This window comes from Streptomyces sp. NPDC003032, from assembly GCF_053591415.1.
The window spans coordinates 1-57,671 of sequence record NZ_JBSFTT010000008.1 but is presented as its reverse complement, the minus strand read 5'-3'; the positions used below and the strand labels follow the sequence as shown (position 1 = coordinate 57,671).

45 protein-coding genes and 2 pseudogenes (1 of these 47 running past the window's edge) are annotated in these 57,671 nt (G+C 72.2%); 28 read left to right on the top strand and 19 right to left on the bottom strand.

Features of this window, described 5'->3' with window-relative positions; all coding sequences use genetic code 11:
• Nucleotides 1-281, top strand: partial view of a Ppx/GppA phosphatase family protein gene (locus ACWDZ7_RS13545; protein ID WP_451796841.1) — the end only. It extends 745 nt beyond the left edge of the window; only the last 281 of its 1,026 coding nucleotides appear in the window; its start codon lies beyond the left edge, outside the window; the stop codon is at nt 279-281.
• Here ACWDZ7_RS13545 and ACWDZ7_RS13540 read toward each other — a convergent pair.
• Nucleotides 272-712 (bottom strand): CBS domain-containing protein, encoded by a 441-nt coding sequence (locus ACWDZ7_RS13540; protein WP_451514235.1) that lies wholly within the window; start codon nt 710-712, stop codon nt 272-274. The genes ACWDZ7_RS13545 and ACWDZ7_RS13540 overlap by 10 nt on opposite strands.
• Before the next feature lie 102 nt (nt 713-814).
• Nucleotides 815-2,635 (bottom strand): thiamine pyrophosphate-requiring protein, encoded by a 1,821-nt coding sequence (locus ACWDZ7_RS13535; RefSeq protein ID WP_451796840.1) that lies wholly within the window; start codon nt 2,633-2,635, stop codon nt 815-817.
• 261 nt (nt 2,636-2,896) lie between these two features.
• On the opposite strand from ACWDZ7_RS13535, the gene ACWDZ7_RS13530 reads away from it, so the two are divergent.
• Nucleotides 2,897-3,793, top strand: coding sequence for an RNA polymerase sigma factor SigF (locus ACWDZ7_RS13530; protein WP_451796839.1), 897 nt, complete (start codon nt 2,897-2,899; stop codon nt 3,791-3,793).
• On the opposite strand, the gene ACWDZ7_RS13525 is transcribed toward ACWDZ7_RS13530, so the two are convergent.
• Complete coding sequence (locus tag ACWDZ7_RS13525; protein ID WP_451796838.1) at nt 3,790-5,613, bottom strand: PAS domain-containing protein; 1,824 nt, start codon at nt 5,611-5,613, stop codon at nt 3,790-3,792. The genes ACWDZ7_RS13530 and ACWDZ7_RS13525 overlap by 4 nt on opposite strands.
• A 74-nt stretch (nt 5,614-5,687) precedes the next feature.
• Between ACWDZ7_RS13525 and ACWDZ7_RS13520 the strand changes: the two genes are divergently transcribed.
• From ACWDZ7_RS13520 to ACWDZ7_RS13510, 3 genes and pseudogenes are all read left to right on the top strand, one after another.
• Nucleotides 5,688-6,395, top strand: coding sequence for an ANTAR domain-containing response regulator (locus ACWDZ7_RS13520; protein WP_451796837.1), 708 nt, complete (start codon nt 5,688-5,690; stop codon nt 6,393-6,395).
• A 310-nt stretch (nt 6,396-6,705) separates the two neighbouring features.
• On the top strand, nt 6,706-7,956 hold the full coding sequence (locus ACWDZ7_RS13515) for an aminotransferase class I/II-fold pyridoxal phosphate-dependent enzyme (protein WP_451796836.1): 1,251 nt from the start codon (nt 6,706-6,708) through the stop codon (nt 7,954-7,956).
• Nucleotides 7,957-8,094: 138 nt separating this feature from the next.
• A pseudogene (locus tag ACWDZ7_RS13510) lies at nt 8,095-8,689 on the top strand (MBL fold metallo-hydrolase); the annotation flags it as partial.
• A gap of 20 nt (nt 8,690-8,709) precedes the next feature.
• On the opposite strand, the gene ACWDZ7_RS13505 reads toward ACWDZ7_RS13510, so the two are convergent.
• On the bottom strand, nt 8,710-9,327 hold the full coding sequence (locus ACWDZ7_RS13505; RefSeq protein ID WP_451796835.1) for a DedA family protein: 618 nt from the start codon (nt 9,325-9,327) through the stop codon (nt 8,710-8,712).
• Entirely contained in the window at nt 9,324-10,100 is a 777-nt protein-coding gene (locus ACWDZ7_RS13500; RefSeq protein ID WP_451796834.1) for an MBL fold metallo-hydrolase, read from the bottom strand. Before ACWDZ7_RS13500 ends, ACWDZ7_RS13505 begins: the two co-directional genes overlap by 4 nt.
• 82 nt (nt 10,101-10,182) lie before the next feature.
• On the opposite strand from ACWDZ7_RS13500, the gene ACWDZ7_RS13495 reads away from it, so the two are divergent.
• The 3 genes from ACWDZ7_RS13495 (at nt 10,183) to ACWDZ7_RS13485 (ending at nt 15,053) form a co-directional block, all read left to right on the top strand.
• A complete protein-coding gene (locus ACWDZ7_RS13495; protein WP_451796833.1) occupies nt 10,183-10,623 on the top strand; it encodes a hypothetical protein in 441 nt (146 codons plus the stop codon).
• A gap of 678 nt (nt 10,624-11,301) precedes the next feature.
• Nucleotides 11,302-13,578 (top strand): phage holin family protein, encoded by a 2,277-nt coding sequence (locus ACWDZ7_RS13490; RefSeq protein WP_451796832.1) that lies wholly within the window; start codon nt 11,302-11,304, stop codon nt 13,576-13,578.
• An 83-nt stretch (nt 13,579-13,661) separates the two neighbouring features.
• A complete protein-coding gene (locus tag ACWDZ7_RS13485) occupies nt 13,662-15,053 on the top strand; it encodes an amino acid permease (RefSeq protein ID WP_451796831.1) in 1,392 nt (463 codons plus the stop codon).
• Between the two features lie 29 nt (nt 15,054-15,082).
• Here the strand turns inward: ACWDZ7_RS13485 and ACWDZ7_RS13480 are convergent, their stop codons facing one another.
• Nucleotides 15,083-16,717, bottom strand: coding sequence for a DUF6345 domain-containing protein (locus ACWDZ7_RS13480; protein WP_451796830.1), 1,635 nt, complete (start codon nt 16,715-16,717; stop codon nt 15,083-15,085).
• A 399-nt stretch (nt 16,718-17,116) separates the two neighbouring features.
• Between ACWDZ7_RS13480 and ACWDZ7_RS13475 the strand changes: the two genes are divergently transcribed.
• Both ACWDZ7_RS13475 and ACWDZ7_RS13470 read left to right on the top strand, forming a co-directional pair.
• Nucleotides 17,117-18,256, top strand: coding sequence for a cytochrome P450 (locus ACWDZ7_RS13475; protein WP_451796829.1), 1,140 nt, complete (start codon nt 17,117-17,119; stop codon nt 18,254-18,256).
• A 5-nt stretch (nt 18,257-18,261) separates the two neighbouring features.
• Nucleotides 18,262-19,356 carry a type III polyketide synthase gene (locus ACWDZ7_RS13470; RefSeq protein ID WP_451796828.1) on the top strand — a complete coding sequence of 365 codons (1,095 nt, stop codon included), beginning with the start codon at nt 18,262-18,264 and terminating at the stop codon, nt 19,354-19,356.
• A 43-nt stretch (nt 19,357-19,399) separates the two neighbouring features.
• On the opposite strand, the gene ACWDZ7_RS13465 is transcribed toward ACWDZ7_RS13470, so the two are convergent.
• A complete protein-coding gene (locus tag ACWDZ7_RS13465) occupies nt 19,400-19,771 on the bottom strand; it encodes a DUF952 domain-containing protein (RefSeq protein ID WP_451796827.1) in 372 nt (123 codons plus the stop codon).
• Nucleotides 19,772-19,978: 207 nt separating this feature from the next.
• Between ACWDZ7_RS13465 and ACWDZ7_RS13460 the strand changes: the two genes are divergently transcribed.
• Both ACWDZ7_RS13460 and dnaK read left to right on the top strand, forming a co-directional pair.
• Nucleotides 19,979-20,404: an OsmC family protein gene (locus tag ACWDZ7_RS13460; protein WP_451796826.1), complete on the top strand. Its 426-nt coding sequence runs from the start codon at nt 19,979-19,981 to the stop codon at nt 20,402-20,404.
• 163 nt (nt 20,405-20,567) lie between these two features.
• A complete protein-coding gene (dnaK, locus tag ACWDZ7_RS13455; protein WP_451796825.1) occupies nt 20,568-22,481 on the top strand; it encodes a molecular chaperone DnaK in 1,914 nt (637 codons plus the stop codon).
• Nucleotides 22,482-22,484: 3 nt separating this feature from the next.
• Here the strand turns inward: dnaK and narI are convergent, their stop codons facing one another.
• The 4 genes from narI to ACWDZ7_RS13435 are packed head-to-tail and all read right to left on the bottom strand — an operon-like array spanning nt 22,485 to nt 29,099.
• Nucleotides 22,485-23,207 (bottom strand): respiratory nitrate reductase subunit gamma, encoded by a 723-nt coding sequence (gene narI / locus ACWDZ7_RS13450; protein ID WP_451796824.1) that lies wholly within the window; start codon nt 23,205-23,207, stop codon nt 22,485-22,487.
• Nucleotides 23,207-23,779, bottom strand: coding sequence for a nitrate reductase molybdenum cofactor assembly chaperone (gene narJ / locus ACWDZ7_RS13445; RefSeq protein WP_451796823.1), 573 nt, complete (start codon nt 23,777-23,779; stop codon nt 23,207-23,209). Before narJ ends, narI begins: the two co-directional genes overlap by 1 nt.
• Entirely contained in the window at nt 23,776-25,416 is a 1,641-nt protein-coding gene (gene narH / locus ACWDZ7_RS13440; RefSeq protein ID WP_451796822.1) for a nitrate reductase subunit beta, read from the bottom strand. Before narH ends, narJ begins: the two co-directional genes overlap by 4 nt.
• Nucleotides 25,416-29,099, bottom strand: coding sequence for a nitrate reductase subunit alpha (locus ACWDZ7_RS13435; RefSeq protein WP_451796821.1), 3,684 nt, complete (start codon nt 29,097-29,099; stop codon nt 25,416-25,418). Before ACWDZ7_RS13435 ends, narH begins: the two co-directional genes overlap by 1 nt.
• A gap of 329 nt (nt 29,100-29,428) precedes the next feature.
• Here ACWDZ7_RS13435 and ACWDZ7_RS13430 point away from each other — a divergent pair, with 329 nt between their 5' ends.
• Nucleotides 29,429-29,845, top strand: a complete 417-nt coding sequence (locus tag ACWDZ7_RS13430; protein ID WP_451796820.1) for a hypothetical protein — start codon at nt 29,429-29,431, stop codon at nt 29,843-29,845.
• On the opposite strand, the gene ACWDZ7_RS13425 is transcribed toward ACWDZ7_RS13430, so the two are convergent.
• Nucleotides 29,842-30,693, bottom strand: coding sequence for a helix-turn-helix domain-containing protein (locus tag ACWDZ7_RS13425; RefSeq protein ID WP_451796819.1), 852 nt, complete (start codon nt 30,691-30,693; stop codon nt 29,842-29,844). The two genes, ACWDZ7_RS13430 and ACWDZ7_RS13425, sit on opposite strands and share 4 nt — an antisense overlap.
• A gap of 433 nt (nt 30,694-31,126) precedes the next feature.
• Here ACWDZ7_RS13425 and ACWDZ7_RS13420 point away from each other — a divergent pair, with 433 nt between their 5' ends.
• The 6 genes and pseudogenes from ACWDZ7_RS13420 (at nt 31,127) to ACWDZ7_RS13395 (ending at nt 38,739) form a co-directional block, all read left to right on the top strand.
• Nucleotides 31,127-31,474: a beta-ketoacyl synthase N-terminal-like domain-containing protein gene (locus ACWDZ7_RS13420; protein WP_451796818.1), complete on the top strand. Its 348-nt coding sequence runs from the start codon at nt 31,127-31,129 to the stop codon at nt 31,472-31,474.
• Nucleotides 31,395-33,575: pseudogene (locus ACWDZ7_RS13415) on the top strand (acyltransferase domain-containing protein); the annotation flags it as partial. The gene ACWDZ7_RS13420 and the pseudogene ACWDZ7_RS13415, both read left to right, overlap by 80 nt.
• Nucleotides 33,552-36,569 (top strand): KR domain-containing protein, encoded by a 3,018-nt coding sequence (locus tag ACWDZ7_RS13410; protein WP_451797084.1) that lies wholly within the window; start codon nt 33,552-33,554, stop codon nt 36,567-36,569. The pseudogene ACWDZ7_RS13415 and the gene ACWDZ7_RS13410, both read left to right, overlap by 24 nt.
• A gap of 53 nt (nt 36,570-36,622) precedes the next feature.
• Nucleotides 36,623-36,943 carry a 4a-hydroxytetrahydrobiopterin dehydratase gene (locus tag ACWDZ7_RS13405; RefSeq protein WP_451796817.1) on the top strand — a complete coding sequence of 107 codons (321 nt, stop codon included), beginning with the start codon at nt 36,623-36,625 and terminating at the stop codon, nt 36,941-36,943.
• A gap of 8 nt (nt 36,944-36,951) precedes the next feature.
• Nucleotides 36,952-37,692, top strand: a complete 741-nt coding sequence (locus ACWDZ7_RS13400; protein ID WP_451796816.1) for a class I SAM-dependent methyltransferase — start codon at nt 36,952-36,954, stop codon at nt 37,690-37,692.
• Nucleotides 37,693-37,809: 117 nt separating this feature from the next.
• A complete protein-coding gene (locus ACWDZ7_RS13395; RefSeq protein WP_451796815.1) occupies nt 37,810-38,739 on the top strand; it encodes a class I SAM-dependent methyltransferase in 930 nt (309 codons plus the stop codon).
• A gap of 23 nt (nt 38,740-38,762) precedes the next feature.
• On the opposite strand, the gene ACWDZ7_RS13390 is transcribed toward ACWDZ7_RS13395, so the two are convergent.
• A complete protein-coding gene (locus tag ACWDZ7_RS13390; protein ID WP_451796814.1) occupies nt 38,763-40,421 on the bottom strand; it encodes a glycosyltransferase family 39 protein in 1,659 nt (552 codons plus the stop codon).
• Between the two features lie 55 nt (nt 40,422-40,476).
• Here ACWDZ7_RS13390 and ACWDZ7_RS13385 point away from each other — a divergent pair, with 55 nt between their 5' ends.
• From ACWDZ7_RS13385 to ACWDZ7_RS13375, 3 genes are read left to right on the top strand one after another with little or no spacing between them, the layout of a single operon-like run.
• A complete protein-coding gene (locus ACWDZ7_RS13385) occupies nt 40,477-44,376 on the top strand; it encodes an nSTAND1 domain-containing NTPase (RefSeq protein ID WP_451796813.1) in 3,900 nt (1,299 codons plus the stop codon).
• 57 nt (nt 44,377-44,433) lie between these two features.
• On the top strand, nt 44,434-44,829 hold the full coding sequence (locus ACWDZ7_RS13380) for a CU044_2847 family protein (RefSeq protein WP_451796812.1): 396 nt from the start codon (nt 44,434-44,436) through the stop codon (nt 44,827-44,829).
• Nucleotides 44,830-44,837: 8 nt separating this feature from the next.
• Entirely contained in the window at nt 44,838-45,128 is a 291-nt protein-coding gene (locus ACWDZ7_RS13375; RefSeq protein WP_451796811.1) for a hypothetical protein, read from the top strand.
• 48 nt (nt 45,129-45,176) lie between these two features.
• Here ACWDZ7_RS13375 and ACWDZ7_RS13370 read toward each other — a convergent pair whose 3' ends face one another.
• Complete coding sequence (locus tag ACWDZ7_RS13370; protein WP_451796810.1) at nt 45,177-46,049, bottom strand: aldo/keto reductase; 873 nt, start codon at nt 46,047-46,049, stop codon at nt 45,177-45,179.
• Between the two features lie 237 nt (nt 46,050-46,286).
• On the opposite strand from ACWDZ7_RS13370, the gene pqqA reads away from it, so the two are divergent.
• The 6 genes from pqqA to ACWDZ7_RS13340 are packed head-to-tail and all read left to right on the top strand — an operon-like array spanning nt 46,287 to nt 50,648.
• The gene (gene pqqA, locus ACWDZ7_RS13365) at nt 46,287-46,451 is read left to right on the top strand and encodes a pyrroloquinoline quinone precursor peptide PqqA (RefSeq protein ID WP_451796809.1); all 165 of its coding nucleotides are present in this window, start codon (nt 46,287-46,289) and stop codon (nt 46,449-46,451) included.
• 10 nt (nt 46,452-46,461) lie between these two features.
• A complete protein-coding gene (gene pqqB, locus ACWDZ7_RS13360) occupies nt 46,462-47,370 on the top strand; it encodes a pyrroloquinoline quinone biosynthesis protein PqqB (protein WP_451796808.1) in 909 nt (302 codons plus the stop codon).
• Nucleotides 47,367-48,092, top strand: coding sequence for a pyrroloquinoline-quinone synthase PqqC (gene pqqC, locus ACWDZ7_RS13355; protein WP_451796807.1), 726 nt, complete (start codon nt 47,367-47,369; stop codon nt 48,090-48,092). The genes pqqB and pqqC overlap by 4 nt, the downstream gene beginning before the upstream one ends.
• Nucleotides 48,089-48,397: a pyrroloquinoline quinone biosynthesis peptide chaperone PqqD gene (pqqD, locus tag ACWDZ7_RS13350; RefSeq protein ID WP_451796806.1), complete on the top strand. Its 309-nt coding sequence runs from the start codon at nt 48,089-48,091 to the stop codon at nt 48,395-48,397. The genes pqqC and pqqD overlap by 4 nt, the downstream gene beginning before the upstream one ends.
• Nucleotides 48,394-49,503 carry a pyrroloquinoline quinone biosynthesis protein PqqE gene (gene pqqE, locus ACWDZ7_RS13345; RefSeq protein ID WP_451796805.1) on the top strand — a complete coding sequence of 370 codons (1,110 nt, stop codon included), beginning with the start codon at nt 48,394-48,396 and terminating at the stop codon, nt 49,501-49,503. The genes pqqD and pqqE overlap by 4 nt, the downstream gene beginning before the upstream one ends.
• 56 nt (nt 49,504-49,559) lie before the next feature.
• Entirely contained in the window at nt 49,560-50,648 is a 1,089-nt protein-coding gene (locus ACWDZ7_RS13340) for a PQQ-dependent sugar dehydrogenase (protein WP_451796804.1), read from the top strand.
• Here ACWDZ7_RS13340 and ACWDZ7_RS13335 read toward each other — a convergent pair.
• The 5 genes from ACWDZ7_RS13335 to ACWDZ7_RS13315 all read right to left on the bottom strand — a co-directional run.
• Nucleotides 50,645-51,421 (bottom strand): ABC transporter ATP-binding protein, encoded by a 777-nt coding sequence (locus tag ACWDZ7_RS13335; protein WP_451796803.1) that lies wholly within the window; start codon nt 51,419-51,421, stop codon nt 50,645-50,647. The genes ACWDZ7_RS13340 and ACWDZ7_RS13335 overlap by 4 nt on opposite strands.
• Nucleotides 51,418-54,141, bottom strand: coding sequence for an ABC transporter permease subunit (locus ACWDZ7_RS13330; protein ID WP_451796802.1), 2,724 nt, complete (start codon nt 54,139-54,141; stop codon nt 51,418-51,420). Before ACWDZ7_RS13330 ends, ACWDZ7_RS13335 begins: the two co-directional genes overlap by 4 nt.
• 12 nt (nt 54,142-54,153) lie before the next feature.
• Nucleotides 54,154-55,413 (bottom strand): ABC transporter substrate-binding protein, encoded by a 1,260-nt coding sequence (locus tag ACWDZ7_RS13325; protein ID WP_451796801.1) that lies wholly within the window; start codon nt 55,411-55,413, stop codon nt 54,154-54,156.
• A 77-nt stretch (nt 55,414-55,490) separates the two neighbouring features.
• Nucleotides 55,491-57,314: an AMP-dependent synthetase/ligase gene (locus tag ACWDZ7_RS13320; protein WP_451796800.1), complete on the bottom strand. Its 1,824-nt coding sequence runs from the start codon at nt 57,312-57,314 to the stop codon at nt 55,491-55,493.
• 257 nt (nt 57,315-57,571) lie between these two features.
• Nucleotides 57,572-57,671, bottom strand: a 100-nt coding sequence (locus ACWDZ7_RS13315) for a 2-oxo acid dehydrogenase subunit E2 (RefSeq protein ID WP_359649864.1), incomplete at its 5' end; no start/stop codon positions are given.

Genomic DNA, 57,671 nt, shown 5'->3' with positions numbered 1-57,671 from the left:
TGCCCGCCGACCGGCGGGCGCAGCTGCCGGGGATCTCGGCCGCGCGGGCGGGACAGTGCCTGGCCGGCGCGGTGGTGGCCCACACGGCGATGAAGCTGACCGGCATCGAAGTGATGACGGTCAGCCCGTGGGCGCTGCGTGAGGGCATCCTGCTGCGCTACATCGAGGACGGCGACGCGGCCTGGTGGACCAGGGAGGAAGCGAACGCCGCCGACGGCGACGGCGAGGGTACGCGCGACGACGCCACGCCGCTGCGGCTGGCCGCCTCGCCTCAGGCCTGATGGATGCCCGGCCAGCTGTCCGGATCGGCGCGGCTGATGTCGGCGAGGGCGGACGACGGGTCCTGGGAGAGCGCCAGATCGCCGAGGCTCACCATTCCCACCGGGTGGCCGTCCTCGACGACGGGCAGCCTGCGGACGGCGTGGTCGCGCATCAGACCGACCGCGTCCGACACGGCGTCGTCCGGCGCCACCACGACGGGGTTGGGCGTGCACACGGCCTGCGCGCTGACGGTGAGCGGATCGGCCCCGTCGGCCACGGCGCGCAACGCGATGTCCCGGTCGGTGAGCACACCGACGACCTGACCGTCCGTGGCGACGAGCACGTCACCGATGTCCTGGGCGCGCATGAGCTGCGCCGCTTCGACGAGAGAAGCGTCGGGGCGTACCGCCACGACGCCCGGCGTCATGACGTCCCTTACGAAAACAGCCATGGCTGAGCCCTTCCTGCATGCGTTCGTCGGACATTCGTCGGGGTGACTTCGCCCGCAGTACCCCTGTGCCACAGGGCTATGCCTCGCCGCTGCCCGCCCGGCCTACCCACGGCGGCCCCCGCCCCTCTTGTCCGAACCGGGCAGGAACTCCTGCATCTTCGCCTTCAGCCCCTGCTTCACCATCGACGACCGGTCCGCGTCGCCCTTGAGTACCGCCTCCGCCGTCGCCTCCATCTGCTCCCACGTCGCGTGCGGCGGGATCGGCGGCACCGCCGGGTCGGTGCGGAAGTCGAGGACCACCGGCCCCTCCGCCTCAAGACCGGCCCGCCAGGCCGCCTCGACGTCCTCGGGGCGCTCCACCCGGATCCCGGCCAGCCCGATGGAGCGCGCGAACTCCGCGTACGGCACGTCGGGCAGCTGCTGCGACGGCAGGAAGGACGGGGCGCCCGCCATGGCCCGCATCTCCCATGTGACCTGGTTGAGGTCCTCGTTGTTCCACACGGCGACGATCAGCCGCGGATCGTCCCAGCGGTGGCGGTACTTGGCGGCGGTGATCAGCTCCGCCATGCCGTTCATCTGCATCGCGCCGTCGCCCACCAGGGCGATGACGGGACGGTTGGGATGGGCGAACTTCGCGCCGATCGCGTACGGCACACCGCACCCCATCGTGGCGAGCGTGCCCGACAGCGAGGCGCGCATGTCGCCGCGCATCGTCAGGTGGCGCGCGTACCAGTTCGCCACCGAGCCCGAGTCGGACGTGATGATCGCGTTGTCGGGGAGCAGCGGATCCAGGGCGCGCGCCACGTACTCCGGGTTGACGGGGTCCGCGGACTGCTCGGCCCTGCGCTCCATCACCCCGTTCCAGCGCCTGACGCCCGCGCAGACCTCCTCCTGCCACTCGCGGCTTACGGCACGGCGGTCCTTGTCGATCAGCGGGATCAGCTCGCGCAGCGTCGCCCGCGCGTCACCGACGAGATTCACCTCGTACGGATAGCGCATCCCGACCATGTGCGGATCGATGTCGATCTGCACGGCGCGCGCCGAGCCGAACTCCGGCAGGAACTGCGCGTAGGGGAAGCTCGACCCGATCGTCAGGAGCGTGTCGCAGTCGCGCATCAGCTCGTACGAGGGGCGGGTGCCGAGCAGGCCGATCGAGCCGGTGACGTAGGGCAGCTCGTCGCTCAGCGCGTCCTTGCCGAGCAGCGCCTTCGCGACGCCCGCGCCGAGCAGCTCCGCGATCTCCTCGACCTCGGCGCGCGCGCCCGCCGCGCCCTGGCCGATCAGGATCGCCGCCTTGTCCCCGGCGTTGAGCACCTCCGCGGCCCGCTCCAGGGCCGTGGGCGAGGGCATCGCCGTCCAGCCGCTGCGGTCCAGGCTGGAGGGGACCATCTTGAACTCGTGCGACGGGGGCGAGTAGTCGAGTTCCTGAACGTCACCGGGGATGATCACGGCGGTCGGGCAGCGGCGCGCGTACGCGGTGCGGATCGCGCGGTCGAGGACGTTCGGCAGCTGCTCGGGCACCGTCACCGTCTCGACGAAGTCGGACGCCACGTCCTTGAACAGCGTGTGCAGATCGACCTCCTGCTGGTACGAGCCGCCCATCGCGCTGCGGTGCGTCTGGCCGACGAGGGCGAGCACCGGCACATGGTCGAGCTTCGCGTCGTACAGCCCGTTGAGGAGATGGATGGCGCCAGGACCCGACGTCGCCGCGCACACACCGAGGCGCTTGCCGAACTTGGCGTACCCGACGGCTTCGAACGCCGACATCTCCTCGTGCCGCGACTGCACGAACCGCGGCCGGTCCTCGGCCCTGCCCCACGCGGCGAGCAGGCCGTTGATGCCGTCACCGGGGTAGCCGAATACCTGCTCCACCCCCCAGGCGCGCAGCCTCTCCAGGATGTGGTCGGCGACCTTGACGCTCATGACGTAACCCTCCGGACGGGTCGGGGTGGGAGCGGTCACCCCCGGGTGTCCGGCGGGACCCGTAGGAAACCTACGGCGCGATGGGGGGCGTTTGGCCCCTCACACGCGGGGCAGGCGAAGAAACAGTGCTTCGGACCGGAGGCACGTCCGTGGGAGCTGTCGCATCGCTCGCCCCGGGTGTGTTTCCGTCGTGGCCCGACGCCAGCGCACTCCCACGGTGACCGTCCATCCCCAGGCACCTCAAGGGAGTTGCGACGCACCATGCGTTCCCACACGAACACGCGTCCCCAGACGAGCACCGCAGTAACACCCGGCAGCACAGCAGTACAGGCGAGGAGTGCCACCGCGGTACCGCCCAGGAGCACCGCGGCGCCGGCCAGGAGCAAGCGTCACTCGCACGACGACGCACCGGACACCGCCGAGGCCTTCGCCCGCCTCGTCGAGCTGGACGAGGGCCCCGAGCGCGACGCCCTGCGCCAGGAGATCGTCCAGGCCTGGCTGCCCATGGCCCAGCGCCTCGCCGGCCGCTTCCGCAACCGCGGTGAATCCCTCGACGACCTGCGCCAGGTCGCCGCCCTCGGCCTGGTCAAGGCCGTCGACCGCTACGATCCGCGGCGCGGCACCGCCTTCGAGAGCTACGCCGTACCGACCGTCACCGGCGAGATCAAGCGGCACTTCCGCGACCACATGTGGACCCTGCACGTGCCGCGCCGCGTCCAGGACCTGCGCAACCGCGTGCGGTTCGCCCGCCAGGACCTCTCCCAGACGGTCTCCGGGCGCGCCCCCACCATCGCCGAGATCGCCGAGCACGCGCACATGAGCGTGGAGGACGCGAAGACCGGTCTGGAAGCGCTCGACAGCTTCACCGCGCTCTCCCTGGACGCCGAACTCCCCGGCAGCGAGGACGGCTACTCGCTCAGCGACGCCCTTGGCGGCGCCGACCCCGCCCTCGACGTCGTCGTCGACCGCGAGGCCGTCAAGCCCCGCATCGCACAGCTGCCCGAGCGGGAACGGACCATCCTCTACATGCGGTTCTTCGGCGACATGACGCAGAGCCGCATCGCCGACGAGATGGGCATCTCCCAGATGCACGTCTCACGGCTGATCAGCCGCTGCTGCGACCGGCTGCGCGACCAGGTCATGCGGGACGCCGCCTAACCCGCGGCCCGCCCGGGCGCGGCGTCGCCGCGCCGCAGGGCGAGCGCCAAGTGCCGGGACAGCACGTCGACCGCCCGTGCCTCGGCCATCGAGAAGGCGAGGCGGGCTCCGCACCGGAAGAGCGTGAGGACGCCCTCCACGGGGCCGTCCGTGCGGTCGGCCAACGGCACGCACAGCAGGGACGTGACCTCGGCGCGCACCAGCACGTGCGCGCCGGTCGTGTCCCGGCCGAAGGCGTCCGGGTCCTCCGGGCGCACCTGCAGCGACGCCGCCCCGCCGCGCGCCGCCTCGACGACGAGGGGGCACGCGGCGGGGTCCTGCGCCAGCACGTCGGCGGTCGCCGCGTCGGGCGGCCCGAACACGGCGACGCGCCGCGGCCGCACGCTCCCGGCTCCGGCTCCAGCTCCGCTCCCGGCTCCAGCTCCGGCCCCGGCCCGCTCTCCGGCTCCGGCCCCGGCCCGCTCTCCGGCTCCGGCCCCGGCCCGGTCTCCAGCTCCGGCTCCGGCTCCGGCCCGGTCTCCAGCTCCGGCTCCGGCTCCGGCCCCGTCTCCAGCTCCGGCTCCGATTCCGGCCCGGTCTCCAGCTCCAGCTCCCGTTCCGGCCCGGTCTCCGGCTCCGACCCGCTCTCTGGGCCCGGTCCCGGCTCCAGCTCCGGTCCTGGCTTTGGTCCCGGCTCCGGTCCCGGCTCCAGCTCCGGCTCCGGTCCCGGCTCCAGCTCCGGCCCCGGCCCGGTCTCCAGCTCCGGCTCCCGTTCCGGCCCGGTCTCCAGCTCCGGCTCCGGTTCCGGCCTGCTCTCCGGCTCCAGCTCGGGCCCCGGCCCGGTCTCCAGCTCCAGCGCCAGCTCCCGTTCCGGCCCGGTTTCCGGTTCCGGTTCCGGCCGGGTCTCCCGCTCCCGCTCCGGCTCCGGCTCCGGCTCCGGCTCCGGCCCGGTCTCCGGTCCCAGCTCCGGCCCGGTCTTCGGCCCCGGCTCCGGGCCGGTCTCCCGCCCCCGCCCCCGCCCCCGCCCCGGTCCCGGTCCCGGCCCCGGTCCCGGTCCCGGCCCCGGTCCCGGCTCCGGCGACGCTCCAGTCGTCGGCGACGACCCAGTCGGCGAACCGTCCGTGCAGCACCGCGGCGGCCCGCTCGAGGATGGCCTTACGGTCCCCGGTGGGCGCCGTGAGCAGCGCCGTCGTCATCGCGTCCGCCAGGTCGAGCTGGGCCGCGTGCCGGGTCGCCTCGCCGAGGTCGGGCGCGGGGCCCGGCGGGCTCGGCGGCTGCTGCGCGCGGGTCATCGAGGGCTGCAGCACGACGAGGACCGCCGTGCGCGGCTCGGCGCCGGGGCGCAGCGCGGTGAGCGTCGCTCGGACCGGGGTGCCGGGGCTCTGCTGGAGGTGGACGACGAGGCTGCGGTCACCTTCGCCCCGGGCGACCGCGGCGGTCTGCGAACGGAACGCGACCCGGTCCGCGTGCACCAGGAACCCGGTCAGCGGCCGCCCCGCCGCGAACCCCGCGCGGATCCCCGTCAGGACCGCCCCCGCGACGTTCATCCGCCGGACCACGGTCTCCCTGTCGATCAGCGCCACCGGCAGGGGCAGCCGCTGGAAGATGGCCCGCAGCAGCCGCTGCTCGTCCCGGTCCGGTGCCGCGCCGCCCAACTGACCATCGGCGCTGAGACGTTCGTACGTGGGCCACAACTGGTCGGCCACGTGGTCCAGTTCGAAGATCGCCGCGTCGAGCACCGTACCGAGGTCGTCCCTCGGGACGGAACGCGCCGACTTCAACTCGGCGACGCGGCGCACAAAATCCGCGAGCTCTTCACCGAACTCCTCCGTTTGAGACATGTGCTGAACCTAACCGCTGAGCCAGTTTTCCGGAGGGCCAGGGGGGAAGCCGAAGAGAAGAGGAGGAACACCCCATGGCGCCCTTGCCGGACCCGGACCTGCTCCGACCGGAATCAGCTCTCCCCGGACGCAGGCTCTCCGAGCTCGCCGAACAGGCCGTGCGCTGCACCCCCGCGTGCTGCGGCGCGAGCACCACGGTCTCCGACGGCGGCGACGAACACCCCGCCGCCGTCACCCACCCCGACCTGGCCGGGCTCGTCTCGGTGCAGCTGCGCTCGGGGGAAGGGCCGATCCCCGCCGCCGAGGAGCAAGGCGCACCGGTCGACTCCGGGGACCTGCTGCGGGACGGGCGATGGCCCGAGTACCGCGCGATGGCCCTCGACTCAGGCGTGCGTTCCAGCGTCACGCTGCCCTTCCAGCGCGCGGGCCTCACGGTCACCCTGACCCTGTTCAGCTTCCGCCCCGGCGCGCTCGACGACGCGCGGCACGGCCCCGCGCGGGCCCTCGGCGACCTCGCCACGGCGAGCTTCGTGCGCGACCGGCACTACCGCGCCGCGCTGAGCGAACTCGACCAGATGGGCACGGCGCTGCGCACACGGCCCGTCGTGGACCGGGCCTGCGGGATCGTCATGCACGTCCTGGACTGCGAGGCGGACGCCGCGTTCACGGTGCTGCGGCGGATCTCCCAGACGACGAACCGCAAACTCGCGGATGTCGCGGCGGCACTGGTGGAGACGAAGGGGCGTGGCCTGGAACGCGAACTGGTCTCCCTGGCGCGCTGACCCTCCTGTCCCTCCAGGGAGGGCGCGGCGGCACAGGCCCGTAACGGTCACCACCGACCGGTACGGGCCTGTGCCGCCGCGCGTCGACGCGCGCGGCAGCAAGACTCACCCGGGCGGGGCCCCGAGCGGGCGGGCGGGGGAGCAGCGCGTTGTGATGGACACGTACGGCCACGGCGACGGCGACGGCCACGGCCACGGCCACGTAGGGACACGTACGGCTGCGGCCAGGCAGGGACACGTACGGCCATGTTCTGGGTACACACCCGTCCGACGGGGCAGGACACAGTCACGTGAGTGCACGGAGGTACGCATGAGGCGGACGACGGGCTCTGAGGGCCGCGGCCCCGTCCGGTACGGCCCGCCCCCGCCGGAGCCGGGCCTCCCGGTCCTGCCCGAACTGGCGTCCGCCGCCGCCTCGGCCGCCGCCCGCCCCCACGGCGAACCCCCCGGCGGCGGCCCCGCGCTCCTGGAAGCCGCGAGCGGCTACTGGTCCCGCCGCGGACTGCCCGTCGAGCGAGGCCACGTCGTCGCCGCCCCCGGCGCCCCGCCCCTGCTGCTCGCCCTCACCGCGGCCGTCGGCGGCGACGTCCTGCTGCCGCGCCCCTGCCCCGCCTGCTGGGCGCCCCAGGCGAGGCTGCTCGGCCGCGGGGTCTACCACGTACCGACGCCCGCCGAGTGCGGCGGCGTCCCCGACCCGTACGCCCTTCTGGAGACCGTCCGCCGGGTCCGCGCCGAGGGCGGCGTGCCCCGGCTGCTCGTACTCGGCGTCGCCGACGACCCGACCGCCACCGTGCCGCCGCCCGAAGTGCTGCACGAGGCCGTCGAGGCGGCCGCCGGCGAGGGCCTGCACGTGGTCAGCGACGAGACCTGGCGCGACACGCTGCACCGCCCGCGCGACACGGTCCTGATCGGCCCCGCCGAGATGGACCACGAGCGGGTGACCGTCGTCTGCGACCTCGCCGGGCCCTTTCTGCCCCCGGCGCTGCCCGCAGCCGTCGCCCGCTTCCCCGCCACGGCCGAGGGCGCCGTCCTGCGCGCCCGCACCCTCGACGTCCTCACCGCGCTCGGCGCGCACCTGGCGGGCCCGGCCGCCGCGGCGGCGACGTACGCACTCGGTGAACCGGACGAGATCACCGCACGCCTGACCGCCGCTGTCCGCCTGCACGCGCGCGTGGCCGCCGCCGCGCAGCGCGCCGTCCTCGCCGCGGGCGCCCTGGTCCGGCCCCCGCAGGCGGGCCGCCACCTCTACGCCGACCTCGGCCCCCTGCGGGCCGCGCTCGCCGCGCGCGGCGTCGGCGACGCGCAGGACCTGGAGGACTTCCTCACGGCACGGCTCGGCATGCCCGCACCCGGCGGCCACCGCTTCGGCGACGACATCGACGCCCTGCGCGTACGACTCTCCACGGGCCCACTCCTGGGCTCGACCCCCACGGAACGCATGGCGTCCCTCGGCGCACCGGATCCCCTGGAATTGCCGCACGTGGCACGGGCGTTGAGCATATTGGGATCGACCTTCGACGATCTCCGCGCGGAAGCACAGCGAATGGAGCCTCCTCGGTGACCCGGCAGGCGCGACGGCAGACGCAGGAGCAGCTGCCCGGAACCGGGCAGGGGGAGCGGGCGTATGAGGAGGCTGCGCGGCAGGAGCGGACGTACGAGACCCGGCGGCGGGAGCAGGTGTACGAGGATGCCCCACGGCAGCCACAACCACTACGACCACCTCGACGCCCCGACCCTGCGCAGGCTCCCCAGGGACACCCCGGTCCTCGTGCCCGCCGGGCTCGGCCGCTGGTTCGCCCGGCGCCGCTTCACCCGCGTCAGGGAACTCGACTGGTGGGAGCGCGCGGAACTGCGCGGAGTGCGGTTCGACTTCGTACCCGCCCACCACTGGTCGAAGCGGAGCCTGACCGACACCTGCCGGACACTGTGGGGCGGCTGGGTCCTGACGGACGCCCAAGGGCAGCGCGTCTACTTCGGGGGCGACACCGGCTACGGCCGCTGGTTCGAACGGATCGGCGACCGACCCCGGCATCGACGTCGCGCTCCTGCCCATCGGCGCGTACGACCCGCGGTGGTGGCTCAGCGACGTCCACTGCGACCCGGAGGAGGCGGTCAGGGCGGCGGGCGACGTGGGCGCGCGACGGATGGCCCCCATGCACTGGGGCACGTTCCTGCTCTCCGCCGAGCCGGTCCTCGAACCCCTCACCAGAGTGCGTACGGCCTGGGAGAAGGCGGGGCGGCCCCGGGAGGACCTGTGGGACCTGCCGGTGGGCGCGTCGCGCGTACTGGACTGAGCCCCGGCCCGGCCCCGCCTCTAGGCCGGCGCCCGCCGCACCCTGCGCCACACGGTCGGCACCGCGCTGACCAGCACCGTCAGCGCGACCGCCACCGCGACGCCCTCCCACGGCTCCTTGAACAGCGAGCCGCCGAGAATACCGATCAGCTGATACGTCACCGCCCACGCCAGACACGCCGGCACATCCCCGCGCGCGAACCGGCGCAACGGCATCCTCGCCATCAGACACGCCAGCATCACCGGAATCCGCCCCGCCGGAACGAGCCGGGACAGCACGAGGACCATGACGCCGTGGTCCCTCAACTTCGCCTGCGCCTGCGCGATCCGCTCCTCCGGCGCCCGGTCGCGCAGCGCCTCCAGCCAGCGCGAACCGTTCTTCGACCGCATGCCGCGCTGCCCCAGCCAGTACAGGGCGACGTCACCGAGGAACGCCGCGGACGCCGCGACACCGAAGACGACGAGCAGCGAGAACGGCGCCGTCTGATGCAGCGCCACCACCGCCGCCGAACTGACCAGCGCGCCCGTCGGCACCACCGGCACCAGCGCGCCGATCACCACCAGCAGGAACAACGACGGATAACCGACCGCCTGCTGCGTACTCTCCGGCGGCACCTGGGCCGCCGCGGCGAGGATCACCTGGCCACCTCCGGACGCACGCTCTCGCCGTGCGCGAGCCGGTGCACCGCCACCTTGGGAGCGACCCGTGCCGCCTGGCGCACGAACTCGTGCCCCGGCGCGTGGAACTCGTGGGGGCGCACCGCGTCCATGCCGATCGGCCAGTACGTTCCGTAGTGCACCGGGATCGCGCTGCGCGGCGAGATCCGGGCGAGCGCCTCGGCGGCGCGGCCCGCGTCCAGATGCCCGTGCCCCAGGTAGGGGCCCCAGCCGCCGACCGGCAGGAGCGCCACGTCGACGTCCCCGACCTCCGCGGCCATCGAGTCGAAGAGCCCGGTGTCGCCCGCGAAGTACGTGCGCGCCTCACCGCTCACCACATAGCCGAGGGCGGGGGAGCGGTGCGGGCCCATGGGCAGACGACGCCCGTCGTGCAGCGCGGGCACCACGCGTACGACGAGATCACCGACCCGGATTTCGTCGCCCGGCCCCACCTCGGTGAAGCGGAGGTGGGGCAGCCTGCGGGCCAGGCCGGGCACCGAGCGCGCCGCGCCGCGCGGCACCAGCGCGCGGGTGCCCGGCGCGAGCCGGGCGAGGGAGGGGACGTGCAGATGATCGGCGTGCAGATGCGAGACCAGCACGGCGTCGGCGACCGCCGCGCCCGGCGTCGGCAGCGCGCCCCTGCGGCGCCGCAGGTGCGCCAGGCGCCGGGCGAAAAGGGGGTCGGTCAGTACGCGGACGCCCGAGTCCTCGACCGTGCAAGTGGCATGGCCCCACCATGTGACCTCGACGGGCACCCGGTTCCTCCTCCGTACGACTGTCTACGAGCGTACGGCCAGGAGTAGGGTCAGCGGCCGGGACCGAGATGAGGGGAACGCCATGGCAGATGCCGCGGATGCCGCCGGCACCGCCGCCGCAGCCGTGGTGCGTGCGGCGGCGATCGCCAGCCTCATGCCTCTGGAGGAACTGGACGCCGACCCCTTCCTCGTCGACTCGCGCAGCCAGCACGCGATGTGCGCGCGGTGGGCCGCCGACCAGGGGTACGTGGTCACGCGGCAGCTGCTCGTACGAGGGTTGCGCGCGGACCACGTCGTGCTGTGGGGGGATGTCGAGGCGGGCCTCGTGGACCTCTTCGTCGTGCCGAGCCGCCGGGTCCTGGAGCGGGCGCTGAGCAGCCCCGAGGAGTTCACGGCGGAGTGCGCGAGGCGCGGGGTGCGGGTGGAGACGGCGGGGCTCGCGGAGCCGGCGTACGACTCGCGCATGAAGGCGCGGGTGCATCGCCGTCTCTCCATGCCGACGGCGGGCTACGACGGCCGCTAGCCCCGACGCCTCCGGCGCCCGCTCCCCTCCCTCCCCGCCACCAGCGCCCCCGGCGCCCCCAGCAGCGCCCCACCACTGCCCCCGCCGCTCCGCGGCGTCTCTCCCACCCACCCACCCGTTACCCCGCGCCACGATGCGCTGCCGTCCCCGGGCCCGCACGGCACCCTCCGACTGCCCCCGCCGCTCCGCGGCGTCTCTCCCACCACCCACCCGTTACCCCGCGCCACAACTGCTGCCGTCCCCGGGCCCGCGCCCCCGGCACCCCTCCAGCAGCGCCCCACCACTGCCCCCGCCCGCTCCGCGGCGTCTCTCCCACCCACCCACCCGTTACCCCGCGCCACAACCTGCTGCCGTCCCCGGGCCCGCGCCCCCGGCACCCCTCCAGCAGCGCCTCACCACTGCCCCCGCCCGCTCCGCGGCGTCTCTCCCACCCACCCACCCGCCCCCCGCGACGCGAACCACTGCCGCCCCAGCCCCCACCGCCCCACGGCGACCCTGCAATGCGGGGTGAACGGGTGGGTGGGTGGGAGAGGGGGGCGCCGGGGAGCGGCGGTGTGGGGCAGCCCAGGCACGGGCACCGCCGGGAGGCGCCGGTGATCCCGGGGGCGTCGAACCGGGCCTGGCCGGTTGTGTCACGCTGGTGTCCGGTTCGGGACGAAAAACGGGGAAGGGCTGGGCGTGGGGAGAGCGCGATGGCGGAGGGTCGGCAGCGCGCTGTGGCGCGTGGTGGCCGTATGGGCCGTCAGCACACTGACGATGCTCGTACTCGCCGGCCTCCTCCCCGACTTCAAGCTCCAGTCCGACGACGGCGACAGCGCCACCCGCATCGCGATCACCGCCGCCCTCGGCGCCGGCGCCTTCGGACTGCTCTCCGCACTGGTGTGGCCGCTGCTGGTCCGCGCGCTGCTGCTCGTGCCCGCCCTCGTACTCGGACTCCTCGCCTTCTTCCTCAACGGGTCGCTCCTGCTGCTCGCCCTGAGCCTCATCCCGGAGGACCGCGGCGAAGCCGGCGCGGAGACCGCCGTCGTCGTGGCCGCCGTGATGTCCGCCGTCGCCTCCGCCGCGGGCGGCGCCCTCGCCGTGCGGGACGACGACGCGTACCGCCGGCGCCTGTACCGCCTGGCCGACCGCCGCAGGCGCCGCGGCACCCAGCAGCGGCCGGGCCCCATCGCGCCCGGCACCGTCTTCATCCAGCTCGACGGCGTCGGCCATGACGTCCTCAAGTCGGCAGTCGGGAAGGGGCTCATGCCCACCGTCGCCCAGTGGCTCGGGCACCAAGGGCACCAAGGGCACCAAGGGCACCAAGGGCAACACGGAGAACAGGAGGAACACGGGCCAGTCGGAGGACCCGCAGAACCCGGAGGCCCCAGAGGACCCGGCAACGTGCAAGGCGGCGCCCCCACCCACCGCCTCACCCCCTGGCGCACCGACTGGTCCAGCCAGACCGGCGCCAGCCAGCTCGGCATCCTGCACGGCTCCAACCACGACGTGCCCGCCTTCCGGTGGTACGAGAAGGACACCGGGGAGGTCATGGTCAGCAACCGCCCCGCCTCCGCCGTCGAGCTGCAGCGCCGCGCCGTCCGGCGCACCGGCGACGGCGGTCTCCTCACCTTCGACGGCGCCAGCCGCGGCAACCTCTTCAGCGGGGGCGCCGAGCAGCTCGCGCTCGTTCTCTCCGTGGCCGCCAGGAGAGGGAAGAAGAACCGGTCGCGCGCCGGGTACTTCGCCTACTTCTCCGACCCCGCCAACGCCGTCCGCACCGCCCTGTCCTTCGTGGCGGAGGTCTTCAGGGAGGTCGGCGAGTCCACGCGCGCCCGCGTCGAGCGGCGCCGCCCGAGGGTGAGCCGGGGCGGGCTCTACCCGTTCATCCGCGCCTTCGCGACCGTCGTGGAACGCGACGTGGTGGTCGCCGCCGTCATCGGGGACATGCTCGCCGGGCGCAGCGCGGTCTACGCCGACCTCGTCGCGTACGACGAGGTGGCGCACCACTCGGGGCCGACCGGCCGCGACGTGGAGAAGGTGCTCAGGCGCCTGGACCGGTCGCTCGCGCTGCTCGCCAAGGTCGCCGAACACGCGCCGCGCGCCTACCGCATCGTGCTGCTCTCCGACCACGGGCAGAGCCCGGGCGAGACCTTCCGCGCCCGCTACGGCCTGACCCTCGGCGACCTCGTCAGGGCCGGCTGCGGGCTCCCCGTGCCGCGCCGGGCGCAGCGCACGCACAGCGGCGCCGAGGCCCGCGCCGCGGTACGGGCGGCGCTGCACCGGCCGGTCGAGGAGGGCGCCGACGAGCGCCGCCCGGCCCGCCGCGCGGAGCCGATCGTGCTGGCCTCCGGAAATCTCGGGCTCGTCTCGTTCCCGGACGTACGGCACCGCATGACCCGCGAGGAGATCGACCGCCGCCACCCGGCGCTGCTCCCCACCCTCGCCAACCATCCGGGCGTCGGCTTCCTCCTCGTACGCAGTGCGGAACGCGGTCCGCTGGTGCTCGGGGCGCGCGGCGCCGAGGTGTATCTGGACGAGGATCCGGCCGAGCTGGGGCCGCTCGCGGAGTTCGGGCCCGGCGCGGTGGACGCCGTGCGGCGCACCGACGGCTTTCCGCACGCCGCCGACATCATGGTCAACTCCTGGCACGACCCGGAGGAGGGCGAGGTCCTCGCCTTCGAGGAGCAGATCGGCTCGCACGGCGGGCTCGGCGGCGCGCAGGCCCGCCCCTTCCTCCTGTCGCCGCTCGCGCTCTCCGCCCCGGTGGCGGACGGCGAGGAGCTGGTCGGCGCCGAACAGGTCCACCGCGTCCTGCGGCGCTGGCTGGCCGAGGCCTTGGGACCTGAGGTCCCGGTGACCGTCCCGGTGACCGTCGCGGAGGCATTCGTTCCGGTGAATGATCCCCTGTCCAAAGGTCCCGCCGGCACAGCTTTTGCGGCCCTCGACCAGGCCGCGCAGGACAAAACACGCTGATTTGGAGCAGCGTCCGCCGTGCCCGACCATGGCTTCCGCTCGGCGATCCCGGGCACCTGGCACGACGAGAGGCGCACCACCCCATGCACGACACCGGAACCGCACCGCCGTCGGCTCCGGCCCCCGAACAGGTGGAACCGGCGCAGGCGCGGAGCAAGCACGCCCGGAGCTTCGGGCTCCCGATCGCCACCTGCCTCGTGATGGGCAACATCATCGGCGGCGGCATCTTCCTGCTCCCGGCCTCCGTCGCACCCTTCGGCACGATCAGCCTCGTCGCCTTCGGCATCCTGACCGCGGGGGCGATAGCCCTGGCGCTCGTCTTCGGACGCCTCGCAGAGCGCGACCCGCGGACCGGCGGCCCGTACGTCTACACACGTGAGGCCTTCGGTGACTTCGCGGGATTCATCGCCGCCTGGTCGTACTGGATCACCACCTGGGTCTCCAACGCCGCCCTCGCCGTCGCCGCCGTGGGGTACCTGGACGTGCTCGTCCCCGTCAACGAGCACAAGTGGACCGCCTGCCTCGCCGCCCTGGCCCTGCAACTCCTGCCGGCCCTCGCGAACTTCGCGGGCACGCGGTACGTCGGCGCGGTCCAGCTCGTCGCCACCGTACTGAAGTTCCTGCCGCTGCTGCTCGTCGCGGTCGGCGGGCTCTTCTTCTTCGACAGCGCCAACCTCGGGCCCTTCCAGGCGAGCGACGACAGCCCGGTCGGCGCCGTCTCGGCGTCCGCCGCCATCCTGCTCTTCTCCTACCTGGGGATCGAGTCCGCCGCCGTCAGCGCCGGTGAGGTGCGCGATCCGCGCCGCAACGTCGGGCGGGCCACCATCTTCGGCACGCTCGGCGCCGCCCTGGTCTATCTGCTCGGCACGCTCGCCGTCTTCGGCACCGTCGCACACGACAAGCTGGTGGGCTCCACCGCGCCCTTCTCGGACGCCGTGAACGTCATGTTCGGCGGCTCCTGGGGCGGCACCGCGGTCGCGCTCGCCGCGCTGGTCTCGATGGTCGGCGCCCTCAACGGCTGGACGCTGCTGAGCGCCCAGACGCCGTACGCGGCCGCGAAGGACGGGCTCTTCCCGAGCGCGTTCGGCAGGAAGAAGCGGGGCGTGCCGACCGTCGGCGTCCTCGTCACCGTCGTCCTCGCCTCCCTGCTGACCGTCTACAACTACACGGCGGGCTCCGGCGGCGTCTTCGAGTCCCTCGTCCTGATCACCACGTTCACGGCGACCGTGCCCTATCTGCTCGCCACCGTCGCGCAGATCTACTTCCTCGTCTCCGGGCAGCGCGAGCGCGTCCACCGCGGGCGCCTCGTGCGGGACGCGGTCCTCGCGGGGATCGCGTTCGGGTTCTCCATGTGGCTGGTCGCCGGGTCCGGATACGCGGCCGTCTACCAGGGCGTGCTGTTCCTCTTCGTCGGCGTGCTCGTGTACGCGGTGATGGCGGCCCGCAAGCAGCGGGCCGCCACCGTGAACGGCTGATCCTTCTCTCAACCCCTACCTCTGAACCCCTACCTCGCCAGCGGGGCGACGACCCAGCGCTGGGTCCGGAACATGCTGTCCCGCGCACCGATCTCGATCAGCTTGCGGGCCGCCGGGTACGCCTCGTTGCCCTCCAGTTCGTAGCCGACCTCGAAGGTGCCGGGCACGTCCTGGACCCGCGGCTCCTGCTGGGCCGCCGCGCCCCGCTGCTGCGACGCGCCGGCGGTGACCGCCGTGAGGTGGGCGAGCAGCGTCTTCTGCGCCGTGTCGAGGGCCTTGCGCGGGTCGCGCTCCAGCGCCGCCGCCGCGGGCTTGCCGCCCTTGGGCTCGGGCGGTGCGACATCCGTGCTCGGCTCGCGTGTGACGCCGGTGGCCTCGCGGGTCGCGATCTGCGACTGCACGACGGTCCCGTCGTTGTCGAGACCGACGCGGATCAGGCCGCGGCCCGGCGTGATGACGGGCACGCCGTCGAAGACCTGCCGGAACGTCACATGCGTCTCCAGGGAGACCGGGCGCCCGACCTCGGAGCCGTCCTTCGTCCCGGAGTTCTGCATCAGGTCGTGCACGCTGTCGACGACCAGCTCGGCGCCGTCCGCGTGCCGCTCGGCGAACGCGCGCGCCGCCGCGACCGCGCGGTCGGTGGGCAACTGCTGGGTGTTGCGGTGGTTGGGCTCGGCGAGCCTGACCCACCGGATGCCCTGCGGGCCGGTGGAGATGACACGGTCGCCGGAGGTCGCGTTGAGCACGCCCTGCCGCTCGACCTGGACCTCTTGCAGCGCCGCCGACGGGAAGTCGGCCAGCTGCCCCAGCCGGGCGAGTTCCCCGCTCGGGTCGCGGGGCGCGAGCTGCACGATCTGCTGCTGCCCGGGGAGCTGGGTGAGCGGCTCCCTGACGCCTTCGCGGGCGTAGTACCAGCGCCACGCGTACCAGTTGTCCGGCACGTGCTCGCGGTAGAAGTTCCGCTCGGTGTTGAGTCGGTTGACGGCCTCGGCCTGGGTGGCGCCGGCCGCGGCGACCGAGGGCGCCTGGCCGTGGTAGATGTCCCAGCTGGCGTTCAGCCAGGCGTCGCAGTACGTCTGGCCGGCCCGCCACTTCTCCCAGAACTTCCTTCCGTAGTCCGGGCTGTCGATGCTGACCGTCTCGAACCCGAAGATCATACGGAAGCCGATGTTGGGTCCGGCCCACGTGCGGACCGGGGAGTGGCCGCCGGTCACCTTCAGCGAGTCGCAGGTCGACCAGAAGACGTAGTTCGCCTTCTCGTTGCCGAGGGCCATCCGGTTGGAGACGGCGTCGCTGCGGCCGTCCCAGACGGCGCCGAGCGGGGCGAAGAAGACGCCGTTGCCGTCCATGCCGCCGTGGCCCGAGTGGTAGACGGCGCAGACCGCGTCCATGCCGTACCGGTCCTGCCAGTTGTCGTAGGTCTCCTCGTACGCCCACACCTGCGCGCCGCCGTCGGCGAACCAGAAGTTGCGGTCGTAGAACTGCTGGAGGTACGCCAGCCAGCCAGTGGCATCGGCGTGCGTGTGGTACAGCGGCGACTGGTTGACGAACTTCTGGATGCTGAAGGCACCCCACCAGCCGAAGGTCGAGTCCCGCTCACCCGTCGCTCCGGGCTTCTCCGGTTCCAGCGGGGAGGGACCGCGGTCCGAGTAGTTGATGCGCATGGCCATACCCCCTGAGAGGATCTCCTCGCTGTCGTGCGCGAGGGGGCCTCAAAGTGTCACCGCCGACGCGCCTTGCACAGTTGCCATTCCGGCCATAGGGCCCCCGCCACGGCGCCCTCCCCGCACCTCACGGAACCCTGTGGCGCGGCGGCCCACACAATGTGTTCGTATCGGCCGACGCGTACCTGCGCCCTTTCCTCGAACATCTCCGAAGCGCCGGATCGCCCCGCGCGGCCCGTTTCCACCCCGGGATTCCCGGCACCGAAAAGGCCGGCCCCGGCGGGGGAGGAGCTGGATCGGGTGACGAGCGCCGTGACGTTGTCGGTTTCCGATCGTTTGATTGACGTGACTCACGGCTATCTTTTCCGCCACGACGTGGCTTTGGAGCCCGACCCCTTCATGACCCGTATGCGGCGGGAGGAGCCCATCGCCCGGGTCGACATGCCCTACGGCAGCGGCTCATGCTGGCTGGTGACCCGCTATGCCGACGTCCAGTTGGTGACCTCCGACCGACGGTTCAGCCGGGCCGCGCTGGTGGGCGAGGACTTTCCAAGGATCACGCCTGCGCCGATCGCGCAGAGCGAGGCGATCAACCTGATGGACCCACCGGTGCTGAACCGCATCCGCCGGCTCGCCACGCACGCCTTCGGGCCCCGCCAGCTCGACCGGCTGGCCCCCTGGGTGCGGGCGAAGGTGGACGAGTGCCTGGCCGCCATGGAGGCGGCCGGGCCACCGGCCGACGTCGTCTCGCACTTGGCGGACCGTCTGCCGCTGGCCACCATCTGCGAGCTCCTCGACATCCCCGCGCCGGACCGGCCGCAGCTGCGCGCCTGGGCCATGGCGATGATGGCCATGACCCCCGACAGCCGGAGCGCCGCCGCCGACGCCAAGCAGCAGCTGCGCGCCTATTTCGACGAGCTGACCGCCCGTCGGCGCGCCGAACCCGGCGAGGACCTGCTCAGCGCGCTCGCGACCGCCCGGATCGGGGACGAGAGACTCACCGACGCCGAACTGTCGGTGCTGGCCATGCTGCTGACGATCACCGGGCACGACACCACGACGTACGACATCAGCAACTTCACTTTCACCCTGCTCACCCACCCGGCGCAGTTCGGCCGGCTACAGGAAGCGCCGGAGCTGTTGGACCAGGCGATCGAGGAGCTGCTGCGCTACGTCCCCTTCCGCCAAGGGGTCGGAATCCCTCGTGTCGCCCTCGAAGACGTCACCATCGACGGCGTGACCATCCGTGCCGGCGAGACGGTCCACGTCTCCTATCTCACCGCCAACCGCGACGAGCTGGCGTACGACCGCCCCGACGAACTCGATTTCGAACGGCCCTCCCCGCCCGCGCACCTGGCCTTCGGCTACGGCATGCACCACTGCCTGGGATCCCATCTCGCCCGCCTGGAGCTGCGCACCTCGATCGGCAGCCTGCTGTCCCGGTTCCCCACTCTGCGCCTGGCCGTACCGGTGGAGGAGGTGCGCTGGAACACCCAGTCGATCTGGCGCTATCCCCTCGCGCTGCCGGTCGCGTGGTGAGCGCGATGCCGACTCTGTGCCGGCCCCATGTCGCCGTCCCCGAACACGTCGTCACGGCCGAGCAGACCCTCCATCTCGCCCGTACCCTGCACGCGGGGCACCCGCAGCTCGACCTGGCCCTGCGGCTGATCGCCAACACCGGAGTACGGACCCGCCATCTCCTCCAGCCACTGGAGGCGACCCTGAAACACCCCGGGTTCGAGAAACGCAACCTCCTCTACGAGAAAGAGGCGAAGGTACGCCTGCCACCGGTCATCGAGACCGCGCTGGAACACGCGGAGCTCACGGTCCACGACATCGACATGATCATCTACGTGTCGTGCACCGGATTCATGATGCCGTCGATGACGGCGTGGCTGATCAACAGCATGCGGTTCCGGCCCGACACCCGCCAACTGCCCATCTCGCAGCTGGGCTGCGCGGCCGGCGGCGCGGCGGTCAACCGCGCACACGACTTCTGCACCGCCTACCCCGAGCGCAACGTGCTCATCGTCTCGTGCGAGTTCTGCTCACTCCTCTACCAGCCGACCGACCTCGGCGTCGGCAGTCTGCTCTCCAACGGCCTCTTCGGCGACGCCATGGCCGCCGTCGTCGTACGAGGCCAAGGCGGACACGGAGTCCGTCTTGAGCACAACGCCTCGCATCTGGTCCCCGACACCGAGAGGTGGATCTCCTACGCGGTCCGTGACACCGGATTCCACTTCCAGCTCGACAAACGCGTACCCGGCACCATGGGGGTACTGGCACCGGCCATGCGCGACATGGCCGCCCCCCACGCCTGGGACGTCGCCAACCTCGACTTCTACCTCGTCCACGCCGGGGGCCCCCGTATCCTCGACGACCTCAGCCGCCTCCTGGACCTTCCTCCGCGGATGTTCAGGCACAGCCGCAGCACCCTCACCGAACGCGGCAACATCGCCAGTGCCGTCATCTTCGACGCCCTCGCCCGGCTCTTCGCCGAAGGCGGCCCGCCGCACGGAGGACAAGGACTCATCGCGGGGTTCGGGCCCGGGATCACGGCCGAAATGGCCCTGGGCAGATGGGCGGCACCGCGCCGACCGCAGTCCGAGCCCGGACTTTCCGGCGCCGGGCTGCGCTAAGGCGCCGGATTCGTCGCGATGCCGGTGCGGCGGACCCGCTCCGTCACTCCGCCGGGCCCCGGGGAACCAGCTCCCGGGCACCGCCGTCGTCGTCGCGCACGATCTCCATCAGCCCGACGACCGCGTCGCGGTTGACGGGACCCAGGACTCGCGGAAACAGAACCGCGGGCCCCTGGGCGAGAGGCGAGCCCGCGGCAGGGGCCACCCACTTCACCTCGGCGCCGAGCTTCCTCTCGTCGATGAGCAGGGCGACGAGAGGACCGGCCGTCCGACTGTGGAAGCGGGTAGCGGCCGCCAGGATCGCTTCCTCGTCGGGCGAGCAGTGCACGGACCCGTCCTTCGCCAACGACCCGGGCGCGTAGGGCAGCTCGGGGTCGGAAAGCCAGTCGTCGAGAGCGGCTACGTGATAGATCATGGGCCAGTTATAGCGGTCACGGTTCGTCCATGGGGCTCGGACGCATTCGTCCGGGCGACGCGGCGCCACTAACGTGCAACAGAGCCGAACCTGAGGTTGACGGCTCCGGAACGTCGGTCGGCCCCGTGGCCCGTTTGCATGCCGAGTGTGATCGGATGGTGGCAACGGAACTTCCGATCACGGAACCGCACTGAAGGGAACTGCATCGTGGCAACCACGCGCTCCGCGCACACGGTCTGGGAGGGCTCTCTCACGGAGGGCTCGGGCATGGTCACCTTCGACTCCTCCGGCATCGGCGAGCAGGCGGTGTCCTGGCCGTCGCGCGCCGAGGAGGCGAACGGCAGGACCAGCCCGGAGGAGCTCATCGCCGCCGCGCACTCCAGCTGCTTCTCCATGGCGCTGTCGCACGGCCTGGCCGGCGCCGGCACCCCGCCGAGCCGCCTCACCACGTCGGCCGACGTGACCTTCCAGCCGGGCACCGGCATCACCGGCATCCACCTCACCGTCGAGGGCACCGTGCCGGGCATCGACGAGGCCACCTTCGTCTCGGCCGCCGAGGACGCCAAGGCCAACTGCCCGGTGAGCCAGGCGCTGACGGGCACGACCATCACGCTCTCGGCCAAGCTGGGCTGAAGCGACGCCCGTTGACGATGCCGTCACCCCGCCTCCGATCGGGTGCTGGGTGGTGGCATTGTCGTGTCCGGGCATTGACAAGAGCCCGCTCAAGTTTTGTGATGGAGTACGGAGTAGACCTGGATACGGGGGACATTGGGCTCGCGGCGGAAGGGACTGGACCATGGCACGTGCGGTCGGGATCGATCTCGGGACGACGAACTCAGTGGTGGCCGTGCTGGAGGGCGGTGAGCCCACCGTCGTGGCCAACGCGGAGGGCGCGCGCACCACACCGTCGGTCGTCGCCTTCGCGAAGAGCGGCGACGTCCTGGTGGGCGAGGTCGCCAAGCGGCAGGCGGTCACGAACGTGGAGCGCACCGCGCGCTCCGTCAAACGGCATATGGGCGACGGCGGCTGGCGCTTCCCGGAGAGCGGCTCCGTGGACGGCACCCGCTACACCGCGCAGGAACTCTCCGCGCGCGTCCTGCAGAAACTCAAGCGCGACGCCGAGTCCTACCTCGGTGAGGACGTCACCGACGCGGTGGTCACCGTGCCCGCGTACTTCGACGACACCCAGCGCCAGGCCACCAAGGAGGCCGGTGAGATCGCGGGGCTCAACGTCCTGCGCATCATCAACGAACCGACGGCGGCGGCCCTCGCGTACGGCCTGGACAAGGGCGACGACCAGACCGTCCTCGTCTTCGACCTGGGCGGTGGCACCTTCGACGTCTCGCTCCTGGAGATGGGCGAGGGCGTCATCGAGGTCAAGGCCACCAACGGCGACACCCAGCTGGGCGGCGACGACTGGGACCAGCGGATCGTCGAATACCTGGTGCGGCAGTTCAAGAACGGGCACGGCGTGGACCTCGGCAAGGACAAGATGGCGCTCCAGCGCCTGAGGGAGGGCGCCGAGAAGGCGAAGATCGAGCTGTCCTCCTCCAGCGAGACGGACATCAACCTCCCCTACATCACGGCGTCGTCCGAAGGGCCTCTGCACCTGGCCGAGAAGCTGACGCGCGCCCAGTTCCAGGAGCTGACGTCCGACCTGCTCGACCGCTGCAAGGAGCCCTTCCACCAGGCCGTCAAGGACGCGGGCGTCAAGCTGTCGGCCATCGACCACGTGATCCTGGTCGGCGGCTCCACCCGGATGCCGGCGGTGAGCGAACTGGTCAGGGAACTCACCGGGAAGGACCCGCACAAGGGCGTCAATCCCGACGAGGTGGTGGCGCTCGGCGCGGCCCTGCAGGCCGGTGTGATCCGGGGCGACGTCAAGGACGTACTCCTTCTCGACGTGACCCCGCTGTCCCTCGGTATCGAGACCAAGGGCGGCATCATGACCAAGCTCATCGAGCGCAACACCACGATCCCCACCCGCCGTTCGGAGACCTTCTCCACCGCCGAGGACAACCAGCCCTCGGTCGGCATCCAGGTCTTCCAGGGCGAGCGGGAGATCGCCGCGTACAACAAGAAGCTCGGCGTCTTCGACCTGACCGGGCTGCCGCCCGCCCCGCGCGGCGTCCCCAAGATCGAGGTCACCTTCGACATCGACGCCAACGGCATCATGCACGTCTCGGCGAAGGACGAGGCCACGGGCCGCGAGCAGCGCATGACGGTGACCGGCGGCTCCGCGCTGCCCAAGGACGACATCAACCGCATGGTCCGCGAGGCCGAGCAGCACGCGGAGGAGGACCGCAGGCGGCGCGAGGCCGCGGAGACCCGCAACCAGGCCGAGCAGCTTGTCTACCAGACGGAGCGGTTCCTGCGGGAGAACGGGGACAAGGTCCCCGCGGACACCAAGGGCGAAGTCGAGGCGGCGGCAACGGAGTTGAAGGGCCTCCTCAAAGATCGCCCCGACGACACGGCGGCCCTGCGCGCCGGCGCCGAGAAGCTGGCGACGGTCAGCCAGAAGATGGGCCAGGCCATGTACGCGGCTTCTGGCGGGGGCGCCCAGGAACAGACGGAATCCACCGGTGCCTCCACCGATTCCGCCGCCGAGGAAGGCGTGGTGGACGCCGAGATCGTGGACGAGGACGACAAGGGCAAGGACGGCCAGGGCAAGGACGGCCAGGGCAAGGACGGCCAGGGCAAGGCGCCGTAGGCCCTAGGACCCCGTCCGTTCCCAGCCGCGCCGCTCCGGCCGCGCGCCCAGCCGCTTCGGGTCCCGGGCGCGGTAGACCACGTACGGGCGGAAGAGGTACTGGAGCGGCGCGCTGAACATGTGGATCAGTCGGGTGAACGGCACCAGGGCGAACAGCACCATTCCGACCACCGCGTGGATCTCGTACAGCACGGGCACGCCCGTCATCGCGTCGATGTCGGGCCGGAGCGTGAAGAGGCTGCGCGCCCAAGGGGCGATGGACTCGCGGTAGTCGTAGCCGTCGCCCGACGAGTGCGTCAGCTTGGCGACCATGCCGAGGACGATCGACGCGAACAGCACCAGGTACATCAGCTTGTCGTTGGCGGTCGTCGCGCGGAACACCGGCGTGTTGGTCCGGCGCCGGTAGAGCAGCAGCAGGATGCCGAGGACGAGCAGGACCCCGGCCGCCGTGCCGCCGTACAGCGAGAACAGGTGGTACGTGTGCTCGCTCACCCCCGCCTTGTCCGTCCACGACTCGGGGAGGAACAGGCCCACCAGGTGCCCGACGAGCACGAAGAGGATGCCGTAGTGGAACATCGGTGAGGCGATGTTGAGAAGCCTGGACTCGTAGACCTGTGACGAGCGGGTCGTCCAGCCGAACTTGTCGTAGCGGTAGCGCCAGATCGTGCCCGCGACGAGCAGGACGAAGGCGATGTAGGGGAGGGCGCCCCACAGCAGCGTTTTCATCAGTGCTCCCCGATGAGTGCGAAGGGTTCGAGGCCGACGTCCTCGCGCGGCGGCCCCGAGCGGGCGAGCGCGAGCGCCTCGGCGCGGTCCTTGGGCGTGGGGCCCGGCAGGCTCGCGCACACCGCTTCCAGCACGCCCGCGTACGGCGTGCCGAAGTCGCCGAGCGCGAGCCGCAGCAGCTCGAGGCCGCCGCGGTTCTCCAGGAGCAGCACAGGGCCCGCGCGGGCGGAGAACTCCAGGACGGCGGGGAGGAAGTCCGGCAGCTCCTCGCCGCTGAACTCCAGGCCGTGCGCGCGGTAGACCTCCTTGAAGCGGACCAGGGCCATACCGCGCCGCCGGGTGTCGCCCTCCCGCCACCAGCTCAGATACAGGCTGTGCCGGTTCTTGAAGTCGAAGACCTTCACGTAGTGCGCCGCGAGTTCCCCGGGGTCCGTTGCGGTGGCGTACGTCAGGAAGTCGCCGAGCCCGGCGGGAGCGGCGGCCCGCAGCAGCGGGAGCCGCTCCTGGAACTCCTCGTCCGGGTAGGCGAGGCAGAGCGCGGCGGCCTGGTGGAGCACGGCGTGCGGAGTCACTGGGCGTCCTCCTCGGCCGCGTGGGCCTTCTCGGCCGCGCTCGGCTGCTCGTCCGCGGTCTGCCGGGCCCGCAGCGTGTGGAAGTTCTCGACGGTGACCAGCGGCAGCTGCCTGCGGCCCGAGTCCTGTCCGAACGGGCCGTCGCCGCCCGCGCCGGGGCCGCCCTCGTAATCGAGGCTGCACGAGTCCGAGAGTTCGGGGAGGGCCGACTCCTCCAGGCGCCGCGCGTCCGCGACGGCCGCGGTCGGGATGACGTACCGCTCCTCGTACTTGGCGATGGCCAGCAGGCGGTACATCTCCTCGATCCGCGGTCCCGTCAGCCCCACCGACCGCGCCACCTCGCTGTCGGGCGTGTCGCCGAGGTTGACGGCCCGCATGTGCGCGCGCATCGCCGCCAGTTTCTCCAGGGAGGAGCGGACCGGGCCGACGTCCCCGGCGGTGAAGATTTCCGCCAGGTATTCGAGGGGGATGCGCAGGGTGTCGATGGCGCCGAAGAGGTTCACGGCGTCCTCGCCGTCGTGCCCCGTCTCCGTCAGCGCGTCGACCACCGGCGACAGCGGCGGGATGTACCAGACCATCGGCATGGTGCGGTACTCCGGGTGCAGGGGGAGCGCCACCTTGTACGTGCTGATCAGGGCGTACACGGGGGAGCGGCGCGCCGCCTGGATCCAGTCGTACGAGATCCCGGCCCGCTCGGCGTCGCGGCGCACCTCTGGGTCCTCCGGGTCGAGGAAGACGTCCAACTGCGCCTGGTACAGCTTGTGTTCATCCGGCTCGGAGGCCGCGACCGTCACCTTGTCGGCGTCGTACAGGATCACCCCGAGATAACGCAGGCGGCCCACGCACGTCTCCGAGCAGACCGTCGGCAGGCCCACCTCGACGCGCGGGTAGCACATCGTGCACTTCTCGGCCTTGCCGGTGCGGTGGTTGAAGTAGACCTTCTTGTACGGGCAGCCGGTCACGCACTTGCGCCAGCCCCGGCAGTGGTCCTGGTCGACGAGGACGATGCCGTCCTCCGTCCGCTTGTACATCGCGCCGGACGGGCAGGACGCCACGCACGACGGGTTGAGGCAGTGCTCGCAGATGCGGGGCAGATAGAACATGAACGTCTGCTCGAAGGCGAACTTCACCTTGTCGGCGGCCTGTTGGCGGACCTTGGCGACCATCGGGTCCAGATGGCCGTGCTCGGTGGTGCCGCCGAGGTTGTCGTCCCAGTTCGACGACCACTCGATCTTCATCGGCTTGCCGGAGATCAGGGAGCGGGGCTCGGCCACCGGGTAGTCGTCGCCGAGCGGGGCGTCGGTGAGGTTGCGGTACTCGTACGTCCAGGGCTCGTAGTAGTCCTTGATCTCCGGCAGCTTGGGGTTGGAGAAGATCTCCAGGAGCGACTTGACGCGGCCGCCGTTCTTCAGTTTCAGGGCGCCGCGCCGGTTCAGCTCCCAGCCGCCGCGCCACTTCTCCTGGTCCTCGTAGCGGCGCGGATAGCCCTGGCCGGGGCGGGTCTCGACGTTGTTGAACCAGACGTACTCCATGCCGTCGCGGTTGGTCCACGCCTGCTTGCAGGTGACCGAACAGGTGTGACAGCCGATGCACTTGTCGAGGTTCATCACCATCGCGATCTGAGCCATGACCCTCATCAGTACGTGACCTCCTGGCCGCGGCGGCGGATGACCGTCACCTCGTCGCGCTGGTTGCCCGTGGGGCCGAGGTAGTTGAACGCCCACGACAACTGTGCGTAACCGCCGATGAGATGGGACGGCTTGAGGATGAGCCGGGTCAGGGAGTTGTGGATGCCGCCGCGCCTGCCGGTGGTCTCCGCCTTCGGGACGTTCACGGTGCGCTCCTGCGCGTGGTGCATGTAGACCGTGCCGGCCGGCATGCGGTGCGAGACGATCGCCCGCGCCACCACGACGCCGTTGCGGTTGACCGCCTCGATCCAGTCGTTGTCCTTGACGCCGATCGCGTCCGCGTCCTGCGGCGCCATCCAGATGGACTGCCCGCCGCGAGACAGCGACAGCATGAAGAGGTTGTCCTGGTACTCGGAGTGGATCGACCACTTGTTGTGCGGGGTGAGGTAACGCACCGTCACTTCGCGTTCGCCGTCGGGCCCGAGGCGCGGCTCCCCGAAGAGGCGGTTCATGTCCAGCGGCGGCCGGTAGACGGGCATCGCCTCGCCCAGTTCGTGCATCCAGTCGTGGTCGATGAAGAAGTGCTGGCGGCCGGTGAGGGTGTGCCAGGGCTTGAGGTGCTCGGTGTTGAGCGTGAAGGCCGTGTAGCGGCGCCCGCCCGACTCGCTGCCCGACCACTCCGGCGAGGTGATCACCGGCACCGGGGCGGCCTGTGTGTCGGCGTACGTGATGCGCTTGCCCTCGTGCTCGGCGGCGAGGTGCGCCATCTCCTGGCCGGTCCGTTCCTCCAGGGTGCGGAAGCCCTGCGTGGCCAGGCGCCCGTTCGTCGTGCCGGACAGGGCGAGGATGGCGTTGGCCGCCTGCACGGCGGTGTTCAGGGCGGGGCGGCCGTCGGCGGGCCCGCCGAGCACCACGCCGTTGCGTTCCCTCAGCTCCTCGACCTCCCGGTCGGGGTGCAGGGCGATGCCCTTGGCCGGCAGCCCCAGCCGCTCCACCAGTGGCCCGAGCGCGGCGAACTTCGCACCGATCGCCGTGTAGTCGCGCTCCACGACCGCGAGGTTCGGCATGGTCCGGCCCGGTACCGGCTCGCACTCGCCCTTGCGCCAGTCCAGGACGACCCCGCCGGGCTGCGCGGTCTCGCCCGGCGTGTCGTGCTGGAGCGCGGTGGCGACGATGTCCCCGCGGACGCCGAGGTGGTCCACGGACAGCTCGCTGAGGCGCTCCGCGATCTCACGGAACGTGTCGAAGTCGGTGCGGGCCTGCCAGGGCGGGTCGACGGCCGGGGTGAAGGAGTGCACATAGGGGTGCATGTCCGTGGTCGACAGGTCGTGCTTCTCGTACCAGGTCGCGGCGGGCAGGACGACGTCCGAGAGCAGCGTGGAGGAGGTCTGCCGGAAGTCGAGGGAGACCAGCAGATCGAGCTTGCCCTCGGGGGCCTTGTCACGCCAAGTGACGGTCGAGGGGCGCTCGTTCGGTGCCGCTTCCTCGGCGCGCAGCGACGAATGCGTGCCGAGCAGGTGCTTCGTGAAGTACTCGGCGCCCTTCGCGGAGGAGCCGAGGAGGTTGGCGCGCCACAGGGTGAGGACGCGCGGCCAGTTCTCGGGGGCGTCCGGGTCCTCGCAGGCGAACTTGAGGGTGCCCGCCTTCAGTTCGTCGACGACATTGGCCACCGGATCGCCCGTCGTCTCCGCGAGGTCCAGGGGGTTGCGGTCGAACGTCGGGTACGACGGCATCCAGCCGCAGCGCGCCGACAGGGCGAGGCAGTCGGCGCCCGTCATCCCCGCGAAGCGGCCCTCGCCCAGCGGCGAGGAGAGCACGTCCGCGGCGAACTTGTCGTAACGCCACTGGTCGGTGTTGAGGAACCAGTAGGCGGTGCCGATCATCTGCCGCGGCGGCCTGCTCCAGTCGATGCCACCGGCCAGCGTCGCCCAGCCGGTGACGGGGCGGCACTTCTCCTGCCCGACATAGTGCGCCCAGCCGCCCCCGTTACGGCCCTGGCAGCCGGTCAGCTGGAGCAGCGCGAGGAAGGCGCGGTAGATCGTCTCGGAGTGGAACCAGTGGTTGGTCCCGGCGCCCATCAGGATCATGCAGCGGCCGCGCGACTTCTCCGCCGTCGCGGCGAACTCCCGTGCGATCCTGACGCACTTGGCGGCGGGCACGGAGGTGTGCGCCTCCTGCCAGGCGGGCGTGCCGGGCGCGTCCGCGTCGTCGTACGAGGAGGGCCATGTGCCCGGCAGCCCTTCGCGTCCGACGCCGTACTGCGCGAGGAGCAGGTCGAAGACGGTGGTGACCAGCGGCCCGTCCTGCCCGCCGAGCCGGGTGGCGGGCACCCCTCGGCGCACCACTTCCCCGCGGCCCTGGCCGTGCGGGCCGCCCTCGGTGTCGAAGCGGGGCAGCAGCACCTCGACGCCCGCCGCGACCGGTGAGCCGTGCAGTGACAGGAGCGGCTTGATGTCGCCGAGCTGCAGGTTCCACCGGCCCTTGCCGGACTCGGTCCAGCGGAAGCCGAGCGAGCCGTTGGGGACGGCGGGCCGCCCGGTGTTCTCGTCGAGCACGGCCGTCTTCCAGTCACCGCCTTCGCCGCCGTCGCCGAGGTCGGTGGCGCGCAGGAACTTCGCGGGTACGTACGCGCCGTCGCGCTCGGTCAGCGTCACCAGGAAGGGCAGATCGGTGAACTTGCGTACGTAGTCGGTGAAGAAGTCCGTCGGGCGGTCGACGAAGAACTCCTTCAGGACGACATGCCCCATCGCGATGGCCAGGGCCCCGTCCGTGCCGGGGTGCGGATGCAGCCACTCGTCGGCGAACTTGGCGTTGTCGGCGTAATCGGGCGCCACGACCACGACCTTCTGCCCGCGATAGCGCGCCTCGGCCATCCAGTGCGCGTCGGGGGTCCGCGTCACCGGCACGTTCGAACCCCACATCATCAGATACGCGGCGTCCCACCAGTCACCCGACTCCGGTACGTCCGTCTGGTCGCCGAAGACCTGCGGCGAGGCGACGGGGAGGTCCGCGTACCAGTCGTAGAAGGAGAGCATCGGCGCGCCGATCAGCCCCATGAAACGGGCGCCCGCCGCGTGCGACACCATCGACATCGCGGGGATGGGCGAGAAGCCGGCGACGCGGTCGGGACCGTACGTCTTGATCGTGTGGACGTGCGCGGCCGCGATGATCTCGACGGCCTCGTCCCAGCTCGCCCGCACCAACCCGCCCTTGCCGCGGGCCTGTTGGTAGGTCCGGCGCCGCTCGGGATCGCTCTGGAGGTCCGCCCAGGCCAGCACCGGGTCCTTGAGACGGGCCTTCGCCTCCCGATACATCTCAAGCAGGACGCCGCGCAGGTAGGGGTAGCGGACGCGGGTGGGGGAGTACGTGTACCAGGAGAACGCGGCGCCCCGGGGGCAGCCGCGCGGCTCGTACTCGGGGCGGTCGGGGCCGACGCTCGGGTAGTCCGTCGCCTGCGTCTCCCAGGTGATGATGCCGTCCTTGACGTACACCTTCCAACGGCAGGAGCCGGTGCAGTTCACGCCGTGCGTGGAGTTCACGACCTTGTCGTGGCTCCAGCGGTCCCGGTAGAAGGCGTCCGCGTCCCGGCCACCGGTCAGCGCGACGCTGTGCAGGTCGGGAGCGGTGGCGCCGCGCCGGAAGAACTTCCCCGCCCGCAGCAGGGCGGCGGCGGGCTCGGTCGTCTCTGTCACCGTGGAGCTCCCTAGGTCTGCCTTTCAACGAACGTAGGGGCGGGGGGCGCGGGGCACCTTTCGGTCGCCGCCGTATGGGTTGTGGGGGCGGGCTTATGGGTCCTACGAGGGCCGGGGGTGGCCGCCCCCGGCAACCGGGCCCGGCATTACCTGTGACGTAATCGACCAGGTGGCGCGGGACCGACACAGTGGTGTCACCGGATCAGACCGGCGCACCGCACAGCGCACACCGCGTACCGCGTACCGCACTCCGCGCACCGCGTACCGCGTACCGGATCATCCGCCACCGCCCGAGACCGCTCGTCCCCGCCGCTTGGAGGCAGCCCGCCATGACGACCTGCCAGCTCACCGCCCTGGCCCGCACCACCGACCCGACCACCATGCTGCGCCGCTTCCTCGGCCTCGACGCGGTCGTGACCGCCGGCAACGGTCTCGCGTACGTCGCCGCCTCCGGACCCCTCGGACGCCTCCTCGGCGTCGACTCAGGGCTGCTGCTCGGCCTCGGCGTCTTCCTCACCCTCTACGGCGCGGGCGTCGGCTACCTCGCCGCCCGCAAGAGCCCGCCGACGCTCGGCGTGCGCGCGGTGATCGAGGGCAACGCCGCCTGGGCGGTGCTCAGCGTCGTCGCCCTCGTCGCCTGGCTCTCGCCCAGCACGGCCGGCGCGGTCTGGATCCCGATGCAGGCCGTCACCGTCGGCGGTTTCGCCGCCCTGCAGTACGCGGCGCTGCGCGCGCTGCGGGCCTAGCCCATCCGGGTCTGGAGGTACTTGACCGTCGCCGGGTCGGCCGGGAGCAGCGTCTCGATGGCCAGCTCGGCGACCGTCACGTCCATCGGGGTGTTGAACGTCGAGATCGACGAGATGAAGGACAGGACGTGCCCGTCGTGCTCGATCCGCAGAGGCAGCGCGAAGTACGGCACGTCCGTCCCGGCGTCGAAGGCGTCCACCCCCGGATCTTCCACCGGATACGCGGCCACCTCCTCGTACACCGCCCGCAGGGCGTCCGAGCGCTGCAGTGCGATCTGCCGCTCCATCTGGTGCAGCAGATGGCCGCGCCACTCCCGCAGATTGCGGATCCTGCGGGCGAGGCCATCCGGGTGGAGGGTGAGCCGCATCGCGTTCAGGGGCGGGGCGAGGAGGCGCTCCGGGATGCCGTCGAGGATCATCGCGATGCCGCGGTTCGCCGCGATGACGTCGTACGCCGCGTCGACGACCAGCGCCGGATAGGGCTCGTATCCGGTCAGGAGCTGTTCGAGGCCCTCGCGCAGGGTGCCCATCGAGGGGTCCTCCAGCGGGGTCTCCCGGAAGCGGGGCGCGTAACCGGCCGCGAGCAGCAGGGAGTTGCGGTCCCTCACCGGCACATCGAGGTGGTCGGCGAGACGTAGCACGAGCTCCTCGCTGGGGCGTGAGCGGCCCGTCTCGACGAAGCTGATGTGCCGCGCGGACGAGTCGGCGCGCAGGGCCAGCTCAAGCTGGCTGACGCGCCGCCGCTCCCGCCAGCCGCGCAGCAGCGGGCCCACTCCGGTCCCGTTCCCCTTGGTGTTCCCCTTGGCCTTGTCTCTGGTGTTCCCCTTGGCGGGCGCGGCGGTTGTCATACGTAGACGGTAATCGAACTGCCCGCGGCTTCGGAGAGCGCCGACCTCCTGTGGCTCGTGCGCCTGTTCGGCATCACGGAGCAGACCGCCACGCGGCACGTCACCACTGCCCGCTTCCTGCGGTCCCAACCGCCTGGACCGCGTACTGCTTTTCATGCAAATCCCTCGTCAGGGGGACGTGCATTTGCTGGTGATGGCGTACGGACCACCATGCTCCGTGTCGGTTGTCCGAATGTCAGCTCAACGGCTGTCCGGTATGACTCTCGCATCAAACCCCTTTCTCAGGGATTTCCCGCGGGTTCATCCACGGCGGCGCTCCGGAGGCATGTGATGCCCGAGCAGAACGTATGCCCGCAAGAAGAACCCTTGGCGATCGTGGGCGCCGCATGCCGGTTGCCCGGGGGGTGTCAACGATTTGCAGAGCCTCTGGTCGGTGCTCGAACAGGGTCGCGACCTGGTGATTGAGGCGCCGCCCGAGCGTTTCGAGAGCGACCGGTTCCTCGACCGGCGCGGAAGGCCGGGGAAGACGCGCACCACGGCCGGCGGGTTCCTGGAGAATATCGCGGATTTCGACGCCGACTTCTTCATCGGTGTTTCCGGGCAGGATTACCTCGATCTGCAGGCGGCCCGTACCGGCACCGTGAACCCTTACACGATGACGGGGGGGAAGCGGGGCTGTCACCGCCAACCGCATCTCCTACGTGCTGGACTGGCACGGCGAGAGCGTGGCAGTGGACACCGCCTGCTCCTCGGCGCTGACCGCGGTCCACCAGGCCTGTGAGTTCCTGCGGTCCGGCCGGGGCCGCGCGGTGCTGGCCGGTAGCGCCCACGTTCTGCTCAACCCGTCCGGTTACGTCGGGTTCACGGCCGCCTCCATGCTGTCGCCCGCCGGGCGCTGCCGTACTTTTTCCGGCAAGGCCGACGGCTCTGTCCGAGCCGAGGGAGGCGGGGTGGTCCTGCTCAAGCGGCTGGGCGACGCGCTGGCCGATGGCGACCGCGTGCACGGCACGATTCTCGCCTCCGGTGCCACCAGCGACGGGCGCACGGCCGGTATGGCTCTGCCCAGCGACGTCGCGCAGGAGGCGCTGCTGCGCGCGGTCCACGCACGTGCCGGTATCAGTGCCGACGACCTGGCATACCTGGAGATGCACGGGACGGGTACGTCCGCGGGGGACCAGGCAGAGTGCAGGGCCGTAGGACGGGCCTTGGGTGCGCTCCGCACTTGCGGGCCGCTGTCAGTGGCCGGGCACAGTATCGGCGAGGTCGCCGCCGCCCACGTGGCGGGCGCCCTGGATCTGTCCGCGGCCGCGCGGGTTGTGGCCGCACGCAGCCGGGCCCAGGCCGCGACGGCCGGGAGCGGGAGGATGGCAGCCGTGGGCCTGTCGCCGGAGGACGCTCGCCGTGAACTGGCCGCCCTTGAGGGCACTCTGGAGCTGGCCGCCGTCAACAGCGGGCAGGACGTGACCGTCGCGGGTGACGTCGGCCAGCTCGAAGCACTCGGCCGACAGTTGGCGGACCGCGGAGTCTTCTTCCGCATGCTCGACCTGGAATACGCCTTTCACAGCCGTGCCATGGACCCCATCTAAGAGCCGCTGGCAGCTGCCTTGGTCGATCTGCGCCCTGCGGCGGCCCGCCTCCAGTTCATCTCGACGGTGACCGGCGCCCCGCTGTCGGGCGAGAAACTCGACGGACACTACTGGTGGCGCAACGTCCGTGAACCCGTCGCCTTCGACTTGGCGGTGGAGACGCTGCTGGACCAGGAGTACGACGTATTGGTGGAGATCGGCCCGCATCCGGTGCTGAGCACCTACCTCCGGCGGCTGACCGCCGGTCGCACCCGGCCTGCGGCCGTGGTGAGCACGTGCGGCCGCGACGGCACCGCCTCGGGCCCCGACGCGGTGCGCCGCGCCGTGGGGAACCTGCTGGCCTGCGGCGCCCGGCCGGACTGGAGCGCCTTCTTTCCCCGCCCGGCGCGTGTGGTGGGCCTGCCCGGCTACCCCTGGCAGCGACAGCGCCACTGGAACGGTGACCCACGCTGGTGGAACCGGACCGGCGAAGATGCCGGTGCTTCCGCGTACCGGCTACTGGGCGACCGGCTGCCCACCGCCGAACCCACCTGGTGCGCACCGCTGGAACCGGCACGGCTGCCCTGGCCGGCCGACCACAAGGTGGGCGACGCGGTGGTGCTCCCGGCCGCCGCCTACCTCGAATCAGCCGTTGCCGCCGCCCGGGAATGCCACGCCGGGCCCGTCGAGGTCCGCACCCTGAACATCACCCGCGCGCTGGTCCTTCCCCAAGACGCTGATGACCCGGTGGACGTGCACTACCAGGTGGCCCTGTCCGAGGACGACCACAGCGTGCGCATCACCAGCCGCACCGGGACGGGAGGCGAGTGGCGCCAACACGCCCGCGGCCGGGCCCGCCGCCTGCTGGCCGCCGCACCCGCCCCCCGCCCGATCGCCACACTCGGCCAGGGCTGCGTCATGGAGATGTCCGCCGCCGAGCACTACGCCCGGCTCGCAACCCAGGGCCTGCCCTACGGCCCGGCCTTCCGCATCCTCACCCACCTCACAGCAGGTGAGGACGAAGTGGTTGCCACCTACTCCCTGCGACAACCCGGGGACGGCTTCCACATCCACCCGGCCATCCTCGACGGTGCATTGCAGGCGGGCGCCGCGCTGCTGGCGGCCGCCGACACCGACCCGGTGCCGTTTCTGCCCGCCGAGATCGAGACGGCCCGGGTCTGGCATCAGCCGTCACCCACCGGGTACATCCACGTCCGGGCCCGTCACCTCGGCGCACTGGAAGCCTGCTGGGACGTGACGATCCTCGACGAGGACGGCCGGGTCACCGTGGAAATGGAAGGCTGCCTCCTGCGCCGGTACGCCGGAGCGGGCACCCTCGCCCCACCGGAACGCTACGAGACCGTGCTGCGCGCCGCCCCACGCCCGCACCCCGACGACACGGACGAGCGCTCCCTCCTGCCCGCCCCGCAGTCCCTGCTGGACGCCTCCGCCGGGGACCGGATGAGGGCTCTGGCGCCCCTGACCACCGACAGTGGGGCGGGCGCCGACCGTACCGCCGTGTCGCGGCTGAAGGAGGTATGCGCCCACTTCGCGGCCGCGGCCGTCGGCCGCTTTGCCGACGGCGCCCCGGAGTTCACCGTCGGCGACCTGGTGGCGGCCGGGGTGCAGGAGCCCTACCGGCGGCTGCTGCACCTCCTGCTGTCCCTCGCCCAGGAATACGGGCTCGCCGAACCGGCCGAGTCCGCGCCCGGGGGCGGACAGCGCTGGCGGCTCATCGGTGTTCCCCGACCGGATGACATGCACCGTTCCCTTCTGAATGACCACCCCGGGCAGGCGGTCATCGCGACCGTGTACGGACGTTGTGGACTGCACTTGGCCGACGTGCTGCGGGGCGCGCACAATCCGCATGAGTTGCTGTTCGCCGACGCCGACCGGCATCTGGTCGAACAGCTCTACCACCAGGCGCTCGGCCTGGCGGGCCACCACCGTGCGGCCCGGGAACTCCTGCGCGCCGCCGTCCGTGCCTGGCCCGCGGACCGACCGCTGCGCATCCTGGAGGCTGGCGCGGGGACGGGGGGCGCCACCGGCTGGCTGCTGGAGGTGCTGCCCCCAGAACGGACCCAATCCGTCTTCACCGACATCTCGGCCGCGTTCTTCCCCCGCGCCCGTGCACGGTTCAGGTCCTACGACTTCGTCGACTACCGCACGCTCGACCTTGACCGCGGCCTTGAGGAACAGGGCTTCACGCCCGGCTCCTTCGACCTAGTCGTCGCCCACAATGTCCCGCACGCCGCCAAGGACCTGCGGGCGTGCCTGGACCGGGTGGCGTGGCTGCTGGCCGACGACGGGCAGCTGATGGCCACCGAGCAACACGACCCGGCATTCCTCGTTCTCTGCTTCGGCCTCCTGCCGAGCTTCTCCTCACTGCTCCTGGCCCGGCGCACCGGCACCACCCGGGTGCCGTCCACGTCCGCCCTCGAACCGCGGCCCCCGTCACCCGCCGCTGCCGCCGACTGGGTCATCGTCGCCGAGAATCCCGAGGCCGACCTGGCCCAGGCACTGGCCTCCACTCTCAGCACCAGTGGCCGCGCCACGGTGCGCCAAGCCGCCGGTACGACCGGCCCCGACCGGCTGCCCTCCTCCACCACGACGGAGCCGGTGCCCTCCCGCGCCGTGCTGTTGCTGGACGACGGACCCGACGCGCCCTGGAGCGCCCCCGGCGCGGCTGCTGCCACCGCCCTGGCCGCCCACCGGATCGCCACCCTGACCGGCCTCGCCGCCGCCGCCGACGCCGAGACCGCAGCCGAGGGCGCCAAGCCGGAACTGTGGCTGGTCACCCGCCCCCGCGGGGCCCAGCCCGCACCTGAGGCAGCCACCCACCCGCAAGACGCGGCCGTCTGGGGAGCCGCCCGCGGCCTGGCCAACGAGCACCCGGGACTCACCGTCCGACGGATCTCCCTGGAACGTGGCACTGACCCCGGCGCCGACGCATGCCGCCTTGCCGCAGAACTGTCCGCGCCGGATGCGGAAGATGAGGTCGTACTCACCCGCGCCGGCCGGTTCACCCCCCGGATCACGGCCCTCAGCGCCTCGCCCCGGGCAGTTCAACCTGCCGATGACGGCTCGGGCCGCTACCGGCTGGAGTTCCACGACCCCGGCCTGTCCCATCGACTCTCCTGGACACCGATGGCCCCGTGTGCACCGGGCCCGGATGAGGTGCTCATCGAAGTACGGGCCGCGGGCCTGAACTACCGGGACGTCATGCGGGCCACCGGCCTGCTTGCCTCCGGTGCGGCACAGCAGAACCTCGGTCTGGAATGTGCGGGTGTCGTCGCACAGGTCGGGTCCCGTGTGGCCGATCTGGCCGTCGGCGACCGGGTGTTCGCCATGGCGATGCCCGCACTGGCCTCCCAGGTGGTGGCCCACCGGAGTCTGGTGGGCCGGATGCCGGACGGCGTGGGGTTCGCAGCCGCAGCCACCGTGCCGGTGGCATGCCTCACGGTGCGGTACGCGCTCGGGGGCCTGGCCCGGCTGCGGCCGGACGACACTCTTCTTGTCCATGGCGCTGCCGGGGGAGTCGGGCTTGCCGCGCTGCAGTTCGCCCGGGATCGAGGCACGCAAGTGATCGCCACAGCGGGCACCCCCGCCAAGCGCGATCTGCTGCGACTGCTGGGCGTGACCCGCGTGGCGGATTCTCGCGCCGCCGACTTCGCCGATCACGTCCGCGACCTCACCGCAGGGCAAGGTGTCGACGTGGTGCTCAACTCACTGGCAGGCGAGGGCCTGACCCGCAGCCTCGAACTGCTCAAGGCAGGGGGTCGTTTCGTCGAACTCGGCAAACGAGACATCGACGTCCGGGGCGTCGTACACGCGGCGATGGTCCTGGACGACGCCCAACTGGCTCAGTTGTCACAGGAGCGCGTGCAAGCCGTCCTAGGTCCCAAGATGCACGGCACCCTTCTGCTGGACGCTTACACCACGAACTGTGACCTGGACTTTTTTGTCGCCTATTCCTCCCTGTCCGCCTTGGTGGGAAATGCGGGACAGGGCCCTTACGCGGCCGCCAACCTGTTCCTGGAAGCCCTGGCCCGGGCCCGCCGTCGTACGGGGAAGCCCGCGCCGGCCATCGCCTGGGGTGCCATCGGCGAGACCGGCTATGTCGCCCGCCACCAGGAGATGGCACAGGCAGTGCAGCGCTGGGGGTTGGAGGACGTGTCACCGGCCGAGGCGTGTGCGGCCTTGGACGACGTGCTGGCGCGCGGACCAGCCGTGGTCGGCATCGGCCGTGTCGACTGGGCCCGCGCGGGCCGCGTATTGCCTGAGAACGGCTTGCGGGTTCTCCGGGACTGATGCGCTTCGGGCTGTGGCAAGGTGAGACCGACCCCGTGGAAGGAGCATGGCCCATGTCCCCCCAATCGCCGTCACCCGAACCGCTCTCGCAGAAGGAGATCGAGGACCGCCTCGCCGAGCTTCCCGGCTGGTCCCTCGACGGTGGCAAGATCACACGCTCGTACCGGCTCGGCTCGCACTTCGCGGCGACCGGTCTCGTCGTCCACATCGCCCAGACGCAGGACGAGCTCGACCACCACTCCGATCTGACCCTCGGCTACAACACCGTCGCCGTGTCCGTGCAGACACACAGCGCGGGCGGCGCGCTCACCGCCCTCGACTTCGAATTGGCCCGCCGGGTCGAGGCGTTGGCCCCGGGACACGGCGCGGAGTGAGCGCGGGCATGCTCGACTACAGCAAGGAAGCCGACCGCTACGACGCCTCGCGCGGCGGTGAGCCCCGTGCGGCCGCCGCCGCGGACGCCGTACTCGGCCTGGTGCCTCCCGATGCCCGCAGCCTCCTCGACGCCGCCTGCGGCACCGGCCTGGTCACCCGCCGCCTCGCCGCGCGTGCCGGTCTGCGCGTGACGGGAGTGGACGCGGCGCCCCGCATGGCCCGGATGGCGGCGGCCCGGGTCCCGGGCGCCATCATTCTCGGCGACAGCCGCCAACTTCCTTTCCCGGACGGGGTGTTCGACGCCGTGAGTACGGTGTGGCTGCTGCATCTCCTCCCCGGCCCCGAGGAGACGGCATCGGTCGTCGCCGAGTGCGCGCGGGTGCTGCGGCCCGGCGGCATCTACGTCACCACCGTCGACAAGGCCGCCTCGCACGACGCGGGCAGCGACATCGACGCCGTGCTCGCCCCGCGCCCCGTGCGCCCCGCCGTCGACCGCGCCGCGGCCGTCGCGGCGTACGCGGCCGAACACGGCATGGCGCCGGCCGGCCGGTCCCGGTTCGTCGGCCACGGCCAGGGCCGCACCCCGCGCTCCACGGTCGACGACCTCCACCGGGGCTGGTTCACGCAGGTCCCGCCCGACGGGCCGCTGGCCGCGCGCCTCGCGGCCGGGCTCGCCGCGCTCCCGGACCAGGACGTGCCGCGCCCCGATCCGCTGTTCAGCCTGCGGGCGTTCCGCAAACGGGGCTGAGGCTTCCTTTTGCCGTAACGGCAACGTGGGTCGTCGAAAACCGGGAAGGGGGAGCAGGCTGTCCCTGTTCTCCACAACGAGGGCGGAGAACAACCGGAACCGGAAGGCGGCAGAGCGATGGGGCAGCACCACGCGCACGGACAGGGGCAGGGGCAGAGGCATGGCCACGGGCATGGCCACGGGCACGGGCATGGTGGCGAGGACATGGACTGGGCCGCCATGGGAGCCATGCTGGAGCGGTACGCGGAGGTCGCCGCTCCCATGTACGGCGAGGTGGCCGCCTGGCTGCGTCACTGGGTGCCGGAACCCGGCGTCGTCGTCGACGTCGGGAGCGGCCCCGGCGCCATCTCCTTCCAGCTGGCCGAGGCCTTCCCCAAGGCGCGCGTCGTCGCGGCGGACCCCGAGGAACCCCTCTTGGAGCGGGCCCGCGACCGCGCCGCCCGCGAGGGCCTGACCGGCCGCTTCGACACGGTGCGCGCGGTGCTCCCGGACGCCGTCGACGACGTACCGACCGCCGACCTCCTGTGGCTGTGCAAGTCGCTGCACCACGTCGGCGACCAGGGCGCCGCGCTCGCCGCCCTCGCCGGCCGCCTCGCACCGGGCGGCGCGATCGCCCTCCTGGAGGGCGGCCTCGGCGCCCGCTACCTCCCCCGCGACATCGGCTTCGGCCGCCCCGGGCTCCTCTCCCGCCTCGAAGCCTCCGATGAGGAGTGGTTCGCCCAGATGCGCACCGGCCTGCCGCACTCGAAGGACGCGGCGGAGGACTGGCCGGCGCTCCTCACCGGCGCGGGCCTGCGCCACGTGGCCACCCGCAGCTTCCTCCTGGACCTGCCGGCCCCGCTCTCCGACACGGCCCGCGCCCATGTGCTCGAAGAGTTCACCCGCCGCCGCGAGATGCACGAGGGCCGCGTCACGCCCGACGACCTCACCACGATCGACCGCCTCCTGGACAAGGACGACCCCCAGAGCCTGCACCACCGCGAGGACCTGTTCCTGCTGACGGCGCAGACGGTGCACGTGGCGGTCAAGGAGCACGCCGCCGTGTAGGGCTCAGCAGCCGTGCAGGGCTCTCAGCAGCGGCCGGGGCGCGCGTAGAGGGTGACGCGCGCGCCCTGGCCGCTCCAGGACCGGCACTTCTCGAAGCGGCTCGTGATGACGTCCCACTTGACGGTCTCCCGCTCGATCCGGTCGTCCGTCCTGCCCGAGGGATCGGTGACGAGCACGATCCGCGGCTCCGCGCGCATACGACCGCGGATGACGTCGGCGGGAACCTCCGTGCCGTACAGGGTGTCCGAGGCGACCGGGCTCCGGTCCAGGGCGATGTCCCGCAGCTCCCGGACGGCTCCGGGCGCGGCCAGGGACCACACTCTGCGGCGCAGCGGCATGTACACCACGGCGTCGCCCTCCCCACCGACGGCGCGGATGGCGTGCGCGGCGGCGATGGAGTCGTCGAGACGGCCCGCCGGCGTACGCAGGTTCAGCGCGACGGGAAACAACGCGGCGAGAGCCGCGCCGGCCGTGACCACCGCCACGGCGACGAGCCCTCGGCCGCCGGACAGGGCCCGGTCGAGCAACGCCCCGACGAGAAGGGCGACACCGGCCATGCCGTACATGACGTAGCGCTCCGTGAACAGCGGCTTGAGCGGGGCGAGCAGCATGAGCAGCGAGACGGGTACGACGAGCAGGGCCAGGGCCGGGCGGACGAGAGCGGGCCACCGCCCCTCCTCACCCGGTGCCGACATCCTGTGCAATACGGCACAGCACACCCCGAGGGCGCACAGCCCGGCGGCACCGGCGTACGCGCCCGCGTCGAAGTGCAGCCAATCCACTTGCGCCTGCTGCCGCTGACTCAGCGCGACCAGCGGAGCCACTCCCACGACCACGCCCCCGGCAGCCGCGGCCCACGCCCGACGTGCCGCGCCAGGCACCGTCACCGCGTGCGCGGGCAGGGCGAACACCGCGAACTCGTGGAGGAGGCAGGCGAGCAGCATCAGCGCGCCGTAACCGCACCACAGCCGCCGCGTACGCCGCCCGCGCCGCCCGCGCGGTGCCTGGACCGCGACCACCAGGAGATACGTCGCCCAGACGACCAGCGCGCACACCATCGCGTACGAACGCCCCTCCTGCGCCTGACGCTGCACCGACGGCAGCACCGCGAAGACGACCCCGGCGAGCAGCCCCGCCCGGGGCCCGGCGAGTCGCCGCCCGAGCAGTGCCACGCCGACAGTCGCCGCTCCCATGGCGAGGACCGAGGGGACGCGCAGTACGAGCAGCGGGTCGGCGTCGTGGAAGAGCCGGAAGAGCTGGGAGAGCCGGAAGAGCCCGTGCATGAGCAGGTAGTAGAGGCCGTGGACGGCGTCCGCGTTCCCCAGTGTCTGCCAGAGGTCGGTCGGGGCGCGGTGGGCGACGTCGTACGTCACCACCTCGTCCCGCCACATGCTGCCCTGGCGGCGCAGCCCCCAGAAGCCGAGCGCCAGGGTCAGGAGCAGACCGGGCGCGACGGTGGAGCGCGGGCGGCTGCGCGAGGGGGCGGGCGGGGTGGACCCGCCGAGAGGATTGGAGGAGGCGGACTCGACGTACTGATCGGATTCGGTGGCGATGGTGGCTCCCCGTGCGTGCGCTGCGGAACGAATGGCTGACTGCTCCGGGGCCCACTGGGTGGGCGCCGGAAAGGCCGAGTTCAGCGGGCCGGGGATTGATGGGCAGCCCTGTTCCGGCGCGCCGATCAATTGCTAGCGTGGCCCTGACCTTGAGCGGGGGGACGCGAGGGAGGGGCGGGGCGCGGTGGGGCGTCGTGAGAAGCCGCTGGAGCCGACGGCGGGCCCGGTGCAGCGCTTCGCGTACGACCTGCGCAAGCTCCGCGTCGACGCGGGCAGCCCCACGTACCGCGCGATGGCGCAGCGCGTCCCCTACTCCGCGCCCACCCTCTCCGCGGCCGCCGCGGGCACCCGGCTGCCCTCCCTCCCCGTGTTGCGCGCCTACGTGTCGGTCTGCGAGGGCGATGCCGACGCGTGGGAGCGGCGCTGGTACGAGACGGTCGCGGAGGACGCCGTACGCGTCCCGGACGACGGGGAGTCGCCCTACCCCGGGCTCGCCCGCTTCGGCGCCGACGACCGGGCCCGCTTCCACGGCCGCGACGACCTGGTCGCCGAACTGGCGGGCCTCATCGGGCGCCGGCGGGTGGCGGTGGTGATCGGGGCCTCGGGCAGCGGCAAGTCGTCGCTGCTGCGCGCCGGACTGATCCCGGCGTTACGGGAGTCGGCGGGCCCCGCGCGGCCCGCCGCGATCCGCGTCCTCACACCGGGCGCCCGCCCTGCCCGCACGCACCGCGACCTGTTCACCCCGGCGGACGGGCTCGCCGACACCCTTCTCGTCGTGGACCAGTTCGAGGAGGTTTTCTCGCTCTGCCACGACGCGGACGAACGGGACGCGTTCCTCGCCCTTCTGCTCACCGCACGCGAACCGGAGAGCCGCCTCCGGGTCGTCCTCGCCGTACGCGCCGACTTCTACGGCCGCTGCGCCGAGCACGGCCCTCTCGCGGAAGCGCTCGGCGACGCGAACCTCCTCGTCGGCCCGATGCCGCCGAACCGGCTGCGCGAGGCCGTCGTGCGACCGGCGGCGGCCGAAGGGCTCGTCGTGGAACGGGCGTTGACCGCGAAGATCGTCGCCGACTGCGCCGGCGAGCCGGGCGGCCTGCCGCTCATGGCGCACGCGCTGCGCGAGGTGTGGCGGCGGCGCAGCGGAAAGACGCTGACAGAAGCGGCGTACGACGCGATCGGGGGTGTGCGCGGCGCCGTCGCGCACACCGCCGAGGACGTGTACGGGCGCCTGGACGAGACGGAGGCCGCGACGGCGCGGTCGCTGCTGCTGCGGATGGTGACACCGGGCGACGGCACGCAGGACACGCGACGCCCCGTCGACCGGGCTGAGCTGTCGGCCGGCTGCGACGCGGTTCTGGAACGCCTCGTCGCGGCCCGCCTCTTGACGGTTGACGGTGCGGCGGTCGACGGCGCGGCGGTCGACGACGCGGCGATTGACGGCACAGCGGTTGACAGCACGGTGGTCGACCTCGCCCACGAGGCGCTGCTCACCGCGTGGCCACGGCTGCGCGGCTGGATCGACGCGGACCGGGAGCGGCTGCGGCTGCACCGGGCGCTGACGGAGGCGGCGCGCGGGTGGGAGGAGCTGAGGCGGGACCCCGGGGCGCTGTACCGGGGGACGCGGCTGACGCAGGCGAGGGTGGCCTTCGCCGGGGCGGACGGGCACGCCTCGGCCGGGCGATGGGAACTGACGCTCGGGGAGCGGGAGTTCCTCGACGCATCCGTCGACGCGCACGAGCAAGGCGTACGTTCCCGAAGCCGCGCCGTGCGCAGGACCCGCGCCCTCCTGTCCGCGCTCGCCGTGCTGCTCTGCCTCGCGGCGGTCGCCGGCGCCGTCGCCTGGCAGCAGAACCGCGACGGTCAGCGCAAGCGCGACGAGGCGGAAGCGCGTCGCATCGTCGGGGTCGCCCGGACGCTGCGCACATCGGATCCGGTCACCTCGATGCGGCTGAGCGTGGCGGCCTGGCGGATCGCGGACCTGCCGGAGACACGGGAGGCGGTGCGCGGCGCGGCGGCGCAGCGGGAGCTGGCCGCGCTCTCCGGCGCGGATGGCGGCGATGTCCCGAACGCGCCACGCGTCCTCAGCGCCGACGGCCGCGTCCTGACAGCCGTGGCGCGGGACCGCGTCACGCAGTGGGATCTGCGCCGTGGCCGCCGCATCGGCGTGCGGGAGGTGCCCGGCGTCCACACCGGGTACACGGACGTCAGCGATGACGGGAACATGATCGCGTACCGAGGTGAGCGACGCGGGTTCGTGGTGTGGGATCTGCGCCGGGGGCGACCGGTCGGAAAGGCGTTCGGGGCGGCCGGGCGGTGGGATGCGGACGGGCGGTTCGGGCCCGGTGGGCGGACGTTCGTCATCCGTCAGAGGGGGCGCGGGCACACCGTCGTACAGGTCTGGGACGTGCGGAGGCGGCGACTGCTCCATGAGACCGGCGCACGCCACGAAGAAGGGCCGTTCCCTCGGGTGAGCCCGGACGACCGGCTTCTCGCGACCTGCGCGGAGGACGGTGGCGGGCTGATCGTGGAGGAGGTGGCCGGCGGGCGGCGGCTGCCCGTCACCTGGTCCAAGCGGTTCGGCAGACAGGCCTGTGGAAGCGACGGGTTCGCGTTCACCCCGGACAGCCGTGGGCTGGCCGTCGCGGCCGAGGGCGGCATCCGGACCCGGGAGCTGGAGCCGGGACGGGAGCGACCCCGCATCAAACTGCCGGGTGCGGGTGCGGGTGCGGGTGCGGGTGCGGGTGCGGGTGCCGGTGCCAGTGCCTACGTAGACGTGGACGTGGACGTACACGTGGACTTCAGCGAGGACGGCGCCCTCGCCGTCACGATGGCGGACGGGAAGATCGCGCTGTGGGCGACCGCGTCCCCTGCCGCCCCCCTGCTCACCCACCCCCTGGACAACGACAGCGCCACCGACGCCCGCGTCGACGCGGCCGACGGTGTGATCCGTTACCAGGCCGGACAGACCGTACGCACGCTCGACGTACGCGAGGCGCTGTCGGCCGAGCGACTGGAGCAGCCGCTCGGGTCCGCACGGTTCAGCCCGGACGGGCGCACCCTCGCCGCCACGCAGCGGCGCGGCGACGGCCGGCGCTTCCAGCTGCGGAGGGCACGCGGAGGCGGGGTGAGCGACTGGCTGCCGGGCAGCGTGTGCGCGGACTGCGCGGGCGGCATGGCGTTCTCCAAGGACGGTGGCAGGCTCGTGTACGGGGCGGGTGACGACCGTGGAACGACCGTGCGGCAGTGGAGCCTCACGCGGGGGAGGGATGTGGGGCGGGCCGCCACCGTGCCGGTGCTGACGCAGAGCATGGCCGTCCCCGTCCCCGTCCCCGCCTCCGACGAAGGCCCCGTCGTCCTCTCGGGGGCGCCGGTCACCGCGCGGGACAACGATGACTGGCAGGTCGAGGTCTGGAAGGTGGGCAGGGGCAGGCGGGGAGAACGCACGGGAGAGCCCACGGGAGAGCGCAGGGGAGAACGTACGGGAGAGCGCATGCGCGCCCTGCACCGGCCCACCGCCGGGTTGGCCAACGCCTTGGCGCCCGACGGACGGACCCTCCTCACGGGGGACGGCGTCCTCGTCGACGTGCGGACGGGACGCTCATCGCGGGTGCTGCGGGGCGAGGACGATGTGGTCGCCGTGGCCTTCAGCCCCGACGGCCGCCATCTCGCTGCCGCCGACGACGACGGCCGGATCACCCTCTGGAACGCTCGCGGCACCCGCGCCCTCGGCGTGCTCGCCGCCGGCTCCTGGGACGCGGGCGACGACGGCGCCGTACCCGTCCTGGCCTTCTCCGCCGACGGCCGCCACCTCGCGGCCGGCGCCGCCGACGGCACCGTCCGTGTCTGGGAGACGGAGACGCCCCGCCTCGCGGGCGCCGCGTACCCGGCGGCGGACGGGCCGGTCCTCGCCGTCGGCTTCGCCGGAAACGAGGTGCGCGTCGCCACGCCGCACATCGCGAGCCGCCGCCTCCTCGTCGACCCGGGCCGCGCCGCCCGGGACGTATGTGAACGGGTGCGGGGCGGACTCGGGCGCGAGGCGTGGCACACGTATCTGCCGAACACCGCTTACCGGGAGACCTGTTGACGTTACCTTTCAGGCGGCGGGCGGTAACACCGATCAAGGCCGGAAGGGAAGCCGTACGTGAGTGAGTTGATGCGCTGGGAGTCCGACCAGGGCCCCGTCGTGGTCGAGGTGGACTCCAGTGACCCTGGGTTCCGGTCGGTGTCGCGGCGCGGGGACGGCGGTGAGGTGCATGAGGTCGAGGGGCGGTTCGAGTCGGCGTTGGGGCATGTGCGCGGTGCCGCGCTGTCCGCGCTGCGGACCTTTCGGGAGGGCGCGCTCGACCCCGACGCGATCGAGCTGGAATTCGGCGTCAAGCTCACCGCCGCCGCCGGTGCCGTCATCGCCAAGACGGCGACCGAGGGGCATCTGACCGTCCGGCTGACCTGGTCGCGCGCGGCTCCGGCGCAGGGCGCGCCACCGGCGGACGTACCGGCGCAAGCGTCGTCGGCACGGCAGGACGCGCAAGGCGAATAACGGCGGGCATGCACTGGCGTGCCCGCATCGGCACGGTCGACGGCGTACCCCGAGGCGCGGGCGTCCTGGTCGACGGCGCGCGGCTGATCACCTGTGCCCACGTCGTCGAAGGGCTGAGCGAGGTCCGCGTGACGCTGCCCGGCGTCGAGCTGACCAAGCCGCTGTCGGTGCCGGTCCCGGTGCCGGTGTCGCCGTGCGTGTTCGCGCCACTCGATCTGCTGCGCCCGCGCGAGGGACGGAGCGCGTCCGAGCATCCGGGACTCCGGTCCGTCGCAGCGCGGTTGGCCCGCCTGCGCTGACCCCGGAGGGCCGGCGCGGGCGGGCCGGAACGACGCGGGCTCAGGGGCTTACGCCTCGTCGAACGTCGCCGGGTCCGGGCCGAGGCGACGGTCCTCGTTGAGGGCGGAGATCGCCGCCACGTCCTCGGGGTCCAGCGCGAAGCCGAAGACGTCGATGTTCTCCTTGATCCGCGACGGCGTCACGGACTTCGGGATCACGACGTTGCCGAGCTGGATGTGCCAGCGCAGAACCACCTGCGCGGGCGTGCGCCCGTGCTTCTGCGCGATCGCGATGATCGCCGGAACCTCCAGGAGCCCCTTGCCCTGGCCCAGCGGCGACCACGCCTCGGTGGTGATGCCCTGCTCGGCGTGGAACTCGCGGGCGGCGCGCTGCTGGAGGTGCGGGTGCAGCTCGATCTGGTTGACGGCGGGGATGACCGACGTCTCGGAGATCAGCCGCTCCAGGTGCTCAGGCAGGAAGTTCGACACGCCGATGGACTTGGCGCGGCCATCGGCCTGGATCTTCTCGAAGGCCTTGTACGTGTCGACGTAGGCGTCCTTGGACGGCAGCGGCCAGTGGATCAGGTACAGGTCCACATAGTCGAGACCCAGCCTCTCCAGCGAGGTGTCGAAGGCGCGCAGCGCCGAGTCGTGGCCATGGTCGCCGTTCCAGAGCTTCGTCGTGACGAACAGCTCCTCGCGGGCCACGCCCGAGGCGGCGATGGCCTTGCCCGTGCCCTCTTCGTTGCCGTAGATCGCCGCGGTGTCGATACTGCGGTACCCGGCCTCCAGGGCCGTCGTGACGGCCGCCTCGGCCTCGTCGTCCGGCACCTGCCAGACGCCGTAACCGAGCTGGGGCATCTCGACGCCGTTGTTCAGGATGATCGGGGGGACCTTGCTCACGAGCTCTCGATCCTTTAAGTCGTCGGGTGGTACTCCCATGGTCAACGATCAGGGGCCGCGCCGCATTCCTGGGCCTGCGCCGCGTTCCCGACCGCCATTTGGCCGGATATCCCGGCGACACGGAGGCCAGAACGGTCCGGACCATTGACGGTGTTCCGTCATGCCGCAACTCTAGGACACGGCACTGAACGCGGAACACTCATGTGAACACTACAAGTATCCGCGTCCTGAACCTGAAACGTCCTGAAACCCCCACCTCTTCAGGAAGGCAGCGTCATGCCCACCTCCATGCCCTCGCCCACGATCGCGCCCGCCCCCGAGGCGGCGCACGCCCCGGCCCAGCCGGACTCCGCCGAGGAGGCCAGCGGCTGGCAGACCCCCACGTACGCCGTCGTCGACACCGCCCTCGAAGTCACCGCCTACCGCCTCGCCGACCGGTAGACCCGTCGCCATGCTGCTGCAGGTGCTCGGCACCGCGGCGGGCGGCGGGCTGCCCCAGTGGAACTGCGCGTGCCCCGGCTGCACCGGGGCGCGCGCCCACCCGGAACGCCGCCGCCGGCACGCCGCCCTCGCCGTCCGCACGGGCGACAACCACTGGTACCTCGTCAACGCCACCCCCGACCTCGGCGACCAGATCGAAGCCGCCCCCGCACTCCACCCCGGCGCGGGATCCGACCCGCGGCACACCCCCGTCGCCGGGATCGTCCTCACCGACGCCGAACTCGACCACACCCTCGGCCTCACCCGGCTGCGCGAGGCCCGCGACGGCGTCGACATCATCGCCACCTCGCCCGTACGCGACGCGGTCCGCGCAGGTCTGCGGCTCGACGCCCTCCTGGAGCCCTACACCCGCGTACGGTGGCAGGAACTCACCACCGATCCCGGGCTGCGCCTGCACGGTGGCGCCGGGATCCACGTAGCCGCCGTACCCGTTTCCGCCAAGCGCCCGCGGTACGCCGCCGGAACCGGCCCCGACGCCGGCACCTGGTCGGTCGCGCTGCGCCTGACCGACCCCGCCACCGGCCGGACCGCCCTCTACGCCCCGGCCCTCGCCGTCTGGAGCGACGCCTTCCACGCGGCCGCCCAGGACGCCGACTGCGTCATCGTCGACGGCACCTTCTGGGACGACGACGAACCGTCGCGCGCCGGATTCTCCACCCGCACCGCCACCGCGATGGGACACCTCCCCATCGCCGGCCCCACCGGAACCGCACGCCGCCTGGCCCAGCTCCCCGGCCGCTGCCTCTACACCCACCTCAACAACACCAACCCCCTCGGCGACCCCCACGCCGACCAGCACAAACACCTCGCCGAGTGGGGCCTGGAAGTCGCCGCCGAGGGGATGGAGATCGCGCTGTGACGACGACCACGGTCCCCATGGCGCAAGCGCGCCCCTGGAACCCCGACGAACTCACCGAACGGCTGCGCGCCGTCTCCGCCGACCGCTACCACGACCGGCACCCCTTCAACGTACGCATGCACGAAGGCACCCTCACCCGCGACGAGCTGCACCGCTGGATCGCCAACCGGTTCCACTACCAGCGGCACATCCCCGTCAAGGACGCCCTGATCCTCGCCAAGTTCGACGACCCCGCCCTCCGCCGCGGCTGGCTGCGCAGAATCCAGGACCACGACGGGGAACGGGACGGCACGGGCGGCATCGAACGCTGGCTGCGGCTCGGCGAAGCGGCCGGCATCGACAGGACACAACTCCTCGACCGGGGACGGGTGTTGCCCGGCGTTCGGCTCGCCGTCGACGGGTACGTCAACTTCTGCCGGCTCAGCCCCGCCCTCGACGCCGTCGCCGCGTCCCTCACCGAACTCTCCGCGCCCGATCTGATGCGGACCAGGATCGCCGCCTTCGAGAAGCACTACCCGTGGATCGACGCGGACGGCCTGGCCTACTTCCGCACGCGCGTCGGGCAGGGCGGCCGCGACGGGCGCGAGGCGCTCGGCCTCGTCCTCGCGTGGGCGCGCACCCGCGAGGAACAGGAGCGGGCCGTCGCCGCCCTCGCGTTCAAATGCGACGTGCTGTGGTCACTGCTCGACGCCGTCGACCTCGGGGCCGGAGGCCCGACATGACCGCCCACGACGCCGTCGTACGTGACGCTGTCGTGCGTGATGCCGTACGTGACACATGGCGCCCCGCGCTCGCCCGCTCCGTACTGCTCCGCCACGACCGGGTGCGCGGCGTAGACCTCCTGGTACTGCCTGAGCGCGTCGTCGTTCTGCGGGGCGCCGCCGGCGGCATCGTGGGCCTGTGTGACGGCGAGCGCGATGTCGCCGCGATCGTCGCGGAGCTGGCGCGTCGGCATCCTGATGCGCCCGTCGGCAAGGAAGTGCCAGCTTTTCTCGGGCGGTTGAGGGCGGAGGGATGGCTGCGATGACCCCCGCCCCCGACCTCGCCCCCGACCCACCCTGGGCCCTCCTCGCCGAACTCACCCACGGCTGCCCCCTGCGCTGCGCCTACTGTTCCAACCCCACCCAACTCACGGCGCGCGCAGAAGAGTTGACGGGCGCGCAATGGGGGGACGTACTGCGTCAGGCCGCCGATCTCGGCGTCGTGCAGACCCATCTGTCCGGCGGTGAGCCGCTGCTGCGCCGCGATCTCACGGAGATCGTCGCCGCCGCCGACGCCGCGGGAATCCACACGCAGCTCGTGACCAGCGGCGTCGGCCTGCACCGCGAGCGGCTCGGCCGTCTCCTCGACGCGGGGCTGCGCAGCGTCCAGCTCTCCGTGCAGCACGCCGATCCGCAGGCCGCGGGGCGCATCGCGGGTGCGCGGGCGTTCACCGCGAAGGAGCGGGCGGCGCGTCTCGTGCGGGCGGCGGGGCTGCCGCTCGGTCTCAACGCCGTCCTGCACCGCGCCAACCTCGACGCACTCGACGGCCTCGTGGAACTCGGCCTCAGCTGGGGCGCCGACCGCGTCGAGCTGGCCAACACGCAGTTCTACGGCTGGGCGCTGCGCAACCGCGACGCCCTGCTGCCGGACCGCGCCCAGGTGGCCCGGGCCCGCGAACGCGTCGAGCGGTGGCGGGAGCGGCTCGCAGGGCGCATGGAACTGGTGTGGGTGGCGCCCGACTACGTCGACGGCGTCGCCAAGCCCTGCATGGGCGGCTGGGGCGCGGTGTCGCTCACCGTCGCCCCCGACGGCACGGTACTGCCCTGCCCCGCCGCCGCCGAACTCCTCGGCCCGGCCGCCCCGAACGTCCGCGATCACCGACTCGGCTGGATCTGGCGGGAGTCCGACGCCTTCAACCGCTACCGCGGCGAGGCGTGGATGAGCGATCCCTGCCGCGGCTGCGAGCTGCGTACGGCCGACTTCGGGGGCTGCCGCTGCCAGGCGTACGCCCTGACCGGCGACGCCACCCGCACCGACCCCGCCTGCCACCGCTCGCCCGACCACGGGGTGGTCCGCGCCCTGGTCGACGCGGTCGGCCACGCCCGTGGCGGTGAGCCGCCCGCTTACGTCTACCGCGCCGACGTGCCGTAACCCCGCGCGCCACGCCCTCCCACCCCTCGACTCGACAGAGATGGAGAACCGGCATCGTGGCAAGAACTCTCTTCACCGCTCTGGCCGCCGCAGGCGCCGTCACCGCGGCCTCACTCGCTTTTGCCGGTGAACCCGGTGAACCCGGTGGACCCGGTGGATCCGGGGAGCCCGGTGCGGCCACCCCCATCTCCACCGGCTGGACCATCCCCTGGGGCACCTCCTGGCTGCCCGACGGTTCGGCCGCCCTGGTCACCGAACGCGACGACTTCCGCGTGTGGCGGGTCTCGAAGGACGGCAAGGAGAAGCAGCGGCTCGGCACCGTCCCCGAGTCGCAGACCACCGGCGGCGAGGGCGGGGTGATGGGCGTAGCCGTCGACCCCGACTGGGCGGCCAATCACTACGTGTACGTGATGCACACCTCGACCGAGGGCAACCGCATCGCCCGTATGACGTACGACGGCACGACCCTGTCCGGCTACAAACCGCTGCTCAAGGGCATCAAGAAGAACAGGTACCACAACGGCGGACGCCTGGCCTTCGGCCCCGACGGCTACCTCTACGCCACCACCGGCGACGCCCAGGACAAGCCCCTCGCGCAGGACAAGAACTCCCTCAACGGCAAGATCCTGCGCCTGACGAAGGACGGCGGGCCCGCGCCAGGCAACCCCTTCGGCACCCACGTCTACAGCATGGGGCACCGCAACCCGCAGGGCATCGCCTTCGACGCCCAAGGGCGGCTCTGGGAGGCCGAGTTGGGAGAGAACAGGAAGGACGAGCTCAACCTCGTCAAAGCGGGCGAGAACTACGGCTGGCCGACGTGCGAAGGCGTCTGCGGCGTCCCGGGCATGACCAACCCCAAGAAGACCTGGAACGTCGCCGAGGCGTCCCCGAGCGGGGTCGCGATCGTCGACGGCGCGGTCTACGTGGCGGCGATGAGGGGCCAGCGCCTGTGGCGCATACCGATCAGCGCCGACAACGAGGACGTCGGGACGGCGAAGGCGTACTACGTCGGCCAACTCGGCCGTCTGCGCTCCGTCACCGCTGTGCCCGGCGCCAAGGAGCTGTGGCTCTCCACCACCAACGCCGACGCCAACGGCGGGCAGCCCGCCGGCTCGGACAGGATCTTCCGCGTGCCGATCGGCTAGGCGGGAGCGGTCCCGAGGTAGGCGTCCCGCACCTTCGGGTCGGCGCGTACCTCCGACGCCGTGCCCTCGGCGAGTACGCGGCCCAGGTCGAGCACGACGACGCGGGCGCAGAGCTCCATGACGAACGCGACGTTGTGCTCGACGAGGAGTACCGCACAGCCCTGTTCATCCGCGAGATGACGGATGACGGATGTCAGATGACCGATTTCGTCCTCTGTCATTCCGGCGGCGGGCTCGTCCAGGAGCAGCACCGCGGGCGGGTCCGCGACCGCCCGCGCCAGCTCCACCATCCGGGCCCGCCCGACCGGCAGGGCCCCCGCGTACTGCCCGGCGAGCGCGTCGAGGCCGCACTCGCGCAGCACGGCGGCGGCCCGTTCGCGCCGTCTGACCTCGTACGCGCGCCGGGTCGGCGAGGCCAGCAGGTCGGCCACGAATCCGCCGCCCCCGCCCCGCCACTCCTGCGCGACGACCAGATTGTCGGCGACGGTGAGCTGACCGAAGAGCTGCTGCCGCTGGAAGGTGCGGCGCATCCCGTGGCGGGCGCGCCATACCGGCGAGCGGCGGGTGATGTCGGTGCCGCCGAGCAGCACCCGGCCCCGGTCGGGCCTGCGGATGCCGGACAGGACGTCGAACAGGGTCGTCTTTCCCGCCCCGTTGGGCCCGATGAGCCCGCAGATCTCGCCGGGGCGGACGGCCAGGTCCACCCCGTCGAGGGCGCGGACACCGCCGAAGCGGACGCCGGCACCCACGGCTTCGAGCGCATGTTCCTTCATGGTGACCGCCGCCCCGCTTCCTCGGGTCTCTCCCCGCCCGCCGCCATGCCCAGATACGCCTCCGTGAGCCGGTCCGCCCGCACCTCGGAACGCGGGCCGCACCAGGAGACACGCCCCTGCGCCAGATACGCCACCGTGTCGGCGACCCCGAGGATCTCCGCCGCCTTCTCCTCCACGAGCAGCAACCCCACGCCACTGCCCCGGAGTTCCACGAGGAGACGGAACACGTCGTCGACGACGCGCGGCGCGAGACCGAGCGACGGCTCGTCGGCGATCAGTACCCTCGGCGGGCGCTGGAGGAGCGGTGCGAGCGCGAGCAGCTGCTGCTCGCCGCCGGACAGCGAGCCCGCGGCGACCTTGCGGCGTGCGGCGAGACCGGCGAACCGTTCGTAGACGGCGTCGCGGGCGTCCCGGTCCGGCAGGCGCAGGGCGAGGTTCTCCTCGATGGTGAGCGAGGGGAAGATGCCCCGGCCCTCGGGGGCGAGGAGCACCCCGGACCGCGAGCGGTGGACGGCGCCTTCGTGGGTGGCGTCGCGCCCCGCCACGTACACCCGGCCCGCCGTGGGCCGGATCAGCCCGGCCGCGGCGCGGCACGTCGTGGACTTCCCTGCACCGTTGGGACCGAGCAGGGCGACGATCTCGCCGGGGTGGACGGCGAGGTCCACTCCGTGCAGGACCGGGGCGCCGTCATATCCGGCGTGCAGCCCGTGCAGGGAGAGGGCGGTGCCGGGAGTCCCAGTATGGAGCCCGTCCGGCGATCGAGGGCGAGCCCGAAGGGCGATATCGGGTGGCCGGGCGGCGGAGCCCCTGGCACGCATCCTCCTGCGACGAACCCGCACGGACACCGCCGCGCAGTACCCGTCCGGGTCGTTGGCGAGCGCCAGCCCCGCGAGGCCGAAGAGGATCACCGGCAGCTGCGTGGACTCCGTCACGTACTCCGCCACCAGATGCGGCACGATCGCGAAGACGAGCCCCGCCACCACCGCGAACTGCGCCCGCCGCACGCCCGCCGCGACCACCACCGCCAGCCAGATCAGGCCGGTCATCGCGGTGAAGTCGGTGGCGGTGACGCGGGTGTTGTACGACGCGTACATCACTCCGCCGAAGCCCGCGAGCCCGGCGGAGAGGGTGAACAGGAGCAGCTTCGTGCGTACCACGGACACGCCTGACGCCATGGCCGCCGCCGGAGCGGACCGCACCGCCAGCATGGCCCGCCCCGACGGCGAGTTCCGCAGCGCGCCGAGCGCGGCGACCGCCGCCGTGACGAGGACGACCATGGCGACGCCCATGGCGCGGTCGTCCGAGAGGTCGACGGGGCCGAGGACGGGCCGGGGGATCTCCCAGCCCGTGTCGCCGTTGCGCAGCCACCCCATCTGGAAGAGGACCTGATCGGCGAGGAAGGCGAGGGCAAGGGTCGCGAGGGCCAGGGAGCGCCCGCCGAGCCGCAGCGCGGGCAGCGCCACGAGGGCGCCGAGCAGCGCCGCCGCGCACGTCCCGGCCAGCGCCGCCCCGGCGAACGGCCACCCGTGGCTCACCAGCAGCCCGGCCACCAGCGCGGCGCCCGTCACGAAGGTGGCCTGCGCCAGCGACACCATCGCGCCGAGGCCCGTCACCACGGTGAAGGAGATGAAGACGAGGGAAATGGCGAGGCCCTGCGCGAGGATGCCGCTCCAGAAGGGGGTGGTCACCGTATAGAAGGAGAGGGCCAGCAGGGCCGCCGCCACCGCCCAGGGCGCCCATCTGCGCGCCCATGACCGGCCGGCGAGGTAGTCGACCGGCGGCGCGTCCACCGCGGCCGTGCCCGCCGTCCGCTGTCGCCGCGTCAGCAGGAGCAGCCCGGCGAACAGGATCAGGAAGGGTACGGCCGTACGGAAGCCGGTGATCTTCTCGGCGAAGTCGGCATATCCGGCGACGAGGTTCTGCAGCACGCCGAGCCCGAGCCCGCCCGCGAAGGCCAGCGGGATCGACAGGAAGCGCCCGAGCACGGCCGCCGTCGCCGAGACGAAGAGGAAGAGGGTGAAGTCGTGCGAGGAGAGGCCGAGCAGGGGTGTCGCGAGGACGCCCGCGAGGCCCGCCAGGCCCGACGACAGCATCCACGCCACCGAGGAGAGGCGGTCCGCGCTCATGCCGCGCAGCTCCACGAGCGAACGGTTGTCGACGGCGGCCCGCAGCCTGAGCCCGAGCGGGGTGTGCCGCATCAGGATCCAGAGGCCGACGGCGACCACCGCCGTGGCGGCCCAGGTGATCAGCTGGTCGGAGTCGACGCCGACACCGTCCATCAGCTGCCAGGACTCCGCGGGGCTGGGCCCGACGCCGGGCAGGCCGAACTGGTTCTCGGCCGGCACCACCGAGGCCCCCGCGTCCGCCAGCAGCTCCACCACCCACAGGCCGAGCGCGGGCAGCGCGACGAGCAGGCCGATCGTCGCGACGATCTGCGCGGTCTCGCCGACCCGCGCCAGTTTGCGGAACATCACCCGGTCGAGCCCCCAGCCGAGCGCGGGGGCGACGACGCAGACCAGGAGGAGCGCGGTCGGCACGGCGGGCCAGCCGAAGCCGGAGTGCAGTTCGTGGAAGGCGAGCGCGCAGAGGTAGGCGGTGGCGCCGTGTGCGAAGTTGAAGAGCCCGGAGGCGGAGTAGGACAGGACGAGCCCCGTCGCGAGGAGGGCGTACAGCGCGCCCGAGACGAGTCCGCTCAGCACGAATCCCAGCAGGTCCGACATGGCGGCCCGCCCTTATGTGAAGGGGATGGGTTCGTAGCACTTGAACGGCGCCGACACCTCGTACGCGCCGTCCTTGAGGTGGACGAGCGCGCCGCACCCGAACGACTCCTTCCGCCCCTTGGGCCAGCTGCGGTCGCCGACCAGGGTGCCGGTGTCGGAGTAGCCGTCCGCCGCCCGCTGGAAGGAGTCGACGGTCAGGTCCTCGCCCGCCTTCCCGGCGATGGCGAGGAAGAGGTCGGCGGACATGTAGCCGGTCATCATGTGCATGTTGAGCGGTACGCCCTTGCCCGCCGTCCTCCTGATGTCCGCCTTGAACCGCCGCATGTCGGCGCTGTCCTGTTCGAACGGCTGGAAGGTCAGCAGGACATGCACGCCGTCGAGGGCCTTACGCGTCGCTCTCTTGGCGAGCAGGCCGGGATCGTAGTCGGTGGGGTCGGTGAGGAGACCCTTGAAGCCGGTGCGCTTGAGGGCCGTGAACAGGCCGATGTTGTACGGGGTCTGCATCACGGAGACGACCGCGTCCGGCGCCTTCCCGCCGTCGGAGCGCAGGATCTCCTTGGTGTACGCCGACCAGTCGCTGGGCACGGAGGTGGCGGGGACGGTCGACTTGGCGTACGTCACCTTGTAGCCGGCGGCGGCGAAGCTCTGCTTGTAGGTGCGGATGGCGAAGGTGCCCGCGTCGTTGTCGTTGGCGAGGATCGCCACGGTCCTGCCCTTCGAGCCGCCCATGACCTTCTTCAGGCCCTCCGGCCAGCTCTGTGTGATGGTGCCGCCGGGCATCGGCACCATGCAGCCGCCGAAGCCGTACAGGTGACTGGGGCCGCAGAAGGGCGGGATGGTGCCCCAGCCGAACGTGGGGACCTTCTGCTTCTGCAGGAAGTCGGCGCCGGAAAAGGTGACCGAGCTCATCGGCACGACCGCGAACACCTTGTCCCGCTGGACGAGTTCGCGGGCCGCGGCGAGGTTCTTGCCGGGGTCCTGCCCGTCGTCCCGCGCGCCCAGGTAGTCGATCTTCCGCCCGTGCACACCGCCTTCGGCGTTGGCGCGGTCGAAGCGGGCCTCGGCGCCGAGATCGGTGTCCTTCTTGCTGTAGCCGCTGGCGGTCGTCATGGAGACGATGCCGCCCACCTTGATGGAGTCGTCGGTGACTCCACGTACGGAACCACTCCCGTCCTCGCCCGAACCTCCGCTGCTGGAGGCGGAGTTGCAGCCGGTGACGAGCAGCAGGGCCGCCACGGTGGTGGCACTGATGATGCGGATCGATCGCGACACGGTCGAGCCCCCTGACGTCGGAGTGGGGCTGATTCTGTGCGGGACCTGACGAACCGTCAATAACCAGCGCACCCGTGTCAGACCCGATACAGCGCCTCGACCTCGGCCGAGTAGGCGTCCTCGATGGCCTTCCGCTTGAGCTTGAGCGAGGGCGTGAGCAGCCCCTGCTCCTCGGAGAACTGATGCGCCAGGATCCGGAACGTACGAATGGACTCCGCCTGGGAGACAAGCGTGTTCGCGGCGACGACGGCCCGCCGGACCTCCGTCTCCAGATCCGGATCCCGCACCAGCTCACCGGCGGGAAGAAGCGGCTTGCGGCGCATGGTGAACCAGTGCTCCACGGCCTCCGCGTCCAGTGTGACGAGCGCCGCGATGTAGGGACGGTCGTTGCCGACGACGATGCACTGCGCGACCAGCGGATGGTCACGCACCCGCTCCTCCAGTTGGGCCGGCGAGACGCTCTTGCCGCCGGAGGTCACCAGGATCTCCTTCTTGCGCCCGGTGATCGTCAGATAGCCGTCCTCGTCGAGCGAGCCCAGGTCGCCGGTGGCGAGCCAGCCGTCGCGCAGCGTCGCGTCGGTGGCCCCCGGGTCGTTGAGGTAGCCCTGGAAGATGTTGCCACCGCGCAGCCAGATCTCACCGTCCTCGGCGATGTGCACCGTCGTCCCCGGGATCGGCTGGCCGACCGTGCCGTAGCGGGTGCGCTCGGGCGGATTGGCGGTCGCGGCGGCCGTCGACTCGGTCAGCCCGTACCCCTCGTAGATCGTCACGCCCGCGCCCGCGAAGAACAGGCCCAGCCGCCGGTCCATGCCCGAGCCGCCCGACATCGCGTGCCGCACCCGGCCGCCCATCGCCTCGCGCACCTTGGAGTAGACGAGCTTGTCGAAGAGCTGGTGCTGCATGCGCAGCCCCGCCGACGGGCCGGGCCCCGACCCGAGGGCCTTGGCCTCCACCGCGTCCGCGTACCGCACCGCGCACTCGACGGCCTTGTCGAACGGGCCCGCCCTGCCCTCCTTCTCCGCCTTGCGCCGCGCCGCGTTGAAGACCTTCTCGAAGATGTAGGGCACGGCCAGGATGAACGAGGGCCGGAACGCGGCCAGGTCCGGCAGCAGTGCCGCCGCGTTGAGGTTCGGCTGGTGCCCCATCTTCACGCGGCCGCGCACCGCCGCGACCTGCACCATGCGGCCGAAGACGTGCGCCAGCGGCAGGAACAGCAGCGTGGTGGCCTCGTCGCCGCGCTTGGAGTGGAAGACCGGCTCCCAGCGGGCGACCATCACATCCGCCTCGAACATGAAGTTCTCGTGGGAGATCAGACAGCCCTTGGGCCGGCCCGTGGTGCCGGAGGTGTAGATGATCGTGGCGATCGAGTCCGGGGTGACGGCGCGGCGGTGGCGCTGCACCACCTCGTCGTCGATCTCCTGCCCCGCGCGGGTCAGTTCGCTCACGGCGTCGGCGTCCAGCTGCCACAGCCGGCGCAGCTGCGGCAGACGGTCGATGACCGAGCCGATCGTCATCGCGTGGTCCTCGTGCTCGACCATCGCGGCGCTGACCCGCGCGTCGTGCAGCATCCAGAAGACCTGGTCGGCCGAGGAGGTCGGATAGACCGGCACGACCTGGGCGCCGATGGTCCACAGCGCGAAGTCGAAGAGCGTCCACTCGTAGCGGGTGCGGGACATGATGGCGACGCGGTCACCGAACCGTACGCCCTGCGCGATCAGGCCCTTCGCCAGAGCCAGCACCTCGTCACGGAACTCGCCCGCGCTGACGTCGTGCCACCGCCCGTCGGTCTTGCGGCCGAGTGCGATGCGCGTCGGGTCCTCGAGGGCATGGTCGAAAACGGCGTCGGCAAGGCCGCCCACCAGTGGCGCCGACGCCATCGGAGGGTTCGTGAACTCGCGCAATGATGCTCCTTGTGGCGCTCCGCACAGCGCCGTGACCGTACCCCACGCCGCGCCCCTCCGGGAGAGGGCCGATGCGACGGCGGTATGGACCATCAGCGCTGGTCAGCCGGTGGAAATACGGCCACAAGGGGAAGGGCCGGACAGAACTACTTACGCTGGAGTAAGTTTCGGTGGCGTAATCTCCACCGAATCTGTACGCGGTGTGCAGACATGCGCCAACCTCTTCCGGGATGGGAGCTGTTCCTTCAGCGACCGCTCTACGGGCCGAGCTCGACCTCGAACTCGCCGGCCTCCAGGATCGCCTTGACGGCGGTGAGGTAGCGGGCGGCGTCGGCGCCGTCCACCAGGCGGTGGTCG

Excerpts from the sequence above, each read along its gene's own strand:
- ACWDZ7_RS13410 (WP_451797084.1), top strand. The coding sequence starts at position 33,552 with ATGGAAGGCTGCCTCCTGCGCCGGTACGCCGGAGCGGGCACCCTCGCC.
- pqqA (WP_451796809.1), top strand. The coding sequence starts at position 46,287 with ATGCCCACCTCCATGCCCTCGCCCACGATCGCGCCCGCCCCCGAGGCG.
- ACWDZ7_RS13515 (WP_451796836.1), top strand. The coding sequence starts at position 6,706 with ATGAGGCGGACGACGGGCTCTGAGGGCCGCGGCCCCGTCCGGTACGGC.
- ACWDZ7_RS13530 (WP_451796839.1), top strand. The coding sequence starts at position 2,897 with ATGCGTTCCCACACGAACACGCGTCCCCAGACGAGCACCGCAGTAACA.
- ACWDZ7_RS13395 (WP_451796815.1), top strand. The coding sequence starts at position 37,810 with ATGGGGCAGCACCACGCGCACGGACAGGGGCAGGGGCAGAGGCATGGC.
- narH (WP_451796822.1), bottom strand. The coding sequence starts at position 25,416 with ATGAGGGTCATGGCTCAGATCGCGATGGTGATGAACCTCGACAAGTGC.
- ACWDZ7_RS13465 (WP_451796827.1), bottom strand. The coding sequence starts at position 19,771 with ATGATCTATCACGTAGCCGCTCTCGACGACTGGCTTTCCGACCCCGAG.
- ACWDZ7_RS13430 (WP_451796820.1), top strand. The coding sequence starts at position 29,429 with ATGACGACCTGCCAGCTCACCGCCCTGGCCCGCACCACCGACCCGACC.
- ACWDZ7_RS13370 (WP_451796810.1), bottom strand. The coding sequence starts at position 46,049 with ATGGGAGTACCACCCGACGACTTAAAGGATCGAGAGCTCGTGAGCAAG.
- ACWDZ7_RS13495 (WP_451796833.1), top strand. The coding sequence starts at position 10,183 with ATGGCAGATGCCGCGGATGCCGCCGGCACCGCCGCCGCAGCCGTGGTG.
- ACWDZ7_RS13485 (WP_451796831.1), top strand. The coding sequence starts at position 13,662 with ATGCACGACACCGGAACCGCACCGCCGTCGGCTCCGGCCCCCGAACAG.
- ACWDZ7_RS13480 (WP_451796830.1), bottom strand. The coding sequence starts at position 16,717 with ATGCGCATCAACTACTCGGACCGCGGTCCCTCCCCGCTGGAACCGGAG.
- ACWDZ7_RS13520 (WP_451796837.1), top strand. The coding sequence starts at position 5,688 with ATGGCGCCCTTGCCGGACCCGGACCTGCTCCGACCGGAATCAGCTCTC.
- ACWDZ7_RS13400 (WP_451796816.1), top strand. The coding sequence starts at position 36,952 with ATGCTCGACTACAGCAAGGAAGCCGACCGCTACGACGCCTCGCGCGGC.
- pqqB (WP_451796808.1), top strand. The coding sequence starts at position 46,462 with ATGCTGCTGCAGGTGCTCGGCACCGCGGCGGGCGGCGGGCTGCCCCAG.
- ACWDZ7_RS13525 (WP_451796838.1), bottom strand. The coding sequence starts at position 5,613 with ATGTCTCAAACGGAGGAGTTCGGTGAAGAGCTCGCGGATTTTGTGCGC.
- pqqD (WP_451796806.1), top strand. The coding sequence starts at position 48,089 with ATGACCGCCCACGACGCCGTCGTACGTGACGCTGTCGTGCGTGATGCC.
- ACWDZ7_RS13425 (WP_451796819.1), bottom strand. The coding sequence starts at position 30,693 with ATGACAACCGCCGCGCCCGCCAAGGGGAACACCAGAGACAAGGCCAAG.
- ACWDZ7_RS13475 (WP_451796829.1), top strand. The coding sequence starts at position 17,117 with ATGACCCGTATGCGGCGGGAGGAGCCCATCGCCCGGGTCGACATGCCC.
- ACWDZ7_RS13405 (WP_451796817.1), top strand. The coding sequence starts at position 36,623 with ATGTCCCCCCAATCGCCGTCACCCGAACCGCTCTCGCAGAAGGAGATC.
- dnaK (WP_451796825.1), top strand. The coding sequence starts at position 20,568 with ATGGCACGTGCGGTCGGGATCGATCTCGGGACGACGAACTCAGTGGTG.
- ACWDZ7_RS13470 (WP_451796828.1), top strand. The coding sequence starts at position 18,262 with ATGCCGACTCTGTGCCGGCCCCATGTCGCCGTCCCCGAACACGTCGTC.
- narI (WP_451796824.1), bottom strand. The coding sequence starts at position 23,207 with ATGAAAACGCTGCTGTGGGGCGCCCTCCCCTACATCGCCTTCGTCCTG.
- pqqE (WP_451796805.1), top strand. The coding sequence starts at position 48,394 with ATGACCCCCGCCCCCGACCTCGCCCCCGACCCACCCTGGGCCCTCCTC.
- ACWDZ7_RS13335 (WP_451796803.1), bottom strand. The coding sequence starts at position 51,421 with ATGAAGGAACATGCGCTCGAAGCCGTGGGTGCCGGCGTCCGCTTCGGC.
- ACWDZ7_RS13330 (WP_451796802.1), bottom strand. The coding sequence starts at position 54,141 with ATGTCGGACCTGCTGGGATTCGTGCTGAGCGGACTCGTCTCGGGCGCG.
- ACWDZ7_RS13375 (WP_451796811.1), top strand. The coding sequence starts at position 44,838 with ATGCACTGGCGTGCCCGCATCGGCACGGTCGACGGCGTACCCCGAGGC.
- ACWDZ7_RS13540 (WP_451514235.1), bottom strand. The coding sequence starts at position 712 with ATGGCTGTTTTCGTAAGGGACGTCATGACGCCGGGCGTCGTGGCGGTA.
- ACWDZ7_RS13535 (WP_451796840.1), bottom strand. The coding sequence starts at position 2,635 with ATGAGCGTCAAGGTCGCCGACCACATCCTGGAGAGGCTGCGCGCCTGG.